A 57,671-nucleotide genomic window follows, 5' to 3' on the forward strand; every position below is an offset into this window, starting at 1 on the left:
TTACATGCATGCTGATCAGGGAGCGTCTTGAGCCGATTCATCTTGACGAACGCTTTACGATGCGGACGCATGACGCATGCTCGATGGCCATGCAGAATTTCGCCCCGACCTGGCTTTCTATGCAGATAACTCCCGATCTCGATAGTAGCGGTAGTGAAGGCCCTCGTGCGCAGGCGTATTCGGCTGCGCCGCAAGAAATCGAACAAGCGCAGGCGCTCGCCGATTTGGTTCGACCTTTTTTGCAGGAGGACACCCATAGAGCGGAGCAGCTCACAGGAAGCGGCACCATCACGTGTGACTTCAAGATCTCGGACGTGTATGGAATCTCGGAAGCTTTCGAACCGGAGGGTAAATGCGTTGGAATCGCGTGCTGTCACGCTTCGATAGACGATCATGAACAGTACACCCGAGCATAGTTCCACTGCCTATCGAGAAAACTACCCTACGTGATTTCGTCGATGTACATAATAACAATTATCGATGTTTTAGGGCCAGATCAGCCGCTACTTTTCCAACCATTTTCGGCTTAGCTTTCGCTGGCAGCGATCTCGGTGATTATGATAATACCGTATATACAGTTTATAAAAAGCCGTATCTGCCGGGGCTCGAATGCCTCTGAACCCGGCTCATCTGCGCGAGTAAGGCAGCAACCGGTTAGGCCATCTCCAAAAGGTTCATAGCTCCAAGACACCGTCGTGTCCGACTCCCGCGACGGCCCGAAGCAACGGCGGGTGACGGGCCACGGTCAAGCCCGTGTAGACATCGAGGTATCGCAGCGCCATCGTCCTGGATGTGAAGCGAATTTCGAACTGATCCCGCACTCTGCTACGCGAAAGACCATCGAGTTGCGCCACTGCGCGCACTGCTTCGGCTACATCGCCCACAATGTATCCGGTCACGCCGTGCTCAACCACTTCCGCTGTCGAACCGCGATTGAACGCGATAACGGGCGTGCCACACGCCATCGCCTCTATCATCGCCAGACCGAAGGGTTCGGGCCAGTCAATGGGAAACAACAGCGCACGGGCGCCCGACAGGAACGCGGGTTTCTCGGCCTCATTTATCTCGCCGAGGAAGTCGACGTGAGGCTGCGCCAGCAGCGGCTCGATCACGCTGCGGAAATAGGCTTCGTCAGCCTTGTCCACTTTCGCGGCAATCTTGAGAAGCATACCGGCCCGGGCAGCAATTTCGATAGCCAGATCAGCGCGCTTTTCCGGACTGATCCGGCCCAAGAAGGCCAGATACGTTGGCTGCACGTGCGGCAGCGGCGTCAGCAGCGACGCTGGCACCCCGTGGGGGATCGTATCAAGCCAGTTTGCGCTGGGAAGCGGCGCCCGCTGCGACTCGGAGATTGACACTACCGGTGCCTCGGAAAATACATCGAACACTGGCCGCAGTTCCGGCAAATCGAGACGGCCGTGCAATGTGGTCAGGAAGGGTGTACCAAGCTGCGAGAAGACCGGGAACGGCAAGTAGCTGAGATGGAAATGCAGTATGTCAAAGTCGGGAGCTTTGCGACGAACCTGTTCAAGCATCACGAGGTGCGGCGCAAGCGGATCGCAAACTGTCGGATCGGAACGTAGCGACTTTGTTCGCCGCGCCGGCCGCCATCTCGGTTTCCAACACACCTGCGTAACAATGTTCACGGCGATGTTGAGCCGAGCATGAATCCGTGCCGCCCCCTTGCGATAAACGATGACAGCGGCCTTCTTCACTGCGTAGTCGGTCGTGCCAGGAAAGCGCAGTCGCGTGCCAAAGCTCTAGCCGATCGAGATAGTCCTTCCCTTCTTCGACAACACCTCGTTAGCCACGCGAATTCGGCCGCCCGAGCAATCAAAGCCCGGTCGGTGCCGCCTGACATTTTTGCGCCAATCGTGTCAACCGAAAAAGTCTGTCGAAAGCCGCCATCTTTTTGTCGGGCGCTGCTTTCGTAGGGGGTTTATAAACAATCACACAACGCGATCAGCGGGCAGCGAAGCAATAAATCCCGGTAGGAGAGCGTGATGAATGACACAGATCAAGGCCTTTTTGCACACGTTGCAGAGGCACCGACGAGGTTGCGAACGGCGGCGATCGTCGCAACCATTGCGGTTGCACTCACCGGATGCGGAGGCGGTGGTACAGACAACGCAGCCAGCCCGACAACGGTTGCTAACAAAGCCGTCGCAAGCCCAGCCACCCCCGCCGCTGACAAATCCACCGCGCGTCTAGTCGCTCCCCGGCATGCGCACTTCCAAGGGAAAACCTATAAACAGTGGGTGGTTTCTTTCTGGCAATGGGTGAACGGTATCGACAACGGTCCTTTCTACCCGAATCCGCTCATCAGCTGTTCCCGTCCAATTTCGGCCGGCCAAAGCGGCAGCGTCTGGTACTGGGCCACGCCCAGCCCCTACTTTCATGCACTCGGCGTTCCCAATGCGCCACAGGTTTGCGACCAGTCCGCAGACGTTATTCCTGCAGGGACGTCCATCCTGCTCGCAACACTGGATACTTTTTCGTCGACATTGCTGCCTCCTGGCGCATACACCCCGACCAAGGCGGCGGGCGAACGTGCAATCGCGGACCGCTTCGCCGACCGGATCCAAGACATGTTTGTCACTATCGACAACGTCCCTGTGAACGATATCGAGTCGTATCGTGTTTCTACCGACCGTTTCACATTCACAGCAGCGTTCCGCTGGGTTTTTGGTCTACCTGAACAGATTTACGGAACGGGTACGGGTGCCGCTAACGGCTACTACCTCATGCTTCGGCCGCTGCCGGCAGGTCCACACACGATTCATTATGGCGGCAGGTTTCACTATCTCGCGGGCGACTTCGGGCCAGGCACGCCGCCGCCGGATTACGTCGTGGACGTGACACTCCTTGTCACGATCGCGCCTTAGATGGGCAACGTGTTTTCCTTTATGGCCGAACACGGTCCAATGCATATCACTATTACAACTCCAACTATGCGAAAGGCAAAAACCGACCCTGACCGGTCCTTCCAATTGCAGCGACTCGGGAGGCCGGTTTGGGAAGTCAACCGGCCGCTGAACTCAAGATGCCTGGGCACAGTCTTCGACAGGTCGACCGGCTAAACGGCCCGACCGATCAGAACTGATAGCCGACCTCGATGTCCCCCTCTTGTGCGGACGCATGCGTGGTGCTGACGACAGCGTCGTAACTCAGCGACTTGGCAGGAGAGAATTCAATGAGAGTCATTCCTTTCAAGCTCTCGTATCGATGAATCGAACCTTGGCTGCGAACGAAAGTGAGCGCGTACTAAAAATTGTCGATATGAGAGTATCCTAGAATGAGTGAGTACGCGTGAGATCCGCAGGCTGGCAGTGTGGCTCTGCGCGTTGGTTGAGATCGCTCATTCTGGGAGCAGGATCATGCCTTACCCATTAAGAATAGGGATGACGAAGGAGCAGTTCAAGCAGGAGATAATGGAATATTATTTCCCGGACCTTTGCAAAAGCAGCACGGAATCGAGTTACGCCGACGATTACGCCGCTATTGGCGCATTTCTGACGCGGACCGATGAGGTATTACACAAGCTGATTCCATTGGAAAACAAGCTGCGCGAATTGGCATTGGAGAATGTGAAACAGCTTCGGGCTTCCACGAGCTCGCTTACAAAAACGGACTTCGACACGAAAGAGGTCACCCGAAAAATTTTGACGCGTGCATTGCTCGACGTCGAAACACAAGCTGGATTCAGCCAGGCCAAGAGTGGACTGCTGCACGACAACTCGGTTTTCGGCGAGGGGAAACGCAGCCAGGTGACATTGACAGATAAAGGAAGAACGACCGAAAGCAAGCGAGGAAACGCAAAAGACGTCAGTCTTCCAGCCGGCGTACCGAAGATTATCGGTAATATACACCCTACGGATTTCATGGTCCTGTTGAAGCACGGATACATGTTCAAGGACGTAGGGGCAGAGTCTGCGCATGGCGAATTCACGCATCGATTGCAGTGGTATGCAATCATCAAGGCCCGGGGCGAATTGAATCTGGCCAATAAGCCAATCGATCTGTACAAGAAGATGTGGTTCAAGAGTACGCTCGGAACAACGAACATTCCGACTAACCTCAAGTTGTACATGTGGGTGGCCCTTTTAGACAACTTATCGTCGGAGAAACAAGCGCTCAATTTGGGGACCATCGCGTGGACCGCTAACACATTCAACGCGCCCGAGGACATGAATACGGCATTGACGCGCAAAGATTACAGACCGGAGGCGCAATTCAAGGAGCAGGACTCCAGCAACCTCTTTGTACTTCGCAAATTATTGGCGGCGCGGCAAGGGAAGCGCGCACTTGGCGGCTACGACGGCGGCACCGATACGTATTCCAAGAAGAAGTTGGTTGACGGTAAGGCAAAGACAATTCTTGCGGGCAGACATACCGTGGGAGACACCAATCTGAGCGACCTGAAGCACGTCGTGGTTTGGATCGAAAGCCTGTAAAGGAGAATGATCTACTACGGAGACCGCGCCAAAGCTGGGGCTAAAGTCGGGCCCGCGAATAGGGCGATGGGAGTTTTCATAGTAAGTTACTACCCCGACCATCCGAAACGACCTCCGTCCTCAAGCTGCGAATCAGTCTGCGCGGCGTCATCCCGCCGGTGTGACGACGACTCACTCCTGATTCCTGAGCGGGCCACGATTGCGCAAGCGGCCGGTACTTGATACGAAGCCGACACCCGAACGTCACACCCATTCCTGAGGCAAATGACGCTTCATGGCCGCACTTTGCCGCCCGCCGCTCCTGCGGTTGTTGCTTGACCGACCTGCGCCGCAGGCCGCCTCCGCACTGAAGTGATGGGCTGAAAGCCTTGCCAATCAAGGGATCGGACGCACAAATTCCAGCCCAAGTCTCACGTTATAGGCAAGGAAACGGCCTTCGGGCGTTATGCCGAGGCCCGTGATATTCTCCCGCTGAAATTCGTCTAGACGCGAATCATCGTCTACGCCGAGGCTGACGGTCAAAGCCCCGTCCATCTCGGTTATGACCTTGTAGTTATAGTTCACAACCGCCCCGAAACAAGTAATCTCGCCCTCATCCACAACTAGCTTTGAGAGCGGATCGTCCGCCCCCATCCAGCGACCCTGCATTTGCGGTGGCAACGGCTAGTCACGTCCCATTCGTTCCACTCTTATCTCTCATCCGTAAGTCCGGTAAATGGGATTGTCGACGATCTGGACAGTACTGTCGACTGACCGCTCTTGGCCGAACTGAGCCCGACGCATCAGGCTTGGTTCGAGCAGCTTCCGCCGCTCCCTAACATATTTCGCGAAAGGTGGCTTTCCGGAGTTTGGCGGTCTTCCTATCGCCGAAAGTCTGCCCCGGCAGCGGTAATCAGAACTGTTTGTTGTGACGGCCTTTATGATCATGAAGCGGGTCGGGGCTCTTCAACGTCTCGCGCAGCACACCGGCGTCGTCGAAAGCGAAGTTGAACAGCTGGTACCACACGCCGTCTTCCAGATATCGGTAACTCCATACCTGGCGCTTCTTCAGTGGAAAATATGCCGTTTCCGCGGGCCGGCCGAACTGAACGAGGACATCGCTTTGTGTCCACTTGTCAGGCTCCGCTCGATAAAACTCGCCCGTTTGCAGCACCTGGCGGACGTTGATCACCTTGCCGGCCGCGTCGATGTCCGCGACCGTGGTGACTTCGCCCATCGGCTGCGTCGGCCACATTAACCGCCTCGCCCCGTCCGGAAGGTCGTACACCTCGCGCGGCGGTCCCAGCCTCGCAACGACGGCGAATTCCGGCTCACCGGCATGGAACCCCTGCCACGGCTGTACGCAAGCGCCAAGCACAATAACCGACGCACAGGCGAACACGGTGCGGATGTGGCAGCACTGGCGCCACACAGCGGGGCGTGTTCTTGATCGACGGGACGTCATGGAGGACCTCCCCTTCTACACGTATGCAGTTTGACACGAGGGAGCGGCAAAGATTTGAGCCGATCGTGAAAACACCGGATTCGAAGACCGAATCACTCGCATGATGGTTCATGCGATCGCATATGTCGAGCCACACACCGCGAAACGGGGTAAGCGCTGTTCGATGACCACTGTGGTCTCGTTGGCGAGCAAGTCGCGGACGGTCGATTCAATGGACTAGCGCATCGATAGTCTCGTCAGGTTGTGATCGTCGGAGCGGGACGGCTGCGCATCCGCGCGCGCACGACTGGCCTACAGCAATTCCCGGTCGTGCGGATTCGCCGTCTGGCGGGTTGTCAGCGGCGATAACGCGTCGAAGCGTCCCTGTCGCTTTCCATACCAGGCCGAAACTCCCTCTGCAAGGTCCTGGGTGTCGAAGATGGAGCTCTGCAGCAAGGCCATGTGTCGCAGAGATTCGGACGTACCATGATCGCGCGCGAAGTTGATCGCAGTCTTGCACCCGGCAACGGCCAGCGGAGACTTGGACGCGATGATTCGGGCCAGCTGCATAGCGTCTGCGAGCAGCGCCTCGGCATCGGGCAACACGGCATTCACGAGGCCGACTGCTAATGCACGCTCGGCGCTCAACCGCTCACTGGTGTAGGCCATCTGGCGGGCCACGCCGGCCGGAATGATCTTCGGCAGGCGCTGGAGCACACCCAGATCAGCCGTCATGCCGAGCTCGGTTTCCTGAAGTGCGAAGAACGCATCGGTCGTGCAAATGCGAATGTCGCAGGCAACGGCGAGATCGAGGCCTCCGCCGATGCAGCCGCCCTGAATTGCGCCGATGACGGGGAACCGGACTTGATCGAGAGTGTCGAGGCAATCCATCAGATTTCGCAACGCGCGCTGGAAGCTCAATCGAGCGCGTGGACTGCTGCTGTCAAACAGATCCGTTGTGCCGGCGAACACGTCGAGCGCCATGCCGGCCGAAAAATGCTTTCCAGTGGAACTGATGACGAGGGCACGGGTGTCGCCCTCGTCATCGAGCGCCAGGACGGAGTCGCGCAACCCGCTGAAAAAGGCCATACCCATCGTATTGAGCCGGTCGGGACGGTTCAGCTCGAGATGTGCGATGCCGGATTCGTTGCTGATGTGAAAATACTCGTTTTGCATGGATAGCCTCGAGAAGTCTGTCGTCAGTCTGCGGCGACTTTTCCGGTCAGTAGCCAATGGGCGACTGGTGCGATTCGAGTTCGCTGCGGCAGTCGAGTTGAAACGCCGCGCACGACAACGCAATGGTTGCGCACAAGCCGGGTTGTTGTGCGCAGCGCCTTTCACGTCGTTGACTCCAATCAAGAGGACCGCTACCGCTTCGCGTCACGGGATATGTGCCCAGCCCCGGGATCGCCGCCGACGCCTGTGTGAACTGCTGTTTGCCATCCTGAAACAAATTCGTGCCACGGAGCTGTGAACCAGTTGCCGTTCGCGCTCTGTCGGCAGTGACCGATGCGCGGTATTTGATCCGACTACCGCTGCAATACGCAGGAAAGAAATCCGGCAAGGACCGTCTGCATCACCTCGTCGTTCACCATCTGCGGATCACACATTCTGAAGAACTGCATACCATCGCACAGACTCACCAAGCCGAGAGCGAGCGCGTCCACCTGCAGGGGCAGTGGTCCGCCCTCGCACTCCGAAACGGTGCGAATGTACGCTCTGACCTCGTCGAGCTTTTCATGCCGGAATACGTTAAAGCGTTCCTGAAACTTTGCGTCTCGGCACCCGAACAACCTGGCTTCGACCCAAAGCGGGAAGCCGTCATGTTGAGAAAACTGCCGCCTGAAGTATTCGATGGCACGCGCCTTCATCTGCTCGCGGGTGCCAACCTTTTCCACAATCGCCCGCTGTTTGGCCTGTGCGCTATCGTGGTCCCGGCGAAGCAACTCAAGCAGCAGTTCCGGCTTACCATCGAAATTCGAGTAGAACGCGCCGCGCGTGTAGCCGGCTGCCTCGGCGATGTCCTCAACGCTCGTTGCGGCCAATCCCTTTTTGACGAACATCATCCGCGCAGCCTCAAGCAGATTCTCAAGCGTCTGCTCTTTGCGCTGTATGCGTGTCAGGCGTTCCCGCTTCATGGCATAACGGAACGGTCGGATCGGAATCTGCGGTTCTGCGTAAGTCGAGCAAAGCCCGAGCGCCGGGTGCAAGGCGCGTGCCGCGGAACGGAGGGACCGCAAGAATTCGACGGTGTCATGCCAAATGTCCAAGGAAAGAGTGGCGCCACGAACGGCTTAACGCTGTAGCTGTGGGTGACACTTGATATGGAGTGCATACTACTTCAGTGACCGCGTGTATGCTTTTGCGGTACATGCATGAGGGACCCGCAAATTTCCGACTGTGAGCCAGCTGCACGGCTGCGTCCATGACATCGCCCTGCATTGTGATTCCGGTCGACCCCGTATAACGACATTAAATTCATATCTGATGATATTGTCGAATAAAGAATTAAAATGGAGATTGATTGAAGACCATCCCGACCAGAAACTCGCCATTTCCCCGGTCGGGGTATCGCGGTCCCTCGTGTCTACAGTTGGAGGGTCTGTCGGTCCCCAGGCAAAGCAGCTTCGTTGCGGCGCTCACGGTGACACCACCTCCGCGGCATGGGTCGACTGGGCGAGGCTGACCTCGCCCAGATAAACGCTTTCACCCAGTTCGCATTCGCGCCAGGCGTTGCCAAGGGCATGACGGATTTCGACCCGGTAGAGGCCACTGCCCTTGACCAGACCACCGAACCGGAAATCTCCGAAGCCGTCCGAGACGGTTTCGGCAACTTTCTGACTGCCAACGTACAGGGCGACTGACGCATCCGTGACGCACTCGACTACGTCTTCAATCTGCGCGCTGACGCTTCCGCCGATAAAGCACGTTTCCCAGCGCTCGAGGCCGCTGTACCAGACGCGAGGCTTCGTACCCAGGTTGGGCCGCAGACCCTTGAGCCCCTCGCGCCGGGCCTTCTCGGCCATCGCTGCGTCATCGAGCTTGACTGTTTCGAAGACATCGGTGGGGCATGACTGCTGGCAACGCGGCTGGGGCCAACCCTGGTCGAGCAGATGGGCATCGAAGATCCAGATCTGCGGCAGTTGCAGCTCTTCATTCCAGACGATCGCCTTGTACGGGCACGACTTCACGATGTCCTTCCGGCCTCGCGCCTTGTCCGGGTCGATAATGACGATGCCGTCGGCGCGCTTGCGAATGGCGCTCCCACCCACACGCATGCACGGTGCTTCGTCGCAGTGATTACACATGACCGGCAGATACGCGGTCTCAACCATATGCGCGTCCCCCTGGACGCGGCGCAGGATGCGAACGGGGCTCTCGGCGTCTGGCGCGGCGGGCGCGGCATAACCGGGGAAGTCGTTGCCGACGTGCTCGTCCCGCGCAGCAATGACGCAGTTCTGACAGTTCTCGCAACGCCCCACCTTGATAACCAGATTCCACTTGCTCATTCCATGTTCCTCACGCTGCGCGACCGAGCTTGAACGCCTCGGCACTTCTCCACTTTTCGACCTGCACGAGACAGGAGTTGGGGCTCATGCTGCTCGTGCCGGCAGTTTGAGACCGGTCGGGGGTCAGCATATTCATGCAACCGCCGATTTCGACGCGCTCGCCTTCGATTTCAATCAGTTTGAATTCGGCGCTCGCCTCGTACGACTTGACTACTCCCGCGTTGACCAGCGGCGAGACGTCGGCCGCGCAGATCACTGCGCCCCGGTCGTTGTAAACCTTGACGAGGTCGCGATGGGCTATGCCTCGAATTGTCGCGTCTGCCCGACTAAGCCTCAGCAGCCAGAAGCGGTGCCCACCGATCAACGCGCGATGGTCCTCGATGCTGTTCACCGAGGAGTTCTTGCCGTCGCAGTGGGTATGGAAGCTGTAACGACTGTGCGTGGCAATCAACTGGAGTGGATACCGTTCGGCGAGCTCGGAACGCATTCCCTCCCAGGATGGAATGTAGCGATTGAGCGCCGGCCGTTCGGGATTGTCCGCCGTGTGCCGCTTTAGCAACTCGGGTACGAACTCCAGTTTGCCGCTCGGCGTCTGCAGGCCCGTGCCGAATTTTTCGGCGAACTGGGACGGCAGTGGGTGGGGTTCCTGCAGATCCTTCCGCCGGCCCTCCGCAAACCAGCGCATGTCCACCGGATGGCGCAATTCGGGCTTCTCGGGTGGCACGACGAAATAGCCCTTGCGGCAGAACTCGCGCCACGAAATATGATCGGGCAAATCCGACGAATCGAAGACCCGCTTGACCCAGTCAAGCTCACTGCACCCCTCGGTGAACACAGCGCCCAAGCCTAACCGGGTCAGGATCGCGGTGAAAATGTCGTAGTCGGAACGGGACTCGCCCAAAGGCTCGATGCACTTGTGCTGCAGCGTCATGATGCGATGATTGACCGTGCTGTAGCCATGATGGGCGTAGCCGCCGGAATTCGACCATTCCCCGATGTCCCAGCGCTCCAGCGAAGTGCAGGCAGGCAGGATGACGTCGGCAAACTGAGCCTCACCCTCCATCCAGATGGACTGGTTGACCACAAACTCGATGCTCGAATGCCGGTAGGCGTCGGCCCAGCGTCCGGAATTCGTCACCGTGCTGAAGGCGGATCCGCCGTAACGGTAGATCATGTGGATCGGCGAATACCCGGGCATGGGATAGGTGAACGGCGCGAACTGGGCTTCCTGCGACATGCCGTCCCAGAGGTAGCCCGTGGCGTGACCGTTGATGATGGCATCGGGCAGTTGCTGCCGCGGCACCATCTGCTTGACGGGATTCATGGTCAGGATGTGCGGCATGCGCTGGTAATTGTTTACCGCATTGGCGGTCCACGCCAGGTCGCCGGAAATGCCGCCGTCCGCGTAGCCGGGGAAATAGAAATGGAGGTCGTGAGGGACACCGACTTCAAGGCAGCCGAAGTTCACGCCCGGCTTACCCCAGCCCTGCATCGCCATCATCATGATCATGCAGCGCGCCCATTGCGCTCCCGTCGCGCCTCGGCCCGCGCCACCGAATCCCGCACCGGTCATCCCGACAGCCAGGTGGACCTTCCTGTTCCCCCAGCGGCGCGCAAGCGCGCGTACGTCCTTGGCGGGCACGCCGGTCTCGCCTTCCTGCCACTCGGGTGTCTTGGCAACTCCGTCGGTTTCGCCGAGAAGGTAGGCTTTCCACTCGTCAAACCCGGTCGTGCGGGTAGCGACGTAATCCTTGTCGTACAGATTTTCCACGGCCCACACGTACATAATGGCGGTGGCGAGCGCAGCGTCGGTTTGCGGTCGGACCGGAATCCATCGCCCGCCGAGCAATTGCGCGGTGGGGTTGCAGTGCGGGTCGATATGAACGAACTCAATGCCGAGTTCCTTGGCCCACAGGCGGCGCGGCGTCCCCTCGAATCCCGCATAAGCGCCATTGGTGCTTTCGGGATCGCAGGACCAGAAGACAATCATGTCCGCTTCCTTCAGGCAATCCTCGACACCGCCATAGCCGGATGGAACGCCGATCCGCATTGAATTGCCGAAATGATGCATGGCGCCCCAGTACCAGCCTTCCCAGCTGTCCGGATTCGCGGCGACTCGAGTGAAGCCGATCAGGTTGGCAAAACGTGTCAGCGCGCTGAGGTAGTAGCCCACATTGCCCCACTGGTGGTGGGACGACAGCGGGAACGTAATCGAACCTGGTCCATGAACACGCTTCTGCCGATTGATTTCTTTCGCGACAATGTCCAGCGCCTCCTCCCAACTGATACGCACATAGCCGGACTTGCCGCGGTTTTGCGGATTGCGCTCGCCGTCAGGATCGAAGTCGACTCGCTTCATCGGATGAAGGATGCGCTTGTCCGAATAGACGAGCGACTTGAGCGTCAACGCGTGGGGTGCGACCAGGCCACGCCGTGGCGGACTGAAGCGGCGTCCACGCGCCTCGATCACATAGCTTGGAGCATCCGTGCTGTCCAGATCGATGGGCGTCACCCGGACGACGCGACCATCCTTGACATAGACGAACAGCGGACCGCCGTTTGTGCAGGTAGTGTAGCGGCGTGTACCGTCGCGCATCCGCGTGCCCATCGGCAAACCGATGGTCTGCATCATGCTCAGGGTTTGCATGACCCAAACGAGTAGTTCGTCCTCGCCCTCGGTCACCACCTTGAAGTTCTTCGCGGCGTGGATAATCTCACCCTGGTCCGGCTTGGGGGAAAAGAACTTCAGCGCGGTGGCGACATCCTTGAAAGCCATGCGCACGTCGAAGCGCCGATGATTGCTGGCACGCAACCGAATGTGACCATTCTTGAACTCGATGATCCGATTGATGCTTCCGTCCATGAGCCCGATCGAAACGACGAGATCGCGCTCCTTCAGGCGTTCACGATAGGCGGGAAACCGGCGTGCCGTCAGTTCAAGGAGCTTGGGCAACGCAAAAAGAATGGTCTTGAGGACCTGTCGTTTCATTATTCGATCCAATGGGAAGCTTTGCTACACAAGCGATGGCATGAGGGCACAACCGACCGTCTCCCGGGCCTTGTGAACAGCCCGGGTGAACGGTCATGCCCGGCTGTGGGTTAGCGACCCGGGGAACGCCGGGCTCCATTGCAGCAGCATGTGCCGCGATATGTCGTATCCCATGTCTTTGATGAGCATTCAAAACCTCTCGGTTGGCGCGCCCGTAACTTGTGCATGCTAGAACGTATAGGCGACGTTCACGAAGACGTTAAGGGGATTAAGTCGGAGCGTCGACTTTGAAACGACCTGCGTTCCCGTTGCGGTCTGCCCGTACAACGTGAGGTGCGTCGTCACTGGCACGTAACCGACAGAGGTTCCGACCGACCAGTGTTTTGTAATCGCGTAGTTTGCCCCGATCTCGAATACGGGATTCCACGACGAACTGAGGTCCGCGTGTGCCGAACCGCCTGGTCCGAGGCTGTCAGTAACAAACTGGCTATTGGAAATCCGGACCTGGGTGAACCACGTATAGTTCACGCCCAGACCGACGAATGGACGGAATTTCGACGCGGCTGAAAACAAATGGTATCGAAGTTCGATGGCGGGCGGCATCGGCTTTGTCGAGCCGAGGTTGCCGTACTTCTGTAGCGTCCCATCGCCAACCAGATTTACTTTGAGTGGCAGACCGAAAAGCATGGCGACACCGATGTTGTCCGTGACGTAGTACTCGGTGGTAATTCCCACAGTATCCGAAGAAGTCGGATGCGCCCCGCTGCCGGGCAGTTGCTGGTTCACCGTTACACCGCCAATGCTTTGCACGGTTAGTGGCGATGCATCGCCCTGCGGCGCAATGTGAAGCCATCCCGTCGACAGCGTGATGCTTCCGGCCGATTGCGCATTAGCATCGTCGGTAAGCGCGGCTGAGCAGATACAAGCCGCCATACCGGCGGTACTGATTATTCGCCTGCAATTTTTCACGTGTCGTCTCCTGTCCCGTTGTCTGGACATTTTTTATGAACACCAGTGCATCCCGTGGAACCAATCCGCACTCTGCCCGTGGGGTTGTGTCGTTCTCCATAGTCTTCGTCCGGCTATGAAGGTCAACGGTGTGCTCTGTTACGTAGTTATACTAAATACATCAATGACGGTATCGATATTTCGAGCACCGGTACTTCGTTCAAACTCGTCTTTTAAAAAACTTACGCGTGACCTTTTGCGGTTCCGTCTACACCGTACCTGCCGGTAGCCGAACTTAAATCCGTCCAGTTACCTGTACTCTGTCCGTTCCGTATAGGTACTGATACAGATTTCCCCTCCACCGCCATGCACGCTAGTAAGCGCGCATCGCAACGCGCTCAGCCTCGGGCGGGAACACACACCACGCACCGTCGCGGTGCCGGAAGAAAAACAGTCCAACCGGTCCTGTCGGCAGCATTAGTTCGATACGCACATAGTGTTTCCGATTCGAGCCCGCATGACCGAATCGCGTAACCCGAACCGGCGCCGCAGAAGTTGGCCCGAGCCATTTTTCAACAAGCGAACGCAAGGACCTTTCCGAGGTAGTACTCATTCTCTTTCCCATCAAAATCGCTTCGAGCTCTTGACTCATGCCACCGGCGTCTGGGGTACGGTATCGGCCACTTGCACGTGACTGACGTTCCCGCCAATGCCTTTGCTCCTGTTACCTTGGCCTGCCAGGCACCTCGGTCGATTCCGGACTATCACGATTGTTCTGCGGTTTCGCGGCAGCCGACACGGAAAATGCGAACGGAAAACGTCCGAGCGCGGAAGTCGCCAAGGCTTCCAGCGCGGGGTCGGGAAGTTCGACGTGCAGTGAAATCCCGCGCGAGCTGTCTTCAATGATGCTGACGGTTGCATCCTCGACACCGGCCGCGACGAGTGCCGACTTAAGCGCGTCTTCCGTTTCGCGCCGTCTCAGCGCAGGCTTGAATATCTTGCCGACGCCTGTCAGTGGCATCGCATCCACGATCCGTATTCCCTTCGGACACGCGGCACGCTCGTTGATCTCGTGACGCAGAAACTCCACCAGTTCCGCTTCGGTTGCGGTGGTGCCTGGTTTTAGCTGGACATATGCAACCGGCAACTCACCCGCATGGATATCGGGGCGACCCACGGCTGCGGCAATCTGGACTGCGGGATGGCGGTGAAGTGGTTCCTCGATTGCCGCCGGATCGATGTTGTGTCCGCCACGGATAATCAGCTCCTTCTTACGGCCGGTGAGCCAGAAATAACCGTCGGCGTCACAGCGCCCGAGATCGCCGGTATTGAGCCAGCGGCCGCCATCACCTGACTCCATCCAGATGCCGCTGTTCTGCTCCGGCCGGATATAGCCAGCGAACACGTTTGGACCGGAGATAACCAGCTGGCCGACCTCATCGGCAACGCAATCCCGTACATACCTGCCGGTTTGATCGACCACCACTGCTTTCATTGCCTGACCGGGCAAACGAAGACCAATCGAACCGACCCTGCGCTCGCCAAGCGACGGGTTAACGCTGCTAATGCAGGTCCCTTCGGTAAGGCCGTAGCCTTCAAGGATTCTTATTCCTGTACGGTGCTGGAAGGTGCGAAGTAATTCGGCGGGCATCGGTGCAGCCCCGCACAGGCCATACTCGAGCGAGCCGATATCGTGCTCTCCAACCGGGACATCCAGTAGCGCCCCGTAGAGCGTTGGCACACCGCTGAAGAAGTTGACGCGGTAGTGCTCGACAATTTCCCAGAAACGCTTGACAACCCCCTCGCCCCGATACCCTTGCGGCGTGCCGAGCACGACGTGGGCACCACGCGAGAACGCCAGCAGACCTGTCACCGTCACGGCGTTGACGTGGAAAAGCGGTAATCCGCACAGAATCGTTTTGCCTGGGCCAATGGTTTCACCGAAGAATTGACCCGCGTTCCACGCATTGGCCACCTCGTTGCCATGCCGGCGCATCGCAATCTTTGGGAGTCCCGTGGTGCCGCCCGTGCAGAAGTAGGACGATTCATCACCGATGCCTATCCGACGCGTGCTGCTGAGCGCCGCCCCAGACTCACCTGCGATTGCGGCGTTGAAGTCGTGGATACGGATCTGGGAAGGAACCGCGCTTCGCAAACGTTGAAGCATCCCGACCGCAAAGTGCTCTTCGCCCGGCATACGGTCAGCCAGATTGACGAGCACCAGATCCTTCAGGGTGGGAACCGTATGCAACACTGCTCGCACTTTTTGCCAAAGGTCGGTGCCCGCAAATGGCGCCAGCGTGACGAGCACGCTGGCCCCTGAGGCGTTGAGCAGTTCGCCGATGGCTTCCGCTTCAAGCAGCGGATTGATCGCGCAGACAATTCCGGCCGCCTCGCCGCCCCAGATCACGAAATGCGTCTCGGGGAGGTTGGGCAGTACATATGCGATGACCGAGTCGTGTTGCACGCCCAATTGCGCAAACATGTTCGCGGTCCGCGTGACATCGTGCACGAGTTCACTGTATGTCCAGCGCTCTGCGTTCCGGTAGTCATCGGCCGTTGCAAAAAATGAGAGTGCGGGTGCGGACGGATTAATCGCCGCGCCCCGGCAGATCATCTCGTAAGTGCTCGTTGGCAGATCCGCCGGTGGCCCCTGCCTTTCGATGGCAAGGACATCGTCCATGCTTGTGACGCCTTTCATGCTGCGTCTTCCATGACAACGTTGCGTTGGACGCCAAGATTGATCGAGCGGTCATAGCTGACGATATGCGCCTCCACGACGTCCCCGACCTGCAGGTACTGGGGCCTTTCCGCCTGCATCTGGAGAAACAGCCGCCATTTTTCCGCTTCAGGCAACTGCGCCGCAGCGCGTTGCCTTTCGGGTGACGGAACGCTTAGTGCACAACCGGAGGGCGTCCCCGTCGCGAGCAGGTCCCCGACGCGCAGGTCCTGTACGCCGGAAAGCTCCGTCAGGGTCTCTGCCGGCCCATAGACAAGTCCCGCGGTGGAGTCGTTCTGACGGACAGTACCGTTTACCGTCAGCGTCAGCACGAGCTCCTTCAACTTCGGAATGTCCTCTTTCTCAAGCAGGCAAAGATAGGGACCCACGGGGCCAAACGTGCGATAACTCTTGCCCTTGTAGAACTGCATCTGCGGAATCTGGATGTCACGCGCGGAATAGTCGTTCACGATCACGGCGCCGGCGATGTAGTCGTGCAGGTTCTCGTCGGTGACCATTTCGCGCGACGTGATGTCACGTTTGAGCACAAGACCGAGTTCGATTTCATAGTCAAGAAACCGCACCTCCTTCGGCTTCACAACGGTCGAGTCGGCCGGAACGATGCAACTGGTCGCATTCGTGAAGATCATGTTGAACTTCTTCACATCCGGGTCCATGCCGGACTCGATCATATGCTGTCGGTAGTTCGCGCCCTGACAGATGAACTGCTGATTGCTGGTCACCGGCGACAACCATTGCACTTCCGATTCGGGAATTGTGGGACCGCTCAGCACCACCAGCCGTTCAACCGGATTGGCCTCGATAAACTCGGCGGTTGACTTGAACTCGCCCGGAATCGGCGTGATAGCGCCATTTGCCACCACGCCCCACTGGGCGCGGCCATGATGCAGGTAATGCAGAATGTGAAGTGCCATTTATCGATCTCCGGATTCCATGAAAGGGTTGGGTTCAGGCGAAAATCTTTGCGAGCGCCCGCAGCTTGCTGAATGTCAGGTCGGGGCTGCGGCGCAGGTTGCCGAGGAGCGCCACGACGCTCGCTGGCGTGAATCTGGGTTTCGTGAAACTGCGCGGCATCGTCGGTCCCCATTGCGCCATTGCCTCGCGGCTGACGGCATGCAAACCCGTCGGCACCTCAGCCGTAAAAAGGTCGCCGTCGCAATAGTGCTCGTGCTTGTCGCCCCACGGGTCCTGCCAGTAGTCGAAGATCTGGCTGCCCAGGATGTGGCGCCCAATTCCCCACGCATGCGTCCAGCCCTTTTCGCGCAGGACCCGCTGCCCCATGCCGACCGCATCGGCGTCGACGACTTCATAGGCGCTGTGGCTATATGTGGGTACGAACCCTTGCGCGAGCGCGAGCGTATGGTGATCGGCCGGCTTGTCGCCGAGATCAAGCCGCATGAACGCGACGACGGGTGAGCCATCGGGAAGCACCTGGACGTCGCTGGGGATGAAGCCGAAATGTTGCGCATACCATGCGCAGGTATCCTGGTAGTCCGCGAGTTCAAGCACGATGTGACCAAGCCGGATAATTTCTGGCGCATGCTCGGGCGGCCGCTGCGTCCCGTTGATCCGGACGGCTGCATCCACGGAGTTGAATGGCAAAGGTGGCCGATGGGACAGCGTGGCGGCTGGCGCCTGGCCCCATATCGCGTCGACGCGAAAGCCAGAAGGATCTGTTAGTCGTACCACATAGCCGCCGCCGGGCAATGGCGAGCGTTCGACGTCCGAAGCGCCAGGCAGTTTTGCAAGCGCATCGAGATCTGCCCTGTTATCGACCTGTAACCCGAAGCCGACGAAACGGGATTTTGATGCCTTCCGGACGACATAGCAGAAGTGGGAAGCAGCCGTTCCCCGAAGCAGCAGAAGCGCTTCACCGCGCGATACAGTTCGAAGCCCGAAGTCATTGAGAAACTGTTCGGCTTTCTGGAGGTCTGGCCGGTCGAATATCAGATAGGCCAATGCCGACGCTTTTGTCGTGGGATCGGGGTGACGGGCTGGCTGTGTAGTGGTGAGTTTCATGGCAGAAAAGAAATCAGGCGGTTCGGATGGTGTATTCGGCTTGCAGCGTCGGCGCGCTGACGGAGTTACGCAACAAGGCCAGACTCTCACGCACGATGCGGTTTGCGTCGGTGGCCGGACCATCGTGGACGATCGTCCTGTCAGGCCGGACTACTGCGACCCACCCGGAGGGCACCAGCCCGGGAAGGAATACGCCTTCGAGGTCTTCCCAGCTGTCGCGCAGGGACGAACCTGGCCATGCCGGCTCGACGGCGCGGCCCCGTTTATAGCTGCTGTCTCCACAGTCACTCCATCTGTCGGTTGTTAGACCGGCCCTCGGTCGCCGTTTAATGACATTAAACTCATTGCTGATGATTTTGTCAATGTAGACAGTTGCATCTATACTTGGGTACGAACAAATGCGGACCCGATCATGCCGAAAACTGCGAATCCCCGGACAGCAAAACGCCCCGCCCGTGCGGCGCCGATCGCCCCGGCTGCCGTACCCGAAGAACGTGAGCCGCGCGGTGCGCGCCGCAAGCGCGAGACGCGCGGCCGCCTGCTCGACGCTGCCCTCCGGCTGATGGCCGAAAAGGGCATGGAGGGCGTGGCGATCAACGAAATCACCGAGGCTGCCGATGTCGGCTTTGGCTCGTTCTACAACCACTTCGAATCGAAGGAGGCGATCTACGCGATCCTTGTCGACAATGTGTTCGAGGATTTTGCGGACATGCTGGATCGCCTCGCCGGTGGGCTTTCCGATCCAGCCGAGGTGATTGCCGTCTCCGTTCGCCATACCGTGATGCGTGCGCGGCGCGATCCCGTGTGGGGACGATTCCTGATACGTGAAGGGTTTTCGGCGCGTGCGATGAGCCGCGGGCTGGGTCAGCGACTGCTGCGCGACATTGGCAACGGTATTGCCGAGAAGCGCTTTGTGGTCGCCGATCCGTTCATCGGCTTTCTTTCGGTAGGCGGCACGGTCCTCTGCGCGATTGCTGCCGAGCTGAACTTCGTCGCGCCGGGTGCACCGGCGGCAGGCGTGCTCAAGGAGCTGGGCTTTAGCGGAGAGCATTTCCCCGAGCGTACGGCAGCAACGCTGCTGCAGACACTCGGGCTCAAGCGCGCGGAGGCGGAGAAGATTGCGGCGCGTCCGCTGCCACTCGTCGAGGAGACTATCGAAGCGGATTGAGGTCAGACACGGTGACGGCACCGTTTGGCCGGGCCGTCGTCGATGAGCGGTGGTGACCGATCACCTGCTTCCGGGCTGTTCGTGTGAAATATGCATCAGGTTGCACTCGCGCAGGCCCGTCGAACGGAGCCCGGGCGCCCATTGGTGATTCGCTTCAATCGCCCGGCACGGCAAGGACGTTAGCAGTCAACTCACGGTCCACGTTGTCAAGCGCTTCCTTGTGGAAAGCGTGAACTTACGCTGCCTCGACACAGATGAAAAGGCGGCGGATTCAGTTCGGATACCGAACAAATACCACCTGATTTTTCGCACGGACGATAAGGAAGAGCGACCCGATTCGCCGGATCGCTCGACCCGGACTCATCGAGGCGCGATCATTCTGTTAGCGTCGCCTGCGGCTGACCGGCCGGCGGCTCACCCATCGCCTGGAACAGCGCCGCAGTGTCATTCATGCGCTGGCTCGCTGCGCGGACGGCGCTAACCTGTGCATCGAGATACCGTTGCTCGCTGGCATGCTGTGCCGTTGAAGGCAGGGAGCCCATGCGGCAGCGCGACGCGGTATCGTCGAATGCCGCTTGCGCTGCCTGTGCCGCTCTTTCGGTCGATGCCAGCGTCTGCGCGTCGTTGTCCAGTGCGGCGAGCGAATCCGCGACGTTCTGGAATGCCGAGAGGACCGTCGACTTGTAGTGCAGAACTGCCGCCTCGTAGGCATCGATCGAGGCCCTGCGTTGCGCGAACAACGCGCCGCCATGGAAGATCGGCTGCGACAGCCCTGCACCGATGGCCCAGAGTCCGCCCGCACCTGAAAGCACTGCAGGCCAGCTAAAGCCGCCGCGGCCCATCGAGGCCGTCAGCGACAGGCTTGGAAACAGTTGCGCCGTCGCAGCCCCTACGTCGGCGGCAGCGGCCTTCACGGCGGCATCGGCTGCCTGAATATCAGGACGCGAACGCAGGAGATCCGACGGCACAACCACGGGCACATGCGCGGGCAACGACAGGCTGTCGAGTTCGGGAGCGCTCGGTGCATTATCCGGCGTGCGGCCTATCAGCACCGCCAGCGCGTGGATGGCACAGGCGCGCTGCTGACGCAGTGCCGGCAGCGTCGCCGCCGCCGAAGCCGCATCCTGCGTCGACGCGAGCGCCTGCGCGCGCGACACCGAACCGAGCGCGTACCGCTGCTGTTCCTCGTTGGCAGTCTCGTTGGCCACGGCAACGAGCCGTTCGGTGAGCACGATCTGGCGATCGAGCGCCGCCACATTGATCGCCATACCGACAATGTTGGCCGCGAGCGCACGCCGGGCCGCTTCCAGTTCATATGCCTGCACGTTCACGCGAGCGGCGCTCGCCGAGTTCGCGTAACGCGTCTGGCCGAAGAGGTCGAACGTGTAGTGCGCCAGCAGCTGTCCCGCGAAAAAGTTGTATTGCACCTGCTGAGGACCGAGTCCGGGCACGACGGGTGAACGTGCACGTTCGACCTGCACGGCACCGTCGACTGAAGGCAGCGTGGATGCGCCGACCTGCGCGCGCAGTTCCTCTTGCGCGGCCGCAAGCGTGCGCTGCGTAGCCGCTAGCGTGGGGCTGTTGCGCAAGCCTTCGTCGACGAGCGCATCGAGGGCGTCGGACCGGTAGAGCCGCCACCATTGCGGCACCGACGTGGCGCCGGTATCGAACTGCTGCGCAATACCACCCGCCGCAACAGTCTTCGAGGGTTGCGTCTGTGCGCCGTAGTGCTCGGGCGAAGGCATCGCCGGGGCCTCGCCGCTGGGGCCGAACGAGCAGGCCGTCAATGCGAGTGCCGTAGCCACGACGAGAACGGATGTCTTATAGGCAAGGCTCATGATCAACTCTCCGTATGCTCGACAACGACCTGTTGCATTTCGCGCTCGTCGCGCCGGACCCTGAAGCATGTCGCGTACAGCGCGGGCAGGAAGAACACGGTCAGTACTGTGGCGATCGTGATGCCGCCCATCAACGCGGTCGCCATTGGCCCGAAAAAGCCCGAGCGCAGGAGCGGAATCAGCGCGAGCACAGCGGCGGCAGCCGTCAGCATGATGGGCCTGAAGCGCCGCACCGTCGCGCCGATGATCGCGTCGAAGCGCGCGTGCCCCGCCGCGATGTCCTGATTGATCTGGTCGACCAGGATCACTGAATTGCGCATGATGATGCCGAACATGGCAATCACACCGAGCAACGCGACAAAGCCGAAGGGCTGGCCGAACAGGAGCAGCGCGGCCACGACGCCAATCAGGCCAAGCGGCGCCGTCAGCACGACGATGAACGTCCGCACGAAGTTCCTGAGCTGGATCATCAGCAGCGTCAGCACGGCGATGATCATCAGCGGCATTTCCGCGTTGATCGAGGTTTGGCCTTTCACGCTTTCTTCGACGGCACCGCCCACCTCAATGCGATAGCCGACGGGCAGACTGGCTTGCTGAGCGGTAAGCGCCTGCTCGATGTCGCGGGTGACGTCAATGCCCTGTGCGTCGCCCCGCACGTCGGCTTGCACTGTAATCGTCGGCTGCCGGTCGCGCTGCCAGATCACGCCGTACTCGAGCGTGTTCCGCAGATGTCCGACTGAACCAAGCGGCACCGGGCCGTTCGGCGTCGGAATCGCAAGGCTCGTGAGCTTCGCGGGATCGACACGCTCGCTCTTCGGCGCACGCAGATCGACGTTGATCAGCTTGTCACGCTCGCGGTACTGGGTGACCGTGTAGCCCGACAGCGTCATGGCCAGGAAGCCGGATACGTCCTCCGAGGTGATGCCAAGCTGGCGCGCCCTGTTCTGATCGATCTCGAACGAAACCGACCGCTCCGCCGGCTCGTCCCAGTCGAACTGGACGTTACGGGTGCGGGAATCGGCGCGGACCTTGTCTGCTACCGTGTCGGCAATCGAGCGGACGGTCGTAATATCGTCGCCGCTCACCCGGAACTTGATCGGGAAGCCCACGGGTGGACCATTCTCGAGCCGCGCGACACGCGTCCGCACGCCAGGGAAATCCTTTTCGAGTCTTGCATCGAGCCAGTGCATCAGTTCCTCGCGGTTTTCGATGCTTTTGGCGGTGATCACGAACTGCGCGAAGTTCGGCTGCTGAAGCTGCTGATCGAGCGGCAGGTAAAAGCGCGGCGCGCCCGTCCCGACAAAGTCGACGAAGTGCTCGATCTCAGGCTTGCCGTCGATGACCTTCTCGAGGCGCCTGGCTTCGCGCAGGGTCGCCTCGAACGAGGCACCTTCCGGCAGCCGCAGATCGACAAGCAACTCTGGCCGTTCCGAGTTCGGGAAGAACTGTTGCGGTACGCGCGTGAAGGCCGCCATCGCGATCGCAAAGAGCACAGCGGTGACGCCAAGCACGACCCAGCGACGCGCGATACACCACGACACCCAGCCCGACAGGCGCCGGTAGAAACCGGTGTTATAGACGTCATGTTCGTCATGAGCGCCGTCGCGCCAGTGGGCCTTGCGCTCCGGCAGCATGTGAAAGCCGAGTAACGGGACCAGCACGACAGCCGCGAACCACGAAACGATCAACGAGATGGCCGACACTTCGAAGATAGAACGCGTGTATTCGCCCGTGCTCGATTTGGCGAGTGCAATCGGCAGGAAGCCACAAACCGTCACGAGGGTACCCGTCAACATCGGGAATGCCGTGCTCGTATAGGCGAAGGCCGCCGCGCGCCTGCGGCTCCAGCCCTGTTCGAGCTTCACGGCCATCATTTCGACGGCGATGATCGCGTCGTCGACGAGCAGCCCCAGCGCGAGCACGAGCGTCCCGAGCGAAACCTTGTCCAGCCCGATATTGAAGATGTGCATGCACAGTGCCGTCACCGACAGGACGATTGGAATCGTGATCACGACGACCATGCCCGTGCGCAGGCCGAGCGAGACGAGGCTCACGACCAGCACGATCGCGACCGCTTCGCCGACTGACCTGACGAACTCGTCCACCGAGTGCTTGACCGCGTGCGGCATGCTCGAGACGGGAGCCAGCTTGAGCCCCGCCGGCAGGGTCGCCTGCAGTTCGGCCGTTTTCACATCGAGCGCCTTGCCGAGATCAATCACGTCGCCGCCCTTTTGCATCGTCACGCCGATGCCGAGCACTGCCTGACCGCCGACGCGCATCTGGGTCGCGAGCGGATCGTCATAGCCGCGCGTGATCTTCGCGATGTCGCCGAGCCGGAACGTGCGCCTGTTCACGGTGATCAGCATGTCAGCGAGCGCCTGCACGTCCTTGAATGCGCCGCTCGGTCGCACGAATACCCGGTCGTCCGCCGTCGTAACGGTGCCGACGGGCGCCACGGCGTTCTGTGCATCGATGGCCTGGGCGAGTTGCTGCGGCGTAACGGCGAACCGTGTCAGTTCTGCATTCGATATCTCGATGAAGATGTGCTGATCCGGGTCACCGATGTAATCAACCTTTGCGACACCGGGCACGCGCAGCAGGACCGTGCGCAACCTGTCAGCATAGTCGTGGAGCTGCGCAGGCGAAAAACCCTCTCCTTCGAGCGCGTAGATGTTGGTATAGACGTCACCGAACTCGTCGTTGAAAAACGGTCCGACCGCCCCCTTCGGCAGCGTCGCCCTGATGTCGCCCACCTTCTTGCGCACCTGGTACCAGGTCTCGGGCACTTCCCTGACGGGTGCCGAGTCCTTCATGGCGAAGAAGATCATTGACTCGCCGGGCCGCGAGTAGCTCTTGACGTTGTCGATATATGGCGCTGCCTGCAACTGGCGGCCAAGCCGGTCCGTGATCTGTTCCTGCACCTCGCGGGCAGTCGCGCCCGGCCAGTACGTTTTAATCACCATGGTCCGGAACGTGAATGGCGGGTCCTCTGACTGCGCAAGCTGCGTATAGCCGATCACGCCGAAGAGCGTTGCGAGTCCGATCAGGAAGATCACGAGCTGCTGATGGCGCAACGCCCACGCGGAGAGATTGAAGCCGCCTTCGCCAGATCTTTCGGCATCGGACGGGGTGACGGGTGCGCTGTGGGGCGCGGTTTCTCGGTCGCGGGCATTCATGACGGGAAATCCTCGGGATGCAGCGGGGGCACCACCTGTACGTGTTGTCCTGCACTCACGGCGTGCACGCCTTGCACCATCACGCGGTCGCCATCGTGCAGGCCCGATCCGATCGAGACGGTGCGTTCCTCGTATCGCTGGACGGCGACAGGGCGCAGCTCGAGTATGTCGCTGCCGGTGCGGACCACCCAGACAGCGGGGTCCTCGCCGCGGTGAAAGAGCGCTGTCACAGGCAGCGTGAACGGGTGCCCGGCCGCCACGTTACCTTCGGCATCGAACGTGACATTGGCTGTCATACCGAGGCGTACTTCGGGGCTCGGGGCGGCCAGCGTCAACTTCACGCGCCAGGTGCGGCTTTGCGAATCGGCGGCGGGCGATACCTCACGCACGCGTGCTTCGAAGGTCTTCTCTGGCAGCGCTGGCAGGCTCACACGCGCCGTGCTGCCGACGGTCAGCGAGTTCAGCGTCCGCTCGGGCACGTCGCAGACAATATCCACGTCGCCCGTCCAGTCGAGGTGATAGATGGCCTGAGCGGCCTGAACGTTCTGGCCGGTGTCGGCATCCTCCGATGTGATCACCCCGTCGCGGTCTGCCGTGAGCGTCGCGTAGCGCAGGTGATCCGTCGCGAGCGCCATTTGCGCAAGCGCCGAATCGCGCTGCGCAAGGGCGGAGGCGTAGGCGTCCTGTGTCTGTTCGAGTTGCGCCGGCGCGATCAGATTCGCATGTGCCTGCGCCTGGTCGCGATCGAGCTGCTGCTTCGTGTACACGAGGCGATGTTCGGCGGCGTCGAGTTGTGCACGCGCGTTGACAAGGTTATTGCGCAGATCGGTAGGGTCGAGCGAGGCAACGATCTGTCCTGCCTTGACAGCATCGCCGAGGCGCACCTTCCGTTCGGTGACCTTGCCTCCTATCCTGAACGAAAGGGACGTGGAGTACCGCGCCTGCACCTGAGCCGGCAACGAGGCGCTTGTCGTGCGTCCGTCGGGATGAACCGCGAGGGCGACTACAGGCTTGGGTTCCGGCGCGACGGTTTCGCGCTGGTGGCATGCTGAGAGCAGGATCGCACCGCAGGCCGTGATCAGGGCGTGCGCGCGGCGCGGGGATCGGACAAAGGAAGGGAAGAAGGAACGCGCACGCTTCTGCGCGATAAGACCGGAATGTTTCACGATGTCCACAAGGCAGGTGATGATCGAGGTAAAAAAAGGTTGCCCTATGCTGTGGAATCCTGATGTGCCGGGAAGCACGGCTCATCCTCAGCGCGGACGCACAAAATTAGTTTCTTAATACGTTTGCAGTCCTACTTATAGTCGGTTAAGCAATGGGCGGAATTTCAGTCCGATCACGGCACACGGCACACGGCACACGGCACAACTCCGTTAGCGGTCGGCTGATGCGTAAACAAGTGCCAGTAAGCGCCTACCGGGATCTCCTGCCCCGTCCGATTCCCTACTCTTCCGTTTGTCTAGCTGAACATGTGACATTAAACCCATAACTGATATTATTGTCAATCATGACGTTAAATTCCAGAAATCGAACCGTACGATAAATGAGGAGCCAACATGCCGGATGTCCAGAACCCGCGCGCGAGCCGTCGACATGACCTCGCGGCACTGATAGCGCCCCGGGAGACGGACAATGAGCGTCATACGCGCGGTGCCCGACGAAAGCGCGAGACGCGAGACCGCATGCTCGACGCTGCGTTCGGGCTAGTGACGCAAAAGGGCATGGACGGCGTAACCATCAACGAGATCACGGAAGCCGCTGACGTCGGGTTCGGCTCGTTTTACAACCACTTCGAATCGAAGGAAGGGATCTTCGTTGCGCTTCTCGAGTGGCTGTCTGAGGAATTCGCGAATGCGCTCGATCGCCTCGCCGGCGACCTGTCCGATCCCGCAGAAGTGATCGCTGTCTGCGTGCGTCATACGCTTATGCGCGCCTACCGGGAGCCGGTGTGGGGGCAACTCCTGATACGCGAAGGGTTTTCATCGCGTGCGTTAAGCAGGGGTCTCGGTCAGCGACTGCTGCGGGATAGCGAGAGGGGAATTTCAGAGAGGCGCTTTGTTGTCGCAGACCAGCTCATGTGCCTCATCTCCGTTATCGGCACCATCCTCGCGGGAATTGCTGCTGAACTGCACTTAGCCGCCTCAGCGAAGCGAACGGTTCGCGCGCGAAAGGCGCTTCGATCCAGCGAGGAGAAGTTCGCCGAGCGCACCGCGGCAATTGTGTTGCAGGCGTTTGGTCTCAAACGCGTGGAGGCGGAGCGAATCGCACGACGTCCACTGCCCGTAGGATGCGACGTCAAGACCGGCTAAAAAGGGAGTGATTGGTAACCGCTTATATTCGCGGCTTTTTCCCGCTGCCAGACCGCAGTCGATGAACCGTACCCAAAGCTGCCTGGCGTGACGTACATCAGTCGGTCTTCGTTAGTGACGAATGTCTAGCCTGTGTTTCACCATCCATACACTGTTTGATTGATCGATCCCGTCACTATGTGCGTAGAGGTGGCGGGACAACCGAGAGCCACTGAATACGACGGTCTTCGCGGGCGCGCACTCCGTCTCCCGCAGGATTCGGCTTTGCGTCCGCATCGAGACCACCTTGAGCATCACGCGGATACTGCCCAACGCGCCCGGGTGGCTCGTGGATGAAAATCCTTGCCGCGTTTGTCGCACGACTGGCTTAGTCAGCGTTGCGGACGCTGGGATGTCCGACCGACAATGCAGGCAAGCGACGTTGGATGGCCGAAAACACCTCGATGAACCTTCTACAGAGCGGGGGTTGAAATGCGCCGCGTCAGCTTTCTGGCGATTTGCTTGAACGCGAACTATCGGGCCTATTTACGTTCAAAAACCCTGTTTCGGGCACGGGCACGGGCACGGTCATGTTTGGGCATGCAATCGACGTGCTCGCTGAGCTGGTGAACGATTCGTATGCCCAGTATCGAAGCCTCTTTTGCGGGCTATCAGAGCTGCACCCAACTTTGGCTCGGGGCGATGCCATGTACGTCGACATTGCGGAACCTGTTCTCGCTGACTGTTCAATCAACCAGCGTCGGCTGGTATCGCCCAACAGCCCAAGCCGGACAAGGGTTTCCGGCCGATGCGCCCTACCGAAGTGACAATACCCAGAAAATGTCGAAAAATCTCGGGAACTCAATGACATACAGGAGTTACCGCGCCGCTCCTTAAGGGGCAAAAACGCCCATTTGCATCCTATTAAAATCAAAAACTTACATGGGGGTTTTGAACAGGGCCAACGCTGCGGACCGTCCCTTACGGAGCGTCGGGCCCATTCCCCTTCAGGCGGATCGGGCAGCCATCGTTACCCCCTTCCCCCGTTGTGCCTGAGCCTGCCCGGCCCGCTGGCGCCACTGCGCGCGCGGGCCAGGCAGCCAGCGCACACTGCCCGTATCCCGTCTCCTGGCAGCCAGCGAAGAAGTTGTTGACCAGTGCCGCCGGTCGCGCTGTCAGGGTTCAACGGCAGGTAACTGAGTGGTCCGGTCATCCCCGGCCGGCTTCTCGAGTTCAGCGGTTCGGCCAGAGTCGACGTTGACTGGTGGTTTGGTCAGCGACCGTTGTGTGTCACATAGCTGCCAACCGACGCAAAGGTCGAGCGATCGTTTGTACCGGCGGCTTTTCCACCGATGGACGGTCGCTGTCCATCGCAACAAGCTTGCAACCCGATTGCCGGCGGTTTCGCGTAGTGTTAATAAGAGGAGTTGCCTCACGACGCGTCGCTCCCATCTACGGAAGCTAACCGCGTTACGGAAACCCGCCGAGAACGCTTGGTTCCTAGCCTGCGACGTCCATTTGGCGAGGGAGGGGACAGTGCACTATTCTTGTGAAGAGCAGGATGCAGCGGAGCCCCTTCTGCTCACGCAAATTCAGAGCCTTGTCGATCAGGAAACTAAAGGTTCTCAGTTTGTAACCCAACGAGGGCGAAATGCGGCGAACCGCCTCTAAGCGTGCGCTTGTCTTGATGGCCCTAATGTGTTTGGGGACCCTTTCGCAGTCCGTTTCAGCGCAGTCGGAGTGCGCTGCGACGAACCAGAATGAAGACCAAATATGTAACGTAAGTTGTCCGCTCGGCCAAACCGCTGCCTGCAAGGAGGGTATAGGTTCCAGCGCTCCAAAATGCGTATGTTCCGGCGCTAGCACCTCACTTGATCCAACCGTTAGCGGATATCGCGACAGTGCGTCGCGAACCAATGGACATTGACGATACCTACCAGCACATTGTCTGAACCGGTTACACCGCTGACATGCAAAGAGGCCGACTAAAGCGCTTTCCATTCAGGACGTCTCACGCATCGCACGCCTGCACTGCTTTCAAATCTTGATAGCGATGTCCGCGACTTGCTCCTCGATCATTTTTCGCATCGGCGGTCCATCGTCCCCTCGGTGAACGTTGAGGACAAAACCCTCTCGTTCCCGCGCGGCATTCCTACGTCTTCAAGTGTCTGAGCGTTGTCACTTTTATTCCGAGATCTGGTTCGTGTGAACATCGATTTGCTACGCCGGTTCGGCAGGTGCGATCTCATTAATTGATCCATCTTTTTGCGGGCCAACTGCTGTTCGGCGGAGCCATGTCCACACTGGTTTGAGTGTCCGTTCTGCGAGGTTCTTCCGTCACGCGGGATGCTCCATCGATTGTCTCTTCATGGCCGAGCCTGTGTGAAAACGCACTCATCGCCTAAACTGAATCAACTCATTGATACCGGGTGACTCATGAAGCGATTCGTTGAAGGCGATGACCGCAAACAGGTCGCACTACTTCCCGAATGCGTCGACGATTACATAGGACAGGACAATCCGGTCAGAATCATAGATGTCTTCGTCGACGAACTGGACCTTGCGGAACTTGGTTTCAACGGCGCTACGCCGGCTGTCACGGGGCGCCCGTCCTACCACCCGGGCGTGATGCTCAAGGTCTACATTTACGGCTACCTGAACCGGGTACCTTCCAGTCGGCGTCTTGAGCGCGAATGCCAGCGCAATATCGAAATGATGTGGCTGACAGGACGTCTGGCACCAGACTTCAAGACGATCGCCGCGACAACGGCGCGGCGATACGGAACGTATGCCGGCGTTTCGTCGAACTATGCCGCGGTCTGAAACTGCTATCTGCCGATACGGTGGCCATCGACGGCAGCAAGTTCAAGGCTGTGAACAGCCGGGACAGGAATTACACGGCGGGCAAGATCGATAAGCGTCAGCAGCAGATTGAGGAAAGCGTTCAGCGATACCTCGACGCGATTGAAACCGCAGACCGAACCAGTCCAATTGGTTTCGATGTGAAGACTGTGCGGCTTTACGAGAAGATCGCCCGTTTGCGCCAGCAGATGCGTGAACTCGAGCAGATCAGAGCGCAGTTGAAGAACCAGCCCGACAAACAGTTGTCACTCACGGATCAGGATTCCCGTTCCATGACCAGTGATGGCAGGAGAACCGGAACGGTCGGCTACAACGTTCAGACTGTCGTGGACACGAAGCATCATCTGATTGTCGAGCACGAGGTGACCAACGTCGGAAACGATCGTGGTCAACTCAGCAAGATGGCCGTGTCAGCGAAGGAGGCGATGGGCAAACCAGGACTGAAGGTGCTGGCTGATCGAGGCTACTACAGCGGTCCTGAGATCCGCTCGTGCGATCTGGCCGGCATCACAGCGTATGTCCCCAAACCACTGACCTCGGCGTCGAGGAAGAAGGGCCTCTTTACAAAGCGCGACTTCGTCTACGTCGCAAAAGACGACGTGTATCGATGCCCAGCCGGCGAACGCGCCATTCATCGATTTAACACCGTCGAAAATGAAATGAATCTGCGAGTGTACTGGCCCAGCGCTTGCCCGCGCTGCCCTCTCAAGGCGCGCTGTTCGCCCAGCGACTATCGCCGCATCCGACGATGGGAGCACGAACATGTACTGGAAGCTATGCAGCGTCGGTTGGACCGGAGTCCTGAGGCAATGACCGTACGCAGAAGTACTGTCGAGCATGTCTTCGGAACGCTCAAGCACTGGATGGGTTCCACGCACTTCCTGACGCGGACGCTTGGGCGGGTGAGTACCGAAATGAGTCTCCAGGTACTGGCCTACAATCTTAAGCGAGTCATGAATATACTTGGGGTTGCGAGGACGATGAAGGCGATGAGGATGGCTGGAAGCTGAGGCCCTGAGGGGTCGTCTTGCGATCGGTGATGTCGGGAACATCGCCCGGTCTACAAAACACGCTCGAGCAGGCCAAGCAAACTCGCCTTAACGCGAAAAAGTCGTTTCCACACGGCCTCGGCCGGACTGAGACCCGGCCGCTTCGCGCTCACGTGCGCGCACGGCCGCGCAGCCTGTCGTGTTGAAGCATAGAACAAGGCAGTTCCCGGTCCGGCACCCGCCCTTCAGGCCCTCTGTAGTATGTCGATTGCCTGTTCGGCATCATCTAACGAGTCGACCGCGATATAAGCAATGAACTGTGTGCCAAGTACAGCGGCGGAAACGCCGCGGAGGTTGATCCCCCCATCTGCCGACATCCGGGTCAACTGTGCGATGATCCCCAGTTGGTCCAGGCCCATTACACGGACGGAGTGAAGGCTCGGGGTAACGTTGAAGCCCACCTGTGTCGCGGCACGGATCTCCTGTTCCCCCTGCAACGGTGCGACAAACACGACCCCCTTGCCCGATGCTTCCGGCGTGCGACGTGCGACGACGAACTGCAAGTCTGCGCCAGCATCCCGCAAAGCGCTTAATGCCTGCGCCAGCCCGCCCGGTTTGTCCTCGATGGTAGCAGCCCAAACATCGACGCGTTCTACGCTCAGTTCCATGGCAGTCCCTCCCGCCTGATGCATCTCCCAATAAAAATCTACGTCACCAACGGCACGCGAGCAAGGTCGGCAGCGTAAGCGACACACGGGAATACCGGAACCCCGGACCGGAACCATGAAGTTTCACGCTATGCAACGCCGGCACTGTGCGCCCGAGAAACACCCGTTTCGGTTTGTCGTCATGCGACGCTTCTTCCGGCAATAGGCCGATATTGTCGCGCGCCGACCATCCCGGTTGCAGACGAGAATCTGCGGCGTGCCAGTTCGCAAGGGGTGCGGTACATCATGCAACGCTCGCGCGGGGGCGGAACCAACGATTGTGCGCGGCGACCTACGCCATTCTTCTCTCGCGTAACTTCGATCTGCCTGCAGAGTGACGAGGTCGAGCAGGCTCGCCAGATGGGTCAGGCGTTCGCCGCACAATGAGCCACTCCGTCCGACTGTCTCAGTTTGACGTTTCTCGGACTTTCACCCCCGGAATCCCCGGGCACCGTGCCAAGCTAGACGTCTTTCAACTCGGATGAACTGCGCATCGGGAACGGCGCGCTTTCTGTGAGCGCGCAGTTCCAGGGAAAAGCTCGGCCACGCGACACCCGCCAAAGCTTCGGAGGCCCGGGGCCGCACCCAAGGTTCTATCGCCGCTTGCCGCAAACGGTGACGGGACAACAAAGAAATCCAAAGAGGGGCGACGTGGCGATTCTCACCCCTTCCAATCGCATGAGTCTGATGCCGTTCGCTCAGATCGCCACGCGTATTGGCGGAGCGCTAACCGTCACAGTGACGTTACTCGTGCTTTCGCGCATGCATTGAGCCATCGGCTAATTGCAGATGGCAAGAGCGCAGACGTCGCTCCTCTCTTCCGGCGAGGCGACATCATAAGCGCAACACGTTGTTCTGCAGTCGGCGTGCCGGTCGATCGTACGTCTCGCCGCACGATCAGCTTCGCCGTGCGCTGCGCGGCGTGACGATATCAAGTGACGACTCAAGACCTAAAAGACGGCAGCCATCCAAACCCCATGGACCACCATATGAATATTGACCGATTCTTCATCACCGCATTTGCACCGACCGGAAAACTGCGGGCTTCGATTAATCTCGGAAACCCGATATTGGCCAACCGGCATCCCAAGGCGACTGACGCCGTCAACATCAATTCTGATTTCCCGAAAAACTTCATAATCAAATTGCATGCAGACGAGATTCCCATATAAGTTCGTAAAGGCTGAACTTATCGAATCGACAGATTCACATCAAGGCGCATGCACCCCGGCAAGTCGAATTAATATGCAATTACTTAAGGAATACGCTCTCCGGCACCAGCTCAGTTGAAATTGTGCCCACTTCGCAAGCTCTGCCGCACACGCCTCTCAGCGAACAGAGCCACATAGTCCAAAATTCGCGCTTCCTTGCTGTACTCGGCCCATGCCTCCTGGTACAGCCTTAATACCATCTCCATCGGAGCGAGGGTGTCAGCGGCAATTGCCTTGACGATGTTCTCAACGGCAGCCTGGTTCATATCGGACTCCTGGCGTTGAAGGTGACAGAGACGACTTGCGCGGGACATCCATTAGACGGGGACGTATTTCGGATCGCCAATTAATTTAGCCTATCCACTGCAACGGTCTGGTTGACCAAGATTCGTCTGGCTACAGCCTGCCGATTTCCATACAATCAATTCGATTTAATACGCTTTTAACGCAACGCGATCCAAAGTTGGTTGGCATTCGCTCGCATATGTACGCCATTGTGCAGGCCAATAAACTGATCGATATCGATATATCGCATAGCTAACACCATTTCAAGTTTAATTAGGCTGCCAGAAAAACGGATTCCGGGAACGACGCTCCTGATATCCACGCCGGTTTTAAGGCTATCAATACTGCACCCATTATCGGCAAATCTGGTTTACCGAGTTCCTCGCCTTTTCGCTCAGCTTTCTGCTGAGTCGACTAGCTATGAATTGGGTTTTCACGCTTAACGCTAGGTGATAAGAGCCGCATATCGGCCCGCGTACCCTCAGCTAATTAGAGCTGCCATTGTCGTCCCACGATGACGAGGCGCGCTGATAAATCTTGCGTATTCGCGTTGACGATCCCGCACGAAACCGATACCGGACTGCCATGACCGAAAAAAGAGCGCCCTCGTCTTCGACGATCGAAGCGCCGATTGGTGAGCACAGCCGCCGCCCGAAAGTCCGAGCGACGCGCCGGACGAACGCCCCTTCATGGCCGAGAGCACCAATTCGATGAGCGTCGCCGAATCGGATGGGTTTGCAGCAGCCGCTTGCAGTGCGACACCCGCCATCATGACCGATGCACGCGCCGCTGACGATGCTGACAACAGTTCAGAAGCCTTCGTGGTCGATTGCACCTGCGTGTTGCTGCCCGTGTGCCGCTATTGCCGCCGCCGAACAGACGCACGAAATTGCCAGCGAGCATCGATACGGCGCCGATGATGCGCTTCACATCGTTGACGGCCGTGACGCCAATTTGATACGGGCCAACCGCAGTCGAGACTGCTTGCTGCACCACTGCCGCGCCCGCCGCGATCGACGCGGGCGAGCTTTTCACTTAAGTCGGCCAGCGCCTGAATACCGGTTTTGCTCGCTGCGCCCGTGCTCGCAGCAGCGGTCGATACCGTAGTGGTCGGGAAGAGCCGATTACCCGAGATGGTCAGCGTCAGCCAAATCTCGAACGCGCGCCCGAGATTGCGCCGCTCGATGCTGTCAATACCCGGGCAGCACACGCTCTGGATCGTGCCGAGCGTCGGATGCACCAACGTCTGGCCACCAGCCGTTTCGCATGCCTGGAGCAGCCGATCGCGCTGAGAGATGACAGCTCCGCCGCCGTTGATGAGATCACCCTCAACGAGGAACCCGAGCACTTCGAACTGGCGAGGACGCTTGCCGAGATCTTCGACCCACACGACGTCGCGAAACGGATAGGTATGGATCGAAGTCTCCAGAACAGGTGCAGCGGACTACTTCACGCGGGGTCTGTGATGGATCGCTTGCCCCTAATGGACATCGGATTTCCGCGCCAAGCCATCCACGCCGAGCACGGCAAGGACCGCCTGACGCGTCTTTTCGTCCGGACAAAGCAGGATTACAAGGTCGCCCGACTTCGCCCTGAGCAGCGGCTCGGAAATAAGTTCGGCGACAGCGTTAATGTCATCCACCAGTCCGCAGTGGATGTCCAGTTCCGATTCGATGTCGCCGAGGGCCGAGGCGTCTCTGAGAGTCGTGCCCTGACGAATGATGACGTTGATCGTTTTGCGTCGGTAGGTGCACACGATCAGCTCCCCGGTGATGCCTCGCACAACCTTGCTGGTTACTTTCATTTTCTGTCTCGACGCTTTGAGTGCAGCGGGAAAAGTCGGAACGCGGCAACCGTGTATTTTTCCAGCGCGCATCGAGTGCATCTGTTGCAAACCGCACAGTCAACCAAACTCATCGGCTCACGTGATTGAGCGCGTTGCCTGTGATAACGCCCTGCTCGCCGCTTGCGATCGGACTCATGCGCACGGCCTTGCTCGCAGCTGTGATGTTCGTCGGTATCGGTTGCGGCTGGTTCCTGTGTCTTGCGATCCTGGCAGGTGAGCTGTGGAAATGATCAAGACCTGGGCCGGTGCAGCGGCACTCGTCGCGATCTATCTGCTCATTTGAACGGCGTCTGACCATCGCGGGGCTGAATTTGAATGCTGCAGCGTGGTCCGCTGCACCTGATCCCGCAAAGGATCATCATGGATTGATTATTGACATTTGATTAGTATTCCTACACTGTTTGCTTATCGGTGGATTTATGGTGACCTACGCATAGTGGCCGCTATGTAAAGCTTTGCATAGCGACCCTCAAGGGACATTCTCGTCCGCCGATAGGCGCCGTTCGCGCTCTACCTGTCCGGCTCCCTCAGATCATCACTGTCCCATTGATCCTATCCTACCGAGTCTTCGCCGATCATTACCGCAGTGATTCGCTGTGACGCGTTCACTCTCGAGGAATCTCTCATGGATTTCGGCCGAGGATTCTTTCTCGGCGGACTCACTTGGACGGCCTCACTATTTCTACATCCGTGAAATAGTTGGCATGGTCGTTTCACCTCACGTAAATGTTCGATTCCCCACATATTGCGTGGCTTGAGCTCGTATGCATTTCGTAAGTTACCTATTCTGTTGATCGTCAAGTCAAAAATGCAAGTGGATGAAGGATCCTGGCAGCCAGACCGGCATGGTCGTGTCCGGGAGGTTGCGTCCTACCGCTAAACAACGTGCGAGGCATTCATGCCTGACTATGCATTGGATAACTCCTGGAGGCATGCCAATCGCCGTCTGGCGCTGCTGGAGCAAATGCTCGACCCGATGACCCAGCGTCGTATCAAAATGCTCGGAGTGGGTCATGGGGCGCGTTGCCTCGAGGTTGCGGCTGGAAGCGGCTCGATCGCGAAATGGTTATGCGAGCAAGTGGGGCAGACCGGCAGCGTAGTGGCAACCGATATCAACACCACATTGCTCGATCAGATCCGTCTTCCGAACCTCGAAGTCCAGCAACATGACATCCTCAAGTCTGAGCTTCCAAGTTCGGCATTCGATTTCATCCATGCGCGATGGATACTCCACCATCTGCGCGAACCCGAACGCGCGATTCGCCGGATGATCGACGCACTTCGCCCTTCCGGATGGCTGTTACTGGAGGAAGTCGATTTTTTCCCAGTGCATGCGTCATCGTCCGCCGTGTTCCGCGAATTCATGGTGGCCCTCGTCAACACCGTTGTAAAAGCGTCTGGTCGAGACTGCTTCTGGGCACGCATCCTTCCCGAGACCGTGGCGGCCATGGGACTCGAGCAGGTTGGCGGCGAAGGAGAGTTTCCCGTGATCCAGGGCGGTTCGCCGGCCGCGGAATTCTTCGAGCTGACTGCCGTGCAGATGCGCGATCAAATGCTCGCGGCGTCCGCACTGCCTCTGCCCCGGCTCGAACAGGCGCTACAACTCCTGAAATCGCCTGATCTTTGGGCCTTCGGCGGCGGCAATATTGCCGTGTGGGGCAGGCGAAGCGCCGCTTGACCCTCTGTGACGAGGGAGCACAACGGTCAGTCAATGGCCAGAGTCGAATGACCCGTCGTGGCCGCACTTGGATATTCTCCGATCTCGCTGCCAGCCCCAAACAACGTCGTCAGAAGCCGCTCCCAATCACATTTCAGCAGTTCACCGAACAGACTAGGGATCGTTAACTGCGCTGATGATGTCAGTGAGGAACCAGGGCAGAATTAATTGCGTATCGGAATAGCTGACACCAACGCTGAGCACTGGTGGCTTTGACATGGAGTCGCTGCGCGTCGCACTGTGGTTGGCGCAAGGGATGTAGGTATTTGTGTGGGCAGGAATTTGCTGGGAGACCTGATTATTGGCGGGTGGCCATGTCGACGCGCAGCCGGCAGTGAGCACGACGAGGGCAACTGCGGAGCAAAAGGGCTTCATGAGGGTGAACTCCAGCCACGTTACTTCGACAATATGGCCGATGACGAGTTCGCCACGGGTATGTGGCCGGACGCTGCCGAATGCGGGAGGCGCAGTCCGACCCGTGCGCTGCCCGCCGACGACTGTTTGGCATGAGTGACTTCCAGCAGTCTTCCGCAGATTCGCACCAGGCGATCGCTTCCTTGGCACACGCATGGGGAGGCGCAGTCAAGCTTCAGGTCGCACTCGAAATTTTCCTGAGTGGTTTCTCCAAACAGGTTCGCTGCAGTTTTGCATTGCTGGATATTCTCAGTGCGCCGCGAGCCGCTGCATGGTCGAGAGGTCGCAGGCCTCACCGTCCACTTCAACCACGCGCTGATGGGCGTCGAAATACACCGAGTGCGTCTGCGAGGCAGCTCGTCCGAAGTCGTATTCGAAGCACCGAATCCCATCCGCCTGCGCTTCCGAATCAGGCTGTCCGACGGCCTGCACAACTTCCTGCCCGGACATGCCGACGCTCACCCGACTCGCGAGCAGCTCGGACGATCGCGCAGCGCATCCGGTGACGACGATCACCAGCATGGCGCATGCGGCCGGAGCGCAACAACGCAGTCGGCTCATCGCATCCCTCCTGATGTTGGAATTCTGCACAATCCACACGGCGCGCACAGCCAGGTGAATGCCCAAGCCCTATTCACCCGACGCCAATCGTCCAGCGCGCCATCGGCGATCTCTTGCCATACGATCTCGACGCCTGCACACATTCGCCCAGGCAGATCGCCCCGATTGGGGGCACCGGGTCCTCGTCGACGGCGAGAACCGAATCCCTGCCGACCATGGATAGCTCACGGCAGCGACGTCGCACGGCATGACTGTTGGCCGTGCGTGGTGCTCGTGCGCATGACTGAGATGCAGTGGCCTACTATCGTTCAAAACCCTTGTTTCGCGCACGAGGCCATGTACGTCGAGATCGCGGAACCAGTTCTCGCTGCCTGTTCAATCAACCAGTGTCGGCTGGTATCGCCCAGCAGCCCAAGCCGGACAAGGGTTTCCGGTCGATGCACCCTATCGAAGTGACAATACCCAGAAAATGTCGAAAAATCTCGCTAATTCAATGACATACAGGAGTTACCGCACCGCTCCTTGGGGGGCAAAAACGCCCATTTGCATCCTAATAAAATCAAAAACTTACAGGGGGGTTTTGAACAGGGCCAACCCCGTGGAACGTCCTTTACGAGCGTCGGGCCCGTTCCCCTTCAGGCGGTTCGGGCGACGCAGCTCCCGCCAGTGGGAGCAGGCATCGTTACCACCCTGCCCCCGTTGTACCTGAGCCTGCCCGGCCCGCTGGCGCCGCTGCGCGCGCGGGACAGGCCGCGAGCGCACACTGCCCGTATATTCCGTACTCCTGGCTGCCGGCGAAGAAGGTGTTGACCCACTGCCGTCGGTCGCCGTCAGGGTTCAACGGCAGGTAACTGAGTGGTCCGGTCATCCCCGGCCGGTTTCTCAGGGACAGCAGTTCGGCGGCCATTGCGGTCATTGGAGATCAATCAAATTCGACGGCCGCCAATGACCGCTATCGAAATAGTCGAATGCTCCTTGTCGACCCACAGCGGCCTGCTGAAATGCTCCGCTCGCTGTCCGTCGACCATATTGAAGCAGTTGTTTGAGCGTCGACTACGTTTCTCTGATAATTGTCGCGTCCCTTCTTTGAACCACCCGAATCCGGGTCCCGCGAGCGATCCGATATCGCAGCGGTGTGCACCATGTGACTCGTGAGCACCGCGCTATTAGCGCAGTCCCGCAATCTCACCTACTCTGTAACGAGATGTGGCACCGGGCGTCGTTGACAGCCCGACCGCCCGTCTCCGTGCCCATGACGGGTCGGCACGCCGCAGACGTCGCGCTGTAGATGGTCGACGACCTGGTTCGGGTGGCCGGGGAGGACCCGACACCGATCAACATCATCTTTGATTCCTCGCTGAAAGACCTTGGATTGAGAACTGGTCGATGCGATCAAAGCGGAATTCCGCTGTGACGGTTGATTGATCGCGACTGAAAGGCCGGGGGAACCCGCATGGCATCGGAGCACATAGAGCGCAAACTAGCGGCGATCCTCGCGGGTGATATCGCAGGTTATTCGCGATTGAGCGGCGCGGACGAGGAAGGCACGATGCGTCGCCTCCGCGCGCTCCGCGCTGAGCTGATCGGTCCGGCGATTGAGGTCTATCGCGGCCGCATCGTCAAGACGACTGGCGATGGGATTCTGGTCGAGTTCGCAAGCGTGGTGGATGCTGTGCGCTGTTCCATCGAGGTCCAGCGGGGCCTGGCGATGCGCAATGCCGATTTTGTGCCTGAGAAGCGAATCGAGTTCCGTATCGGAATTCACCTCGGGGACGTAATGGTGCAACCCGATGGCGACCTGCTCGGTGACGGCGTGAATATCGCCGCGCGCCTCGAAGGCATCGCTGAGCCAGGCGGTATCTGCCTTTCCGACGACGCATACCGCCAAGTGCGCGACCGCCTGAAGGAAGAGTTCACCGACCTCGGCGACAGCGACCTCAAGAACATTGCGCGGCCGGTACGGGTCTATTCGGTCAAGACCGGCATGGAAGCCTCGGCGCTCGGGCGGCTGGCCTCTGCATCGGGAAAATCAGGTCCGCCACGCCTTTCCATCGTGGTCTTGCCCTTCGCCAATCTAGGCGGCAATCCGGAGCAGGAATATTTCGTCGACGGCGTCACCGAGAGCCTGACCACCGACCTGTCGCGCATCCCTGGGGCGTTCGTCATCGCCCACAATTCAGCCCTCACCTACAAGGGCAAGCCCGTTGATGCACGGCAGATCGGGCGCGAGCTTGGCGTGCGGTATGTGATGGAAGGTAGCGTACAGAGCATCGGCAGTCGCATCCGCGTCAACGCACAGCTGATCGACGCCGGAACTGGGGCGCATCTTTGGGCCGAGCGTTTCGACAAGCTGCGCGCCGATCTCTTCGACATGCAGGACGAGATTACCGCCAGGCTTGCCCGCATGATAGGCATTGAGCTCGTGAGCGAGCAGATCCGTGCCGTTGACGCGGCTACCGCGAAGGCGCTGCGGACGGCGCCCAACAACGCATTAGCGCACTACGCGCGGGCTACGGCGTTACTTCGCATGCGCGCGCCGGAGCGCGCGCTGCGCGAGTGCGAGCTTGCCATTGTGCTGGATCAAAACCTGGCGTTGGCCCATGCCTATGCTGGCTTCATGAAACTGGTTCTTGGGCGTCCCGCGGAGACGGAGGCTCATCTTGTCGAAGCGATCCGCCTCAGCCCTCGTGATCCTCAGTTGTGGCACTGGTACTTTTACCTTGGAGCAGCTGACCTCTACTTGGGCCGGGTCGATGACGCAGTTGAACCGCTACAGAAAGCGGTTGAACTCCATCCGAACCACAACCTCAATCATTTCTTCCTGGCAGCAGCGTTGGCGCTTGCGAACCGCGAGGTTGAAGCAGCGGAGGCATGCGCTGCCGGGCGGCGGGTCGATCCCACTTTCAGCGTCGCCAAGTTCCGCGACCTCGCGCCCAGTAACAACCCGGGCTTCCTGGCCCGGCGCAAGCGTCTCTATGACGGAATGCGCAAGGCCGGGGTGCCGGAGGAATGAGTTGGTTTGATCGCTGTTGGGCTTCCCAATGGTCGTCTCGCGTCGCGAAGTCGTCCGTTGAGATTTCGTAAATCGTAAGTGCCCGGCTCCAGTAGGTCACCGAGCGTCCATCCACGCTCACAGTTCGCCGCGGATCGGACGTTACAACGCATTCGTTGCTTTGCCCTGCACGGATGATCAGTTGAGGCTGCGCACCTCGCGGGGTCAGCTTATTCAGCAGTTAGCTGCTATCTTTTCGATTAAGGCAATGCTGATCAAGCCGTGTAAACGCAACTGGTTGTGATGGCATATGCGTAAACTTTCCGAATCACCAATGAAGATGGTCATTCCGGTTCCTTTTGTCGCGCCGCAGGCGCTTTGCGCGGGCCTTTCGCCCGTGTTTCGCCCATTACGGGCGCACCTGTGCTGTAAATCGGCCTCGCGACATGTAAAGGTTCGCCAGCGCGAGCGAAACAAAGGCGCGATTGGCGTTCTTCGCCAGACCTCGATAACGAACCTTCGTGAAACCCCACAGCCGCTTGACCACGGCGAACACATGTTCGACGCGGGCGCGAATCTTCGACTTGTTGCGGTTCTTGCGGCGCGCCACTTCATCGACGCTGTCCTTGCGCCGCGTGCGTTTGTTCGTGAAGTCATGCGCCTTCGGGGCCTTGCCCTGGATCAGCGCTTTCTGGCTCGCATACGCGCTGTCGCCATAGACCCGCTGTTCCTGCCCATGCAGAAGCTGTGGCAGCGGATGCTTGTCGTGCACGTTGGCAGCCGTGACGACCGCGCTATGCGCGAGCCCACTTTGGCTATCCACGCCGATATGAAGTTTCATGCCGAAATACCACTGCTGGCCCTTGCGCGTCTGATGCATTTCAGGGTCCCGTGCTTTCTCCCTGTTCTTCGTCGAAGAGGGTGCGCCAATCAGCGTGGCGTCTACAATCGTGCCACTCTTGAGCTTCGCTCCGCGCGCCTGCAACACGCGACCCACCTCGGCGAAGATTCGCTCGCCCAGCTCGTGCTCTTCAAGCAGGTGTCGGAATTTGAGCAGCGTCGTCGCGTCTGGAACGGTTTCGTTGCCCAGGTCAATGCCCACAAAACGGCGCAGGCTGAGGCTGTCGTACAGCGCCTCCTCGCACGCAAGGTCGGCGAGGTTGAACCAGTGCTGGACAAAGTAAATCCGCAACATGCGTTCCAGCGCGATCGGCGGGCGACCGCTGCCGCGTTTCGGGTAATACGGCTCGACCACCGCGCACAGTTCAGCCCACGGCACGAGCCTGTTCATCTCATCGAGAAACGCTTCGCGTCGCGTAGGTTTGCGCTGCGCTCCGAATCCCGCGCATTGATCGACCGCCATCGCAAGTGTCAGTTGCTTCATCGTTTTTGCTTTTACCGTTGCATGGTCCACGCTATAACGCATGACAGGCATGAGTGGTGGACTTGATCAGCATTGCCTTAACGTCTTCCCGTACTTGTTTATCGTCGTCACGAGGGCGTTTCCCTCGTAATATCGTGAAGAGTCTTTGCTGTATCGATATCGGACGTTGACGATATTTTCCCCAGTCTGTCGGATATTTTATGCAATCAAAATCAGACGTAGTACTTAGCGCCGTTTCCATGATTTAAGCAGTTAACGAAGTGAGTCCGCGTCGATCGCGTGTCGGCCGTTATAAGAAAACGGAGGTGCGTCAGGCCGAACAAACGCCGTCAACTGCTTTTGTTCTTCCGTCGCGAATAACATCTCCGCTTGGACGTATCGCGACTGCGCAGCATTCTGGGACCAGATAACTAGAACTTTGACCGAGGCCAACAGAGCAAGTCCAACTATGCGCTCGTAATTTTCTGCCCCACCAGTTTTGGCGCCGTGATAAAAAGGATCGTAAAAGAATTCTCAGCAGATGTCTAAGATCGATTTGCCCTCAGCTCCCCCGTGTTCGGCCGTTGATGCTTGGATGAATGCGTCATCAAGCGACGTGTGCGAAATGAAAAGCGTTCGCCGAACAATTTCAGTGACGTGTTGTCGTTTATCTACATCGGCCTGACATCAGGCTAGGAGAAACTTCCCGGGAGAGAGTTATGCTTCGAACTTTCATTAGCTACCGGCGCGGCTACAGCAATGGCGAAGCCGGACGCCTCTTCCAGGATCTAAGCAAGGAATTCGGAAGGCGGAAGGTGTTCATGGATGTTGCAACCATTCAGCCCGGTATTAACTTCCGCAGTTCAATTGAAAAAACAATTGCCTCCTGCGACATCCTCTTGGCCGTGATTGGACGCGATTGGGTAACCGCGACCGATCACGAGGGACGGCGACGGCTGAACGACCCCGACGACTATGTGCGCTTCGAAATTGCGTCAGCGCTGCGTGGCAAGGTTACGGTTATCCCGGTATTAGTGCATGGCGCGGAAACACCATCCGACGCGAACCTGCCCAGCGACTTGAAAGAACTCAGCTTCCTCCAGGCAGTAGAGCTGTCGCACACAAAGTGGGAAAGCGACGTGCAACACTTAATTAAGAGGTTGAAGAGTCGGGAGCCATTCAGAATATGGGGCTATCCGAAGTTACTTGCGCTCGGTGCTGCTCTAATCATTGCGGTGGCCGGCTACTTTGCTTTGAAACAGGTTATTGGAGAACTCAACATCAGACGCGAAATTGCGATTCGGGTGCCCGCAGACTTTCCGGAGGAATTCGGACACATCGTCGCCACCCAATCGCAGAGCATCTGCGACTTGACCGGGATTCACCGAAGCGATGGAGATGGATCGTATAAACCGGTAAGCGCACGAGAGCGATTCCTGCTGTTTGCGCGATGCGAGGTGACAGGAGAGATGTTCCCAACCATCCCGCGAGGAGGCCATAGTTGTTGCGAGCACCTTTCACGATCTGACGCACGCGCGCTCCGAGTATGTACTGACGCTCCAGAAAGCAACAGTCGCACGTACATAAGGGATACGATACGTTGCCCGAGATGAAGACAGCAGCAGAATGTGTACAAGAGCCCAAGACGACGAGTCAAGACACGTCCCTGAATTGCCCGCTGCGTGCAGGAAAACTGAGGTCGTCGGGCGCGCGGACAAATACATTATCTATCAAACAACGCACGCAATTAGATCGCATGCGATTTACAATCGATAGCCTCTTAGCTGTATATCCGCGTCGATACAGTTGCAGAAGGATACCTAATAACTGCCTTCGTTATGAGACCACCCACGAAGTACTTCTTATATTGCGAGGTCGTAGAATTGATCAGCGGCGGACGGATGGGTTCCGCGAGCGCACTTCATCTGTCCTTTCGCGATCATGTGCATAACCTCAATGCCGGAAAGAATGATCCGGGCACAGCGAAATGTCTTGAACCCCAGCATCGGCCGCGTTCGTCGTTTGATCGCCCGATGGTCCTGCTCGACCACGTTATTCAGATATTTGGACTGACGGATCTTGATGGGAGCTTCACAATCGGCATTGATCGCTTCGAGCGCGGCGAGATTGGCGCCGCTTTTGTCGATGGTCACCGTCTCGAGAGCACGGTTCCAGACGATCGATTTCTCAAAGTAACGCCGGGCAGCAGTCTTGTCCCGATGAGCGCGTAGCAGAAAGTCGATGGTGTTGCCGTCCTTGTCGACGGACCGGTAAAGATACCGCCATTCGGCCTTGACGCGGATGTATGTTTCGTCCATCCGCCAGCTCTTGCCAACCGGCCGCTTGCGACCGCGAAACGTTTTCTCCAGCGCCGGCAACAGCTTGATAGCCCAGCGGTGCACAGTCGAATGATCGACCGAAGCGCCGCGCTCAGCCATCATGTCTTCGAGGTGCCGCAGGCTCAGCGGATAGGCCACGTACCAGCGCACGCAAGTCAGGATCACGTCGAGCGGATAATGCAGGCGCTTGAGCACTCGGGCCACCGCCGGATTCAACGTCTTCATCGAGCTTTCAGTCGTTCGTGTCGTTCCGCACATCATAGCGGACCGCGTTACTGCGACAGAACCCCAGGTTACTGCGGTCATCCGGCATCCATCACCATGCACGTTTTGTCCGGGTGAACGTCGTCTCTGTCCATTGAGGGGAACGCCCCTCAGGCTCTAAATTGGTGTCACCAAACCCACCGGGCGCTTGCGAGAAACAAGGCTACCTCGCGCGCCCGCCCTCGAACATACCGCCAGCGGAGCGGCATGTTCGGGCGGCTCTAGAGGAGACACCGCCATGGCCCATCAGATAACCCTCCGTTTTGAGGACGGAGTGACCCGCTTCATCGAATGCGAGGAGGGCGAGCGCGTCACCGATGCCGCCATTCGCGCCAGGATCAATATTCCACTCGATTGCCGTGATGGTGTGTGCGGCACCTGCAAGGCGATCTGCGAGTCCGGCGAGTACGTTCTGGGCGACTGCGTCGAAGACGCGCTTAGCCCGGAGGAGGCGACCGCCCGCAAGGTTCTCACCTGCCAGATGAGCCCACGTTCCGACTGCGTGATCCAGATCGCCACGAACTCCGATGTCTCGGGTACCGGCCCATGCTCCCACCGCGGACGGATCGTCGCCTGCCATCGAGCGTCAGACACCACGATCGCCTTCTCGGTCGAACTCGAGAACCGCGCAGATCTCAGCTTCCTTCCTGGGCAGTATGTCAACATCCGGGTGCCCGGCACCGATCAGACACGGTCCTACTCCTTTAGCTCCGGGCCGTCCGAGCCGCACCTGTCCTTCCTTGTGCGCAATGTGCGTCAAGGGATGATGTCGACCTGGCTCTGCGAAACCGCCAAGGCAGGCGACCCAATCGAGTTTCGCGGCCCGATGGGAAGCTTCTACCTGCGCCCGATTGAACGGCCGGTGCTGTTTCTGGCGGGTGGCACGGGTCTCGCGCCGTTCCTCTCGATGCTGGACAAGATCGTCGAAGACGGCGGCAGCCCGTATCCGATCCACATGATCCTGGGTGTGAACAGCGATGCTGATCTGGTTGGCATCGACCGGCTTGAAATCTATGCGCAGCGGCTGCCGAACTTCACCTATGCCTGCACCGTGGCCAGCCCCGACAGCGCCCATCCCAACAAGGGCTATGTGACCCACCACATCAGCGCCTCCCAGCTCAACGGTGGCGATGCGGACGTCTACCTCTGCGGCCCGCCGCCGATGGTTGATGCGGTACGCAGCTTCGTCTCGTCCGAAGGGCTGACGCCGCGCAATTTCTACTACGAGAAGTTCGCCGGCACCGGCCTGGTGGTCCAGACCGGCGAGGAGCGCATTGCTCCTGTTGATGTCGATGAAGCCTTCGACCTGCGCATGGTTCTCGAACTGGGGGCAGCTCAGTTGACCATGGGCCGGCTGTCGAGCGAGCAATTGATCATCTTCCGCCAGCTCGCCGAGGCGACGGCGCAGTTCGTGTCCGGGCGGCGCTTTACCGATGTTCCTCGCTACATCGAGGCAAACCACGCTTTCCACATGTTCACGATCGAAGCTTCCGGAAACGCCCAGCTGATCGCGCTCTACCGGCAACTGACCGTGCAGGACTACATCGCTCGCGCACTGACCGACCAGATCGAGATCGTCGGCGATATCGTCCAGCAGCACCGGGACATCGTCGCTGCCTTCGAACTGGGCGACCTGAACGCGGCGCGCGACGTGATCGCGCTGCATGCGCTCCATTCCAGGGCCACGATGAGCCGGGCGCTGGAGCATATGGCGATGGTCAAGACGACACCCATGGTCGCAGCGCCCCCCTCTCTCCTGTCTGCTGTGCCGGAGAGCGCGCCGCAGGTCTGCCCGTTCACGTCCAGCACCCTTCCGCCCTATTCACACGAACTGGACTGGCCCGAGGGGCTGGAGCCGTTCAAGGTGGTCGATGACGGCTCGCAAGGCGACCCCTACGAGCACTACCGCTGGATGCGAGAGCATGCGCCGGTGCTGCGGTGCCAGTCGGCGACTTCGGACGTGTGGTTCCTCTCGCGCTATGACGACGTCTACCAGGCAATCCGCAACCCGAAGCTGTTTTCCTCCGAGGTCGTCAGCCCGCCACCGCTGACGTTCCTGACGCTGTTCGATGCACCCGACCATTCGCGGTTACGCAAGGTCGTCCAGCCGTCCTTCCTGCCGCTGGCGCTCGATCCTTTTATCGGGCAGATCGCGCAAAGGGCGGAGGACCTGCTCGACGCGATGATTGCCAAAGGCGGCGGTGATGTCGTCAACGATTTCGCTATCCCGCTCAGCATCTCGACCATCTCCACGATGATCGACGTGCCGAACGAGGATGAGGAGAAGATGAAGTTCTGGTCGGACGAGACCTTTAGCTACTTCGGGCGCCTCGCCCGCAATGCGCCGGGGACGGGCACCGACGAGCAGAGCGCGCAGGCTTTCTTCGCTTACCTGAAGCAGGCGCTGGAGCGGCTCGTTCTCACCGACAGCCAGTCGATCGGCGGGCATATCGCGCGCATGTGGAAGGACGGGCTGCTTTCGGAAAAGGAAGCGAAGGAGCTGTGCGCCTTCGTCTTCATCGCCGGGCACGACACGACGACTATCCTTGTCGCCAACGCTTTTCGCATGTTCGCCGAACAGCCGGATCTGCTGGGACGTATCCGCGAAAACCCCGCCGACGCTGACCGTTTTGTCGAAGAGGTGGCGCGCTATCGTGGAACGGTCCAGCGCGTGAGCCGCATCACCACCGAGGCGACCACCGTCGCGGGCGTTGATCTGCCCAAGGGCGCGGTGGTGCGATTGCTGCTGTCGGCCGCAAATCGCGACAGCCGCAAGTTTGCCGAGGGTGAGACATTCGACATCGACCGCGATTCCAGCGGCCACCTGGGTTTCGGCAACGGCATGCACAAATGCCTTGGCGCGCCGCTCGCCAAGCTGGAGACACTGATCGCGACGAAGGCTCTGGCCCGCAAGGTCGGCGACATAGCGTTCGATCCGGCAAGGCCGATCCAGTATGTGCGGGGCAACAATCTGACCAACTCCGGGCCGGAGCATCTGTTCGTGAAGCTCGGCGGCTTATCGGCCTGAATCGGATGACGGGGGCGAGGTAGAGTCAGCCCGCTCTCCCCTTGTCGGGTGGCAAGGATCGATCGTGAGCCGCAGAGCGGTATTCCGTTGGCCGGAGTCCCGTCTGCTTGCGAAAGAAACGACCGAAATAGGCCTCGTCCTGAAACCCCAGTTCACTCGCGATCTGCTTCACACTGAGCGTCGAATAACCGAGCAGCCGCTTGGCCTCATGGATCGAGCGTGCATCGATTGCCTCGATTGCCGAGACCCCGAAGGTGGCGCGGCAGATGCGGGAGAGCTGGCCGGTCGACACGCCCATCTCGTCGGCATAGCTGGCGACCGGCCGCCGCTCACGGCAATGGCGGTCAAGAAGCGCGCGGAACCGCTCGATCCGCGCGGCCATTGTCCGATGCTCGGAACTGGCCGAAAGCCGGGCGCTCTCGCTGAGGCGCCCGATCTTGACGAACAGGGCGATCGTCAGTGCTGCGCCTGCGGTGAACTGCCAGCGCTCGTGGCTCTCCGCCTCGTGCCCGATCGACTGAAACAGGGTGTCCAGAGGTGTGCCGCGCTCGACGTCGGGATCGACCGACAGCACCGTCGGCGTGCGGATGAATTCCAGCAACTCGGGCGCGGCCGTCATCGCCAGCGATTCCAGCGCAGACTGCGCGGCGGTGATCACGTGACCGTCGATGTCGCTCCGGAAGTGAAAGCCGTGGACCGAGCGCGCTGGCACGACGATCAGACATGGCGGTTCGACTGCCCAGGTCTTGCCGTCGATAAAGGTTTCGCCGCCCCCGGCGGTGACGTAGAGCACCTGGATCAGCGCATCGTGGACGTGCGGCTTGATGTCGAAGTCGAAACGGCCGGCGCGCAGGGGAATGCGTTCGTAATGCACCATGTCGACCCTGGACTGGTCGGCTTCCGCGCCATAGAGCGCGAAATGCAGAACGGTCCGGCGGCGCTGTTGGTCATGGGCCATGATGCACGTTATGTCCTGCTATATGTGATCTCTAACCATTGTTTCACAGGCGCTTGAGGCGTTCAACGTACCGCTGTGACGCGTCGCTTCTGCCTCAAATCTCGCGTGAGTAAAACATTTAATTGTGGGTGCCACTCATTTCACCATCCACCGTCACAGCTTCATTGGTGAGGCTTTAGCGACGAGAGTCAGGATCGTCAGACGGGATCGTTACTGTCGCATTGTGCTAACCGCCCGGCGGGTGCATGCTTGGTTTGGCCTGTGTGGTAGTACGCACATGACGGAACGCCTTCGCGATGCCACCCGTTGGCGTGGCGTTTCAGAACACATCGAGCCTTGTCCATGATCACCCTCACCTGTTCCGAACTCGGGCTGTTACAACAAAGGCTCTGCGAGCGCCGTCGTGAGCTGCTGGCGACGCTGCGCGGCGAATACGGCGATCTCGCTGGAGCACGGCCGCCCGAAGAGCTGGGCCCCGAGTCGCATCCCGACGAGACCGCATCGCGCAAAGCGAGCGATCAGTTGCGCACTGCGCTCGCGCGGCACGAATTCGACGAACTGCAGCAGATCGACGCGGCGCTGGCTCGCGTCGCCGCCGGCCGCTACGGGGCATGCGTCGATTGCGGCGACCCGATCGGTTATGAGCGCCTTGTCGCCGCGCCCTACACGGCCCGCTGCGTTTCATGCCAGACGGCGTTCGAACAGCACCGCCCCACCCGTCAATAGGAAACCCATCAGGTATGAAACGTCCTCTTGTCGCGATAGACGCAGTAGCCCGTCGCACCCATCGATGCGTGCGCGCGAAAATTCGTAAGATCTAAATCAGTCCAGGTCTTTTGTATTGGCGTTCAATCTCCAGGTGTGGTGCAACCCGGCATAGCCTGCGTGCGCAGACAATTCATTGGCATCCGGAAACCCGTCGGTGTGGGCACCGCTGGAAGCGGCGAAGTGAGGCGCGTTTTCACGCTTACGGACGTCGGAATTCGGGCTCCCGATGGACAGTGAGGTATTGCCGATCGGCAAAGTCACCTTTGTGCAGAACGTCGCCGCCCGGATGTGAAGAGCCCGGCTCGCCTCCATTGGAGCCCGTCGGTCAATCAGATAGCCTCGCACGATGTATGGACTTGTCGGGCAGGCGTCTGTACTCGCGCTCAAACACAAGACAGACCTGCGGAAATAAACGGATCGCCGTCGGGCAACTCGCGCGAATTCAGCGAAAAAGGACCGCGGCGTAATTGTGCGCGCTGTGCAGGATGTGAATGATGTCGACGCGTTCGGGAGGCTCGCCAACAACACGATAGAAAATCTGGTGGCCGCCGTGAACCCGGTGACGCACGCCACGGTCTTCGTAGCGCGGCACGATTGGGAATGCGACGTATATGTCGGCGAGGCGAATGCACTTCTCGCGCATCTCCCGCACGAAACTCAGGGCGCGACGGGGGTTGTCGCGGGCCATGTAATCGCCGATGGCCTCAAGATCGGCCTCGGCATCAGGAAGGATCTGGACAATCATCGCTTGCTGCCCGCCGCTGCATGATATTTTGCTTCAAGCCGGTCGAACACGTCCTCGGCGATGTTGCCCCGTCCCGCCTCCGAATCGCCAATGCCGCGCTCAATCACCGCATCCAGCGCGACGAGCTGCATTTCGCGATCCTGAATGAGCTTTACGCCTTCGCGCAGAACCTCGCTTTCCGAGCCATAGCGACCCGACTCGACCAACTTCGCGACGTAGGCCTCAAGCTGTTGCCCAAGATCTGCATTGATCATAGCCATACCCCGGCATATTCATGCGACCAGACCGCTCAATAAATATTATAAGGCGATACGGCCCAGCCGGATCTGGTCGAATTCAGGGCACGCGACGGAAACAAGCCGCGCTGCACATGCCGACAATCACCGAGAACAAATGATCCCAAGGTTGGCCAACGACTTTTTCTACAGAACCGCGGCAAGTCTTTCGCCTTCTTCCGCCCCCCGGAGTGGCAAAACAAAGTAGCGGGCGGTTTCCCGTGGACGTCTCGACCGGACCGATTCCGGCGGCGCCTTGTATTGGCCAATGAAACGCTAATGCTGAACAATCTCGGATTAATCCAAATAGACACCAAATGCAGCACAAGCGAGTTCCGCCTTGTTGCGACCCAGCAACTGACACAGCGCGGAATCGCCTAGGTGGGCCGACCGGGTCCCAACCCGCTTTGCTTCTCGACAGGCCTTGCATTTGCTGATTGCAGATCGCCATGCTGGTGCCCTTTTACTCCCGAATGCGCCAACGGCTATTATGAGAGCAGCGACATGTATTGCATCCGCAGACGCTCTTGACGTTCCAGTACGACGCCACGACCAGACTCGCGTCCGTGGGGGAACGAATATAGCTTGAGGGAAATAGCCATGCTTGACCTGCACATCCGAAAATGCGTGGCGCGGAACAACGAACATCGCGTCGATACTAGCCGAGGCGCAGACCTCAGCGCTCAGCAAGCTACCCGACGCTGGCTGGTTGCGCTCGCGCTAATCGGAAGCGCGGTCGCGGCAGTCGCGATCGCCACCGGCCTGCCAGCCACCGGGCTTGCGATTTACCTGATGCTGACACTGCCGTTCGTGTTCTTCGCCTGACCGAGCCTGATGCGCAGCGTCGCTTTCCGAGCGGCGCAAAACATGGTTCCAGACCGCGTAGCCAGCGAGTCGTCCGAAGAAGGCATATGGACGATCCGTAGCAGCAACCCTGTAAGGCCGCCCGCACCGAATATCAGAAGTCGGTTGCGGCGATCCCTCTCTACGTTTTATATGCATCACAGCCATGCCGGCGCTCTCTGGTGGTTGGCTGCACAGCGGGAATGGGCGCGGGGTTTATTGCGCGCGGAACAAAGAACGTGGCGACGGGTTCGGGGGCTGCGCCTGATACGCGGCGGGCGAACACGTCCTGCACGACCTCGCATGCGCGGGCGTAGAATTGCGATAGGTCAGGCAACAGAGATCGCATGGTGAAACCAGTCATGCTGCGCTGGCCGCGCACCCTGATTCCAGCAATCGCATTGGTGTGGATGTCTTCGGGCGTTCACGCGGCCGACGATTTTGCGCCCCAGCGGGCGAGAATGGTCAAAGAAGTTGGCGAACTCACGACTGAAACCTTCCTCGCAACCGGCAGACCCGCCATCGATACGCGCGTGCTCGCCGCGATGGACCTGGTGCCTCGCCACCAGTTCGTCCCGCCAGGCGAAGAGCGCAACGCCTATGAGAACCGGCCGCTTCCCATCGGCTATGGCCAGACCATTTCGCAGCCGTACATCGTCGCGCTGATGACCGACCTGATGATGGTCAAGCCCACTGACGTCGTACTGGAGGTTGGCACCGGCTCAGGGTACCAAGCGGCCATCCTCTCGACCCTCGCGCGTGCGGTCTATACGGTCGAAATCATCGAGCCTTTGGCCAATGCGGCGCAGGAGCGTCTGCAGCGGCTCGCGTACAAGCGGGTGGAGGCCAGATTAGGGGACGGCTATTACGGGTGGGAAGCACACGCGCCTTACGACGCCATCATCGTCACCGCCGCTGCAAGCCATGTCCCCCCTCCTCTCGTGAGGCAGTTGAAGCCGGGCGGCAGGATAGTCATCCCGGTAGGTGCGCAGTTTCTGACGCAGTATCTGCTGCTGATCAGCAAGGCGAACGACGGGACCGTTTCCACCCGACAGATCCTGCCCGTCAGCTTCGTGCCGCTTGTCGGGCATTGATTCTGAGTGAGAGCCAGGTGACGCAAAGGAGCGCGAACCCGCACGGCAGCATTGACTGAGTGTGCACTCCTTCCCGTATCCCGTTCCGGTTCATGCGACCATGCCCGCCGCGCCGTTGTTCGCCCTCTCCCTGCTTTCGGCCGCAGCGCTCGGTTACGAGATCCTGTTGATGCGCCTCTTTTCGATCATCCAGTGGCATCACTTCGCGTACATGATGATCAGCGTCGCGCTGCTGGGTTACGGGGCAGCCGGTGCGATGGTGGCGCTGGCGCAGCGCTGGCTCGTGCCCCGGTTCGCAGCCGTGTTCGTCGGCGGCGCAATTCTGTTTGGCGTTTTTGCGGTCGCCTCGTTTGCTTTCGCCCAGCGCGTCGCGTTCAACCCGCTGGAGATTCTGTGGGATCCGCGCGAGCCTCTGCGTCTGCTCCTGATCTATCTGCTGCTCTTCGTTCCATTCTTTTGCGCCGCGACCAGCATCTGTCTCACCTTCACACGGTTCAACGACCAGATCGCCCGCATTTACAGTTTCGACATCGGCGGAGCGGGCTTGGGCAGTGTCGCGGTCATCGGGGCGCTGTTCGCGCTGCGCCCGCTGGATGCACTGCGGTTACTGGGCGCTGCGGGGTTCGCGGCAGCGGCGCTCGCATGCATCGAATGCCGCTGGCCCCGGCGGTGGCTGTCGGCCCTGTGGTTGCTCGCCGCCGCAGCCGTGCTGGCCACCGGCCTGCCGCGCGACTGGCTTGCGTTGCGGCCGTCGGAGTTCAAGGAATTGAGTCAGGCCCTGCGCATCAAGGACGCGCGCGTGGTCGCCGAAAGCTCGAGCCCGCTGGGTCTCGTCACGGTGGTGGAGAGCCCCTTCGTCCCGTTTCGCCATGCACCCGGGCTGAGCCTCAATGCGACGATGGAGCCGCCGCCGCAACTCGGCGTGTTCACTGACGGCGACGGCCTATCCGCGCTCAATCGCTATGACGGACGGCGCGAGCCGCTCGGTTACCTCGACTATCTGACCTCATCGCTTCCCTATCACCTGCTGCGGCGACCCAAGGTCCTCGTGCTTGGCAGCGGCGCGGGAGCCGACGTATTGCAGGCGCTGTACCACGAAGCGAGCGCGATCGACGCGGTGGAACTGAATCCGCAGATAGTCGACGCCGTGCAGCGCCGCTTCGCCGACTTTTCAGGCAAGCCTTACAGCGCACCCAACGTTCGCGTATTCACCGGCGAAGCGCGTGGCTTCGTCGCTGCACGCGACGAGCGCTACGACCTCATCCAGGTCGCGCTGCTGGATTCGTTCAGCGCCACGTCGGCCGGCCTTTACGCACTTTCCGAGAGCTATCTGTACACGGTGCAGGCGTTTCAGGACTATCTGCGCCATCTCAACCCGGGTGGCATGCTGGCGATCACGCGCTGGGTCACGTTGCCCCCGCGCGACGTCCTGAAGCTGTTTGCGACGGCCGTGCTGGCCATGGAGAACGCCGGGGTGACGCAACCGTCTCGCCGGCTCGTGCTGATCCGCGGCTGGAATACCGCGACACTGCTGGTCAAGAACGGTGAGTTCGACGACGCGGACATCGCCGCGCTGGGTCGCTTCTGCCGTGCCCGTTCGTTCGACGTCGGATACTACCCGGGGATGCAGGCCGCCGAGGCGAATCGATACAACGTGCTTGAGAGACCCTATTTCTTCGAAGCCGCGCGCGCTCTGCTGAGCACCGGGCGAGACACGTTCTGGGCAAGCTACAAGTTCGATATCCGTCCCGCCACGGACGACAAGCCGTACTTCTTTCACTTCTTCAATTGGCGGTCGCTGCCCGAGTTTCTCGCGTTGAAGGGGCAAGGCGGCTTGCCCTTGCTGGAATGGGGCTACCCGGTACTGATCGCAACGCTGCTTCAGGCCACGTTGACGGCCATGGCATTGGTCCTCTTTCCTCTCTGGATGATGACGCGCCGCAAACGCACGGCTCATGGATCTCCGCTCTTTAAGGCTACTTCCAGCAGTGACGCCGCTCCTTCGGTGGCGACGATATCAGGACGTAGAGTCGCGATCTATTTCGTCGCGATCGGCTTCGCCTTCATGTTCATCGAAATCGCGTTCATCCAGAAGTTCATCCTGCTCCTGAGTCATCCGCTCTATGCTGTCGCCGTCGTACTATGCGCGTTCCTTTCGTTCGCTGGACTTGGAAGCCGGTACACGCAGCGCCTGCATGGCCGCGAGGCGCTCCTGGCTGGCTACGCCCCACGGCCCTGCAGGAACATGAATCGCTCGTCGATCGCGACGAAAGCCATCCTTGCGATCTCCGCCATCTCGTTCTTCTACCTGCTCTTGCTGCCCGCGCTGTTCCCGTTGCTGATCCCGTTATCCGATCCGGCCAGAATCGTGATCGCCGTACTGCTTGTCGCGCCGCTCGCGTTTGCGATGGGGATGCCCTTTCCGCTGGGGCTCAGCCGCATTGCTGCCGGCGCCGAAACGCTCGTGCCGTGGGCTTGGGGCATCAACGCATGCACCTCCGTGGTCGCTGCAGTTCTGGCGACGGTACTCGCAATTCATCTGGGATTTACCGCAGTGGTCGTGATAGCGGTCTTGCTCTATCTTGCCGCGGCGGCTGCCTATCCTTGATCCGGCATGATCTCGTTTGATGCGGCGTCGTTCCGAAAGGGTCCGCGGGCTCACAAGCAAGATCGTCCTCACCGCATGCCGGGAGCGGCGGGCGTCGGCGCGAGCGACGCGACGCTCGCTGCGAGGCCGAGCGTCACGGCCGCCATGCGGCCATAGTCGAGCGTCGCGGGGACATCGTGAGAGGTATGGTAATGTGGGTTGCGCAGGTACGCGGTGTCCGTGACCATCACCGCCGGATAACCTTCGCGCCAGAAAGACGAGTGATCGCTCAACGCGACGCCCGGCACCCACCACGGCAACGCCGCACTTTGCGGCGGAAAATCCGACGAGGCCTGAAACGCATTGGTTAGCCATCTCAGTCGCTGCGCCGAGCGAAGGTTGGAAACGAAGCCGATGAAATTGCCGGTTGACGGATAGAAGTAACGCAGTAGCGGCGGATACGCCTGGGTGCCCGGCTCGTCCAAGTAGTAGCCAAGCATCTCGAGCGACAACATCAGGCGAATGCGATCCCCGCGCAGACGTGCGGCCCTCGCATACCGCAGACTTCCCATGTCGCCGCGGAAGAAAAACGGTGCTTCCTCATTCACGAACGCGACGCAGCGCATGGTGTACAGGGGCGCAAACGCCTGAAGCAGAAACATCGTCTCGAGCAGCGCGGCGACGCCGCTCGCGTTGTCGTCGGCCCCGGGACTGTTGGGCACCGTGTCGTAATGCGCACCCAGTACGATGATTTCGTCAGGCTTGACGCAGCCTCGATGTCGAGTATGACGCAAATCAATGCGCGCGAAATCGCCGCAGTGGTTGCTTGGAAGTGCCAATCCGATGCAATGCCGCTACTGGCGACGTGGTGGTTAGGAGGTGTCATTCTCGAGACCGGCGTACTGGCGGGCTTTGTGCTCGGGAAGCACATGAAAAAGCGGTAGACCATCAAAGGTGAACCGACTTCGCCGAAATTGACTCGACCAATCCCGTCATTCGAGCCTTCCGTTAGCTCGCCGATTCTTGATGACTGGTCGCAGAAGAATCGAATCTGCCCTATCGTCGAGACTTGTTCGACGCCTCCCGGCACTCGCCGCGACACCTTCGCAGTCTTGACGACCTCGACAGGCCCTCGGTCAACGCTGAAGATCATCCGTTGATGAATCGTTTCCACAAGCCAGAGGCCGAGAAGCGCTCCGTTGGGGTCATTTATTCGGGCTCTGTCGCATTAACGCGGGCGAGGAAAAATTCGAGGCGAACGAACACGCTCTGGCCACACGATGAAGAAGACAATGACGCCACAAACGACGCTTGCTCCGGACATCGCCAAGGTTCTGAAGCGCCTGCACATCCGCTTGAAGTGATCCTGCTGTGCGTGCGATGGTACGTTGCCTACTCGCTGAGTCTTCGCAATCTCGAGGAAATGATGGCCGAGCGCGACATTTGCGTCGATCATTCGACGGTGCATCGTTGGGTCATCAAGGTGGTGCCACTGTTCGAAAAGACATTTCGCAAGCACAAGCGTCCGGTCGGCAAGAGCTGGCGTGTCGACGAAACCTATATCGAGGTCAAGGGCTCGTGGAAGTATCTTTACCGGGCAGTGGATAAGGCGGGCAACACCATCGATTTTCTGTTCAGAGCCAAGCGGGGAAGGCTGCTGCGCGGCGCTTCTTCGAAAAGGCAATTGATCAGAACGGCTCGCCCGAGACCGTGACCATCGACAAAAGCGGCGCCAATCTGGCCGCGCTTAACGCGGTGAACGCCCAGCGCGAGATGCCCATCAAGGTTCGTCAGATCAAGTATTTGAACAACATCGTGGAGCAGGACCATCGGGCCATCAAACGCCGAATCCGACCGATGCTCGGGTTCAAGGATTTCAACTGTGCGCGCGTCATTCTAAGTGGCATCGAATTGATGCACATGATCAAGAAAGGACAGGTGAAATGTCCGGGCAGAATTTCGCTGTCTGCCGCACAGCAATTTTACTCGTTGGTTTCGTAAGCCATCCTTTGCATATCACCTTTTCTTGACCTGCTTTCCTTACCGCGACAGAACCGACTCGAACGCGTCGATTGCTGGTTGCCGCCGCTGCCCGAATACCTTGGCGGCAATCCTGTCGTTGGATCGGCTCAGCCATCAGACAATGCGTCCGTGCCCCACAGTCTAGTTAAACATTTCCGGCCGCAGGTCGCTTACCTCGATGATCACGTCGGCGGGCAGATTCGCCCGACGAGCAGCGGCGCGGATGGCGTCTGCGTTGGGCGCCTCGTACAGGCAATAGGTCTTCTTCTTGTCCGCGCTGAGAAACGAAAAGAGCCACTCGACGCCTTCCTCGTCGTTGATTCTCTTCACAGTTGCAGCACTTTCGCCCGTGACCTCGAGTTGTTCCGCAAAATTACGTTCAATCATAAAACGCGGCATGTGATTCTCCTTGAGTAGCGACTTCTCGTTGCGCGTCAAACACTGTACTAACTTTTGGGCCGAGCTTCTGTCTGCGCGCCACCGATGCGCTCCACGAGAGCGAACATCTTGAGTTTTCTGGCTGCGGCGGCCGCCATCGAGAGCAGATCTTGCGCTCGTTTTCTATCTTCTCTGCCATTGCGCGCCGCCAGCATGAGCGCGTATTCGTGCCGACCATGGGCTAGCCACGGCCACGCCCGTAAGCGCTCATCCATGCGCAGCGCGTAGTCGAAATGCTGTTCGGCGGCTGACCAGTCGCCGAGTGCATAGGCCAGCATGCCAAGAAACCGTGCCGCAGATCCGCAGCAAAGCGTAAAGACTGGAACCGTGACGACCTGATCCTGGAACGGCAGGAGAAGGGCATAAATCCGTTCGGCATGTTCGACGTCCCGCAAGCGGGCAGCAACCTCCGCCAGATATGTCAACGTGACAAGCCGCCTGCTGTCTACGGGGATGCTGGATTCCGATTCCGCAAGCCGATCGAGATTGTCGCGGGCCTGCGCGTCGAAGCCGAGATCACTACAGATCAACATGAATCCTGGCCGCCACGTAGCGTCCTCAGAATGCTCGTCGACAAACCGCTTGAAGATCGGCGCTACCTCGGCGAGCCGACCCTGTTCGCGGCGTATCGTGAACATTTGCATGCCGTAGACACCCGTTGCGAGATTCGCGTCAGCGTTCTGCGCCATCTGCAACGAGTCGCGCGCCTTGTGCTCCGCCTCAGCAAAGTCACCGACGAGTATGGCCCGCATCGCCTGCGCCCCCGTAACGCACCACTTGTCGACAAAGTGCTGTCCACGGGCGGCAA

42 protein-coding genes and 5 pseudogenes (1 of these 47 running past the window's edge) are annotated in these 57,671 nt (G+C 59.5%); 18 read left to right on the forward strand and 29 right to left on the reverse strand.

Annotated elements, in window-relative coordinates:
• Positions 1–416 (forward strand): annotated as a pseudogene (locus tag SB822_RS20325) (hypothetical protein); the annotation flags it as partial.
• A 258-nt stretch (positions 417–674) separates the two neighbouring features.
• Here SB822_RS20325 and SB822_RS20330 read toward each other — a convergent pair.
• Positions 675–1,646, reverse strand: coding sequence for a glycosyltransferase family 4 protein (locus SB822_RS20330; RefSeq protein ID WP_410855550.1), 972 nt, complete (start codon positions 1,644–1,646; stop codon positions 675–677).
• Between the two features lie 357 nt (positions 1,647–2,003).
• Here SB822_RS20330 and SB822_RS20335 point away from each other — a divergent pair, with 357 nt between their 5' ends.
• Entirely contained in the window at positions 2,004–2,885 is an 882-nt protein-coding gene (locus SB822_RS20335; RefSeq protein ID WP_410855447.1) for a hypothetical protein, read from the forward strand.
• Between the two features lie 492 nt (positions 2,886–3,377).
• The gene (locus SB822_RS20340; protein WP_410855448.1) at positions 3,378–4,454 is read left to right on the forward strand and encodes a LirA/MavJ family T4SS effector; all 1,077 of its coding nucleotides are present in this window, start codon (positions 3,378–3,380) and stop codon (positions 4,452–4,454) included.
• A gap of 375 nt (positions 4,455–4,829) precedes the next feature.
• Here SB822_RS20340 and SB822_RS20345 read toward each other — a convergent pair whose 3' ends face one another.
• The 10 genes from SB822_RS20345 to SB822_RS20390 form a co-directional block, all read right to left on the reverse strand.
• Positions 4,830–5,087: a hypothetical protein gene (locus SB822_RS20345; RefSeq protein ID WP_410855449.1), complete on the reverse strand. Its 258-nt coding sequence runs from the start codon at positions 5,085–5,087 to the stop codon at positions 4,830–4,832.
• Positions 5,088–5,346: 259 nt separating this feature from the next.
• Positions 5,347–5,898, reverse strand: coding sequence for a hypothetical protein (locus SB822_RS20350; protein ID WP_410855450.1), 552 nt, complete (start codon positions 5,896–5,898; stop codon positions 5,347–5,349).
• A gap of 291 nt (positions 5,899–6,189) precedes the next feature.
• A complete protein-coding gene (locus SB822_RS20355) occupies positions 6,190–7,053 on the reverse strand; it encodes an enoyl-CoA hydratase-related protein (RefSeq protein ID WP_410855451.1) in 864 nt (287 codons plus the stop codon).
• Positions 7,054–7,406: 353 nt separating this feature from the next.
• The gene (locus SB822_RS20360; RefSeq protein WP_410855551.1) at positions 7,407–8,015 is read right to left on the reverse strand and encodes a TetR/AcrR family transcriptional regulator; all 609 of its coding nucleotides are present in this window, start codon (positions 8,013–8,015) and stop codon (positions 7,407–7,409) included.
• A 501-nt stretch (positions 8,016–8,516) separates the two neighbouring features.
• Complete coding sequence (locus SB822_RS20365) at positions 8,517–9,386, reverse strand: 4Fe-4S dicluster domain-containing protein (protein WP_410855452.1); 870 nt, start codon at positions 9,384–9,386, stop codon at positions 8,517–8,519.
• A gap of 10 nt (positions 9,387–9,396) precedes the next feature.
• The gene (locus SB822_RS20370) at positions 9,397–12,375 is read right to left on the reverse strand and encodes a molybdopterin-dependent oxidoreductase (protein WP_410855453.1); all 2,979 of its coding nucleotides are present in this window, start codon (positions 12,373–12,375) and stop codon (positions 9,397–9,399) included.
• A gap of 228 nt (positions 12,376–12,603) precedes the next feature.
• Entirely contained in the window at positions 12,604–13,308 is a 705-nt protein-coding gene (locus SB822_RS20375; protein WP_090838363.1) for an OmpW/AlkL family protein, read from the reverse strand.
• Between the two features lie 739 nt (positions 13,309–14,047).
• Entirely contained in the window at positions 14,048–16,024 is a 1,977-nt protein-coding gene (locus tag SB822_RS20380; protein ID WP_410855454.1) for an acyl-CoA synthetase, read from the reverse strand.
• On the reverse strand, positions 16,021–16,977 hold the full coding sequence (locus tag SB822_RS20385) for a fumarylacetoacetate hydrolase family protein (protein ID WP_410855455.1): 957 nt from the start codon (positions 16,975–16,977) through the stop codon (positions 16,021–16,023). Before SB822_RS20385 ends, SB822_RS20380 begins: the two co-directional genes overlap by 4 nt.
• Positions 16,978–17,011: 34 nt before the next feature.
• Positions 17,012–18,082 (reverse strand): VOC family protein, encoded by a 1,071-nt coding sequence (locus SB822_RS20390; RefSeq protein ID WP_410855456.1) that lies wholly within the window; start codon positions 18,080–18,082, stop codon positions 17,012–17,014.
• A gap of 412 nt (positions 18,083–18,494) precedes the next feature.
• Here SB822_RS20390 and SB822_RS20395 point away from each other — a divergent pair, with 412 nt between their 5' ends.
• Positions 18,495–19,250, forward strand: a complete 756-nt coding sequence (locus tag SB822_RS20395; protein WP_079501502.1) for a TetR/AcrR family transcriptional regulator — start codon at positions 18,495–18,497, stop codon at positions 19,248–19,250.
• A 374-nt stretch (positions 19,251–19,624) separates the two neighbouring features.
• Here the strand turns inward: SB822_RS20395 and SB822_RS20400 are convergent, their stop codons facing one another.
• Genes SB822_RS20400 through SB822_RS20410 form a run of 3 tightly spaced genes read right to left on the reverse strand, consistent with a single transcriptional unit; the run spans position 19,625 to position 25,430 of the window.
• On the reverse strand, positions 19,625–21,088 hold the full coding sequence (locus SB822_RS20400) for an efflux transporter outer membrane subunit (RefSeq protein ID WP_410855457.1): 1,464 nt from the start codon (positions 21,086–21,088) through the stop codon (positions 19,625–19,627).
• A 2-nt stretch (positions 21,089–21,090) separates the two neighbouring features.
• Entirely contained in the window at positions 21,091–24,264 is a 3,174-nt protein-coding gene (locus SB822_RS20405) for an efflux RND transporter permease subunit (RefSeq protein WP_410855458.1), read from the reverse strand.
• Positions 24,261–25,430 (reverse strand): efflux RND transporter periplasmic adaptor subunit, encoded by a 1,170-nt coding sequence (locus SB822_RS20410; protein WP_410855459.1) that lies wholly within the window; start codon positions 25,428–25,430, stop codon positions 24,261–24,263. The genes SB822_RS20405 and SB822_RS20410 overlap by 4 nt, the downstream gene beginning before the upstream one ends.
• Before the next feature lie 393 nt (positions 25,431–25,823).
• Here SB822_RS20410 and SB822_RS20415 point away from each other — a divergent pair, with 393 nt between their 5' ends.
• Together SB822_RS20415 and SB822_RS20420 are read left to right on the forward strand one after the other, a co-directional pair.
• Complete coding sequence (locus SB822_RS20415) at positions 25,824–26,576, forward strand: TetR/AcrR family transcriptional regulator (RefSeq protein WP_410855460.1); 753 nt, start codon at positions 25,824–25,826, stop codon at positions 26,574–26,576.
• Positions 26,577–28,991: 2,415 nt separating this feature from the next.
• A pseudogene (locus SB822_RS20420) lies at positions 28,992–30,427 on the forward strand (IS1182 family transposase).
• Between the two features lie 224 nt (positions 30,428–30,651).
• Here SB822_RS20420 and SB822_RS20425 read toward each other — a convergent pair.
• Positions 30,652–31,074 carry an ACT domain-containing protein gene (locus SB822_RS20425; RefSeq protein ID WP_410855461.1) on the reverse strand — a complete coding sequence of 141 codons (423 nt, stop codon included), beginning with the start codon at positions 31,072–31,074 and terminating at the stop codon, positions 30,652–30,654.
• Positions 31,075–31,758: 684 nt separating this feature from the next.
• On the opposite strand from SB822_RS20425, the pseudogene SB822_RS20430 reads away from it, so the two are divergent.
• Together SB822_RS20430 and SB822_RS20435 are read left to right on the forward strand one after the other, a co-directional pair.
• A pseudogene (locus SB822_RS20430) lies at positions 31,759–31,884 on the forward strand (2-hydroxycarboxylate transporter family protein); the annotation flags it as partial.
• Between the two features lie 218 nt (positions 31,885–32,102).
• Positions 32,103–32,202 (forward strand): annotated as a pseudogene (locus tag SB822_RS20435) (ABC transporter substrate-binding protein); the annotation flags it as partial.
• A gap of 193 nt (positions 32,203–32,395) precedes the next feature.
• Here the strand turns inward: SB822_RS20435 and SB822_RS20440 are convergent.
• The 3 genes from SB822_RS20440 to SB822_RS20450 all read right to left on the reverse strand — a co-directional run bounded on the left by SB822_RS20440 (position 32,396) and on the right by SB822_RS20450 (position 34,413).
• The gene (locus SB822_RS20440) at positions 32,396–32,590 is read right to left on the reverse strand and encodes a DUF3562 domain-containing protein (protein WP_410855462.1); all 195 of its coding nucleotides are present in this window, start codon (positions 32,588–32,590) and stop codon (positions 32,396–32,398) included.
• Between the two features lie 878 nt (positions 32,591–33,468).
• The gene (locus SB822_RS20445; protein ID WP_410855552.1) at positions 33,469–34,038 is read right to left on the reverse strand and encodes a DNA circularization N-terminal domain-containing protein; all 570 of its coding nucleotides are present in this window, start codon (positions 34,036–34,038) and stop codon (positions 33,469–33,471) included.
• A gap of 51 nt (positions 34,039–34,089) precedes the next feature.
• Positions 34,090–34,413 (reverse strand): hypothetical protein, encoded by a 324-nt coding sequence (locus SB822_RS20450; protein WP_410855463.1) that lies wholly within the window; start codon positions 34,411–34,413, stop codon positions 34,090–34,092.
• A gap of 940 nt (positions 34,414–35,353) precedes the next feature.
• On the opposite strand from SB822_RS20450, the gene SB822_RS20455 reads away from it, so the two are divergent.
• Positions 35,354–36,133, forward strand: coding sequence for a class I SAM-dependent methyltransferase (locus tag SB822_RS20455; RefSeq protein ID WP_410855464.1), 780 nt, complete (start codon positions 35,354–35,356; stop codon positions 36,131–36,133).
• Positions 36,134–36,286: 153 nt separating this feature from the next.
• Here the strand turns inward: SB822_RS20455 and SB822_RS20460 are convergent, their stop codons facing one another.
• Positions 36,287–36,547, reverse strand: a complete 261-nt coding sequence (locus SB822_RS20460; protein ID WP_410855465.1) for a hypothetical protein — start codon at positions 36,545–36,547, stop codon at positions 36,287–36,289.
• Positions 36,548–36,835: 288 nt separating this feature from the next.
• Positions 36,836–37,213 (reverse strand): hypothetical protein, encoded by a 378-nt coding sequence (locus tag SB822_RS20465; protein WP_410855466.1) that lies wholly within the window; start codon positions 37,211–37,213, stop codon positions 36,836–36,838.
• 1,387 nt (positions 37,214–38,600) lie between these two features.
• Between SB822_RS20465 and SB822_RS20470 the strand changes: the two genes are divergently transcribed.
• Positions 38,601–40,160, forward strand: coding sequence for an adenylate/guanylate cyclase domain-containing protein (locus tag SB822_RS20470; protein ID WP_410855467.1), 1,560 nt, complete (start codon positions 38,601–38,603; stop codon positions 40,158–40,160).
• 388 nt (positions 40,161–40,548) lie between these two features.
• Here SB822_RS20470 and SB822_RS20475 read toward each other — a convergent pair whose 3' ends face one another.
• Positions 40,549–41,523 carry an IS5 family transposase gene (locus SB822_RS20475; protein WP_410855468.1) on the reverse strand — a complete coding sequence of 325 codons (975 nt, stop codon included), beginning with the start codon at positions 41,521–41,523 and terminating at the stop codon, positions 40,549–40,551.
• Between the two features lie 698 nt (positions 41,524–42,221).
• Here SB822_RS20475 and SB822_RS20480 point away from each other — a divergent pair.
• The gene (locus tag SB822_RS20480; protein WP_410855469.1) at positions 42,222–43,115 is read left to right on the forward strand and encodes a toll/interleukin-1 receptor domain-containing protein; all 894 of its coding nucleotides are present in this window, start codon (positions 42,222–42,224) and stop codon (positions 43,113–43,115) included.
• 249 nt (positions 43,116–43,364) lie between these two features.
• On the opposite strand, the gene SB822_RS20485 is transcribed toward SB822_RS20480, so the two are convergent.
• The gene (locus SB822_RS20485; protein ID WP_410855470.1) at positions 43,365–44,066 is read right to left on the reverse strand and encodes an IS6 family transposase; all 702 of its coding nucleotides are present in this window, start codon (positions 44,064–44,066) and stop codon (positions 43,365–43,367) included.
• 277 nt (positions 44,067–44,343) lie between these two features.
• On the opposite strand from SB822_RS20485, the gene benC reads away from it, so the two are divergent.
• Positions 44,344–47,133, forward strand: coding sequence for a benzoate 1,2-dioxygenase electron transfer component BenC (benC, locus tag SB822_RS20490; protein WP_410855471.1), 2,790 nt, complete (start codon positions 44,344–44,346; stop codon positions 47,131–47,133).
• Positions 47,134–47,158: 25 nt separating this feature from the next.
• Here the strand turns inward: benC and SB822_RS20495 are convergent, their stop codons facing one another.
• Positions 47,159–48,091 carry a helix-turn-helix domain-containing protein gene (locus tag SB822_RS20495; protein WP_410855472.1) on the reverse strand — a complete coding sequence of 311 codons (933 nt, stop codon included), beginning with the start codon at positions 48,089–48,091 and terminating at the stop codon, positions 47,159–47,161.
• 342 nt (positions 48,092–48,433) lie between these two features.
• On the opposite strand from SB822_RS20495, the gene SB822_RS20500 reads away from it, so the two are divergent.
• Complete coding sequence (locus tag SB822_RS20500) at positions 48,434–48,817, forward strand: TraR/DksA family transcriptional regulator (RefSeq protein ID WP_410855473.1); 384 nt, start codon at positions 48,434–48,436, stop codon at positions 48,815–48,817.
• Between the two features lie 96 nt (positions 48,818–48,913).
• On the opposite strand, the gene SB822_RS20505 is transcribed toward SB822_RS20500, so the two are convergent.
• The 3 genes from SB822_RS20505 to SB822_RS20515 all read right to left on the reverse strand — a co-directional run bounded on the left by SB822_RS20505 (position 48,914) and on the right by SB822_RS20515 (position 49,858).
• Positions 48,914–49,171 carry a hypothetical protein gene (locus SB822_RS20505; RefSeq protein ID WP_410855474.1) on the reverse strand — a complete coding sequence of 86 codons (258 nt, stop codon included), beginning with the start codon at positions 49,169–49,171 and terminating at the stop codon, positions 48,914–48,916.
• A gap of 130 nt (positions 49,172–49,301) precedes the next feature.
• Positions 49,302–49,604: a type II toxin-antitoxin system RelE/ParE family toxin gene (locus SB822_RS20510; protein ID WP_410855475.1), complete on the reverse strand. Its 303-nt coding sequence runs from the start codon at positions 49,602–49,604 to the stop codon at positions 49,302–49,304.
• A complete protein-coding gene (locus SB822_RS20515; protein WP_410855476.1) occupies positions 49,601–49,858 on the reverse strand; it encodes a type II toxin-antitoxin system ParD family antitoxin in 258 nt (85 codons plus the stop codon). The genes SB822_RS20510 and SB822_RS20515 overlap by 4 nt, the downstream gene beginning before the upstream one ends.
• Before the next feature lie 621 nt (positions 49,859–50,479).
• On the opposite strand from SB822_RS20515, the gene SB822_RS20520 reads away from it, so the two are divergent.
• The 3 genes from SB822_RS20520 to SB822_RS20530 all read left to right on the forward strand — a co-directional run bounded on the left by SB822_RS20520 (position 50,480) and on the right by SB822_RS20530 (position 54,424).
• Positions 50,480–50,704: a hypothetical protein gene (locus tag SB822_RS20520; RefSeq protein WP_410855477.1), complete on the forward strand. Its 225-nt coding sequence runs from the start codon at positions 50,480–50,482 to the stop codon at positions 50,702–50,704.
• Positions 50,705–51,069: 365 nt separating this feature from the next.
• Positions 51,070–51,816, forward strand: coding sequence for a protein-L-isoaspartate(D-aspartate) O-methyltransferase (locus tag SB822_RS20525; RefSeq protein WP_410855478.1), 747 nt, complete (start codon positions 51,070–51,072; stop codon positions 51,814–51,816).
• A gap of 100 nt (positions 51,817–51,916) precedes the next feature.
• Positions 51,917–54,424 carry a spermidine synthase gene (locus SB822_RS20530; protein ID WP_410855553.1) on the forward strand — a complete coding sequence of 836 codons (2,508 nt, stop codon included), beginning with the start codon at positions 51,917–51,919 and terminating at the stop codon, positions 54,422–54,424.
• 68 nt (positions 54,425–54,492) lie between these two features.
• Here the strand turns inward: SB822_RS20530 and SB822_RS20535 are convergent, their stop codons facing one another.
• Complete coding sequence (locus SB822_RS20535) at positions 54,493–55,125, reverse strand: M28 family peptidase (RefSeq protein ID WP_410855479.1); 633 nt, start codon at positions 55,123–55,125, stop codon at positions 54,493–54,495.
• 9 nt (positions 55,126–55,134) lie between these two features.
• On the opposite strand from SB822_RS20535, the gene SB822_RS20540 reads away from it, so the two are divergent.
• Both SB822_RS20540 and SB822_RS20545 read left to right on the forward strand, forming a co-directional pair.
• Positions 55,135–55,347, forward strand: coding sequence for a hypothetical protein (locus SB822_RS20540; protein ID WP_410855480.1), 213 nt, complete (start codon positions 55,135–55,137; stop codon positions 55,345–55,347).
• A gap of 215 nt (positions 55,348–55,562) precedes the next feature.
• A pseudogene (locus tag SB822_RS20545) lies at positions 55,563–56,404 on the forward strand (IS6 family transposase).
• 162 nt (positions 56,405–56,566) lie between these two features.
• Here the strand turns inward: SB822_RS20545 and SB822_RS20550 are convergent.
• Together SB822_RS20550 and SB822_RS20555 are read right to left on the reverse strand one after the other, a co-directional pair.
• Positions 56,567–56,863: a DUF4242 domain-containing protein gene (locus SB822_RS20550; protein WP_410855481.1), complete on the reverse strand. Its 297-nt coding sequence runs from the start codon at positions 56,861–56,863 to the stop codon at positions 56,567–56,569.
• 8 nt (positions 56,864–56,871) lie between these two features.
• A protein-coding gene (locus tag SB822_RS20555; RefSeq protein ID WP_410855482.1) for an AAA family ATPase crosses the window boundary here: on the reverse strand, positions 56,872–57,671 show its 3' portion. Its footprint extends 2,824 nt past the window's final position; only the last 800 of its 3,624 coding nucleotides appear in the window; the start codon falls outside the window, past its right edge; its stop codon occupies positions 56,872–56,874.

This window comes from Paraburkholderia sp. SIMBA_054 (genome assembly GCF_046534875.1).
GTDB classification, from domain to species: Bacteria; Pseudomonadota; Gammaproteobacteria; order Burkholderiales; family Burkholderiaceae; genus Paraburkholderia; species Paraburkholderia hospita.

Coding starts and splice junctions, on each gene's coding strand:
- SB822_RS20335 (WP_410855447.1), top strand. CDS start 2,004: ATGAATGACACAGATCAAGGCCTTTTTGCACACGTTGCAGAGGCACCG.
- SB822_RS20340 (WP_410855448.1), top strand. CDS start 3,378: ATGCCTTACCCATTAAGAATAGGGATGACGAAGGAGCAGTTCAAGCAG.
- SB822_RS20345 (WP_410855449.1), bottom strand. CDS start 5,087: ATGGGGGCGGACGATCCGCTCTCAAAGCTAGTTGTGGATGAGGGCGAG.
- SB822_RS20350 (WP_410855450.1), bottom strand. CDS start 5,898: ATGACGTCCCGTCGATCAAGAACACGCCCCGCTGTGTGGCGCCAGTGC.
- SB822_RS20355 (WP_410855451.1), bottom strand. CDS start 7,053: ATGCAAAACGAGTATTTTCACATCAGCAACGAATCCGGCATCGCACAT.
- SB822_RS20360 (WP_410855551.1), bottom strand. CDS start 8,015: ATGAAGCGGGAACGCCTGACACGCATACAGCGCAAAGAGCAGACGCTT.
- SB822_RS20365 (WP_410855452.1), bottom strand. CDS start 9,386: ATGAGCAAGTGGAATCTGGTTATCAAGGTGGGGCGTTGCGAGAACTGT.
- SB822_RS20370 (WP_410855453.1), bottom strand. CDS start 12,375: ATGAAACGACAGGTCCTCAAGACCATTCTTTTTGCGTTGCCCAAGCTC.
- SB822_RS20375 (WP_090838363.1), bottom strand. CDS start 13,308: ATGGCGGCTTGTATCTGCTCAGCCGCGCTTACCGACGATGCTAATGCG.
- SB822_RS20380 (WP_410855454.1), bottom strand. CDS start 16,024: ATGAAAGGCGTCACAAGCATGGACGATGTCCTTGCCATCGAAAGGCAG.
- SB822_RS20385 (WP_410855455.1), bottom strand. CDS start 16,977: ATGGCACTTCACATTCTGCATTACCTGCATCATGGCCGCGCCCAGTGG.
- SB822_RS20390 (WP_410855456.1), bottom strand. CDS start 18,082: ATGAAACTCACCACTACACAGCCAGCCCGTCACCCCGATCCCACGACA.
- SB822_RS20395 (WP_079501502.1), top strand. CDS start 18,495: ATGCCGAAAACTGCGAATCCCCGGACAGCAAAACGCCCCGCCCGTGCG.
- SB822_RS20400 (WP_410855457.1), bottom strand. CDS start 21,088: ATGAGCCTTGCCTATAAGACATCCGTTCTCGTCGTGGCTACGGCACTC.
- SB822_RS20405 (WP_410855458.1), bottom strand. CDS start 24,264: ATGAATGCCCGCGACCGAGAAACCGCGCCCCACAGCGCACCCGTCACC.
- SB822_RS20415 (WP_410855460.1), top strand. CDS start 25,824: ATGCCGGATGTCCAGAACCCGCGCGCGAGCCGTCGACATGACCTCGCG.
- SB822_RS20425 (WP_410855461.1), bottom strand. CDS start 31,074: ATGGAACTGAGCGTAGAACGCGTCGATGTTTGGGCTGCTACCATCGAG.
- SB822_RS20440 (WP_410855462.1), bottom strand. CDS start 32,590: ATGAACCAGGCTGCCGTTGAGAACATCGTCAAGGCAATTGCCGCTGAC.
- SB822_RS20450 (WP_410855463.1), bottom strand. CDS start 34,413: ATGAAAGTAACCAGCAAGGTTGTGCGAGGCATCACCGGGGAGCTGATC.
- SB822_RS20455 (WP_410855464.1), top strand. CDS start 35,354: ATGCCTGACTATGCATTGGATAACTCCTGGAGGCATGCCAATCGCCGT.
- SB822_RS20460 (WP_410855465.1), bottom strand. CDS start 36,547: ATGAAGCCCTTTTGCTCCGCAGTTGCCCTCGTCGTGCTCACTGCCGGC.
- SB822_RS20470 (WP_410855467.1), top strand. CDS start 38,601: ATGGCATCGGAGCACATAGAGCGCAAACTAGCGGCGATCCTCGCGGGT.
- SB822_RS20475 (WP_410855468.1), bottom strand. CDS start 41,523: ATGAAGCAACTGACACTTGCGATGGCGGTCGATCAATGCGCGGGATTC.
- SB822_RS20480 (WP_410855469.1), top strand. CDS start 42,222: ATGCTTCGAACTTTCATTAGCTACCGGCGCGGCTACAGCAATGGCGAA.
- SB822_RS20485 (WP_410855470.1), bottom strand. CDS start 44,066: ATGAAGACGTTGAATCCGGCGGTGGCCCGAGTGCTCAAGCGCCTGCAT.
- benC (WP_410855471.1), top strand. CDS start 44,344: ATGGCCCATCAGATAACCCTCCGTTTTGAGGACGGAGTGACCCGCTTC.
- SB822_RS20495 (WP_410855472.1), bottom strand. CDS start 48,091: ATGGCCCATGACCAACAGCGCCGCCGGACCGTTCTGCATTTCGCGCTC.
- SB822_RS20500 (WP_410855473.1), top strand. CDS start 48,434: ATGATCACCCTCACCTGTTCCGAACTCGGGCTGTTACAACAAAGGCTC.
- SB822_RS20505 (WP_410855474.1), bottom strand. CDS start 49,171: ATGGAGGCGAGCCGGGCTCTTCACATCCGGGCGGCGACGTTCTGCACA.
- SB822_RS20510 (WP_410855475.1), bottom strand. CDS start 49,604: ATGATTGTCCAGATCCTTCCTGATGCCGAGGCCGATCTTGAGGCCATC.
- SB822_RS20515 (WP_410855476.1), bottom strand. CDS start 49,858: ATGATCAATGCAGATCTTGGGCAACAGCTTGAGGCCTACGTCGCGAAG.
- SB822_RS20520 (WP_410855477.1), top strand. CDS start 50,480: ATGCTTGACCTGCACATCCGAAAATGCGTGGCGCGGAACAACGAACAT.
- SB822_RS20525 (WP_410855478.1), top strand. CDS start 51,070: ATGGTGAAACCAGTCATGCTGCGCTGGCCGCGCACCCTGATTCCAGCA.
- SB822_RS20530 (WP_410855553.1), top strand. CDS start 51,917: ATGCCCGCCGCGCCGTTGTTCGCCCTCTCCCTGCTTTCGGCCGCAGCG.
- SB822_RS20540 (WP_410855480.1), top strand. CDS start 55,135: ATGCGCACCCAGTACGATGATTTCGTCAGGCTTGACGCAGCCTCGATG.